Consider the following 57,671-nt stretch of genomic DNA (forward strand, 5'->3'; position numbering starts at 1 on the left):
TCTTTCAAAAGCTCCGTAAATCCCAAAATATTAGCCAATGGCGTATTAAGCTCGTGAGCTATTCCCGCTGTAATTTCACCTAAAATATGAAGCCGGTCTGTGCGCTCCATTTGGCGTTTTACTTTTGCCTCGCTTTCCCTTACCTGCTTTCTCTCAAGTAGATTTCCTATGGCTATGGCTACGTTATTCAAAAGGTCTTTTTCCTCCGCAAGAAAATCTGCATAAAAATATCTATCTTCTGGATATCCTACCTTAACAATACCACTAACCTTGTTGAATACTTTTATATCTGTATGCATTATGGTCATACTATCCCTATAACCTTCGGTTTCAATGGTGTACTCTCCTAAATTTAAATATACCTCGGCAACGGCATCAAACTGCCATGCATTTTTTAAGCAATATGCAATTGCTTCTAGGGAGATTTCCAATTGGTCAAAATCTGAATTTGCTATAATTGACGTTACCTCATAGAGGCAAGTCAATTCTTTAATCCGTTCTCTTAATTTGTCTTTAACCGTAGCCATGTGCAAGATATAAGTCTATTTACAAAGATGATATTTATAAGATACTTCTGCATCTTTTTTAGAAAATCTTGTGATTTTGAAAGGTATACTTTTCATCTAGAATCCTTTACAAATTTACTTTTTCTAAATGTGCTCGGGGAGATATAAATTTACTAAGGATTTTAAGTCCGAAGAAACGATTTTATTCGAGCTCAAAAAAGGTATAAATCACAAAGAGGTATAGAAAAAATTGCAATAATAATGATTGCAAATTATGGTGTTTGGTAGACAATAATAAAAACCTCTTTGGCATTACTTGTTGCTTTTGAAGTATATAACATCTAAGACGAATAATATTAAAATAAAAATCCTTTAAATATAAAATAAAACTTACATTTAATAGCTAAATTATTACTAACTTGAAAGTATATTCCTATAAAATTGCAAGATTTGGAGAAAACTACCAAAAAATCGAAATCTAAAATACCATACCACAAAATCTTTATTGAACAGGCACCGACAGCTATTGCTATGTTCGACAAAAACATGTGCTATATAGCCGCTTCTAATTGTTGGATAAAAGACTACAAACTACAGGGCATAGAAATCATTGGTCATTCCCATTATGATATTTTCCCAGAAATAACTCAAGGTTCAAAAGAACTTCACCAAGAATGTATAGACAAAGGAATTGATGTTTTTGATGAAATTCCTTTTACCTATAAAGATGGTACTGTAAAATTACTCTCTTGGAATATTCACGCTTGGTATGTTGGTAAAAATGAAATTGGAGGACTTTTTATTCATACCATAGATATTACTCCTAACAAAGAATATGAGTTAAAAAAGGCTAGAACCAAAGAAATTTTTGAGCAGACAAAAGAGACCGCAAAAATAGGCACTTGGGAAGAAAACCTTAGTACACAAAAAGTATATTGGAGTACCATGGTGAAGAAAATTTATGAGGTTTCAGATAATTATATCCCAACCTTAACTAATACATTAAATTTCTATGAGACAGATCAAAGTCTCCCACAGGTATCGTTTATAATTAATGAGGCTCTTCATAAAGGGTCTTCTTTTGATTATGAAGCTGAAATAATTACTGCAAAACATAACCGCAAATGGATTCGTGTTGTGGGAAAACCAGAAATAATTGACGGTAAAGTAACCCGGATATTTGGTATCATCCAAGATATTAGCGCTGCTAAATCTGCCAGAACTCAACTAAGTCAAGCCCATGCCCAGCTAAAAGCCATATATAACTCAGAGTCAATTTCAATATTCTCTACAGATAGTACCGGTGTTATCAATCACTTTAACAAAGGTGCAGAACTACTTCTAGGGTATTCTGCCTCCGAAATGGAGCATAAAGAAAGTCCCATGACCTTTCTGCCAATGGATGAAGTAAATAAATTTAGGCGAGACATTGCTCTACAATACGGAAAGAATCCTGATAATTTTAGCCACTATAAAGATTTACCTGTTGAAAATGTAAACGATACCAGAGAATGGACCTACATCCGGAAAGATGGTTTAACAGTACCTGTACAATGTACGGTATCATCAGTAAAAGATGATTTAGGAAAAAATATTGGTTTCATAGTTGTGTCAACAGACATTTCTGATTTAAAAGCTTATCAGAATGAAATTCTTGCCAAAAACCAATTGCTAAATTTTGCCGAACAAATGACTATGATTGGGCATTGGCAGTGGAACTTAGCCAGTGAATCAGTAAAATGGTCTAAAAATCTGTATACCATAGCAGAAGTTGATACAAGTGTACAACCGGTCTTTGATACGTTCTTTAGTTTGGTTCATCCAGAAGACCAACCTTTAATTGCTGAAGTTGTTGACGATGCCATGCGAGACAAAAAATTTGAAAGCGTTACTATACGTTTGATTACCACTACGGGCAAAACCCGTATGGTACATATTGCAGGCGTGGCAGTTACAAATAATCAGGGAGAGGTTGTTGAGTTAATGGGCACGGCCCAAGACGTAACTGAGCTAAAAATGGTCGAAAAAAAATTAAAAGGCCTTTTAGAATCCGCTCCCGATGCTATCATGATAATTAATGAACAAGGTACCATCCAAATTATTAATAAACAGACGGAAACTTTATTCCAATGTTCTCCAGAAGAATTATTGAAAGAATTTATAGAAGATTTCATTCCTAACATATTACCTTTTATTAAGGCCGCTAAATTCTCTAATTCTAATAATACAAGACAGATTGGTGTTGTAGAAGAACTTATTGGTTTACGTAAAAACGGAGAAGAAGTACCTATTTCAATAAATATGGGACCTGTAGAATGGGAAGGTGAGCTAGTAATATCACTGGCTATACGAGATATTACTAAACAGAAGTCTGCAGAACGTAAGATTATTAAGGCCAAAGAAAACTTAGAAGTCTTAGCTCATAAATTAACTGAACAGAACAGACAGTTAGCAGATTTCACGCATATAACCTCTCATAACTTACGTTCACCAGTAAGTAACCTTAATTCTCTTTTAGACATTTATAAAACCACAGATGATGAAGTCCTAAAGGAAAGTTTGTTTGGAAAATTTGAAACGGTAATAAATCAACTCACCTTAACACTAAATACGCTAATTGAAGCGTTAAAAACAAAAGGTCCTCATACAGATGAAGATGTTGAAGAAATTGAGTTTGAAGAAGTCTTAAGCATAACCAAGGATTTGCTGGCCGGTGAAATACTAAAATCCGGTGCTTCTATTACCTCTGACTTCTCTAAATGCTCAAAAATTAAGTATCATAAAATATATTTAGAAAGTATTTTCTTGAATCTGATTAGTAATAGTATGAAGTACCGATCAAAAAGTCGCAAACCAGAAATAGAAATTAAAGCAACAGATCTAAATGGTAATATAAAGTTAGAATTCAGGGATAATGGTTTAGGCATAGATTTAGAACAACATGGCCATAAATTGTTTGGTTTAAATAAGGTTTTCCACAGACACCCAGATGCCAAGGGTGTTGGTTTATTCCTTACCAAATCTCAAATAGAGTCTATGGGAGGCACAATTAGTGCTTCCAGCAAAGTAGACGTTGGCACCACTTTTACTATAAATTTTAATTGAACAAATGAAAAGTACCCCTAAAATCTGTATTATAGATGATGATTATATCTATCGTTATACAGTGGTAAAAAAAATAGAAACCATGCATTTGGCAGCAAATACAATGGATTTTGAAGATGGAGAAGTGGCGTTGGCCTTTATATTAAAAAATCTTAAGATTGACTCAGAATTACCCGATGTTATCTTTCTAGATATTGATATGCCTGTTATGGATGGTTTTCAATTCATGAAAGAATTTTTAAAAATTGAAAGTCAGCTAAGTAAGAAAATAAATATCTATATGATTTCTTCTTCCTTAGATCCTATAGATATTGAAAGAGCTAAAAAAATTCATTCTATCTCTGACTACTTTGTAAAGCCCATAAAAGCCGAACAGCTTCAATCTGTATTTTCAGTATTATAAATAAATGATTATCAGTTAACTAACTATGAATAGTATTTTTACTTTTATCAAAGTTGATAAAAAATGATTGCCTTTTTTAATCAATAGGCTATTTCTACCCCTAATAGTACTTCTTACATTACGGATACTTGTCCGGTTTTATAATTTTCCATTAGATTCTTCCAAAAGAGTGATTACTTCTCCAGTATTTCATCTGCTTTGAGAGGATATGCTACTAATATTCTTCAAAAAAGTGAATTCTAAATTAGCATAAACTCAATTTAGGCACAATTTATCCACGAAAACCTTAAAAATGGTAAAATAGTGCAATCCCTAGTTAAATTTCGCAAATATCATCCTTCCTTTTTGTGGTTCATTTGTAAAAATTAAATGAGCATTATCAATTTAACAAACCAATCCAACTCCTTATGACCCTATTCCTCAATACTCTAAAAACTAAAACATAATTAATCAAAAAAAGGAAAGTGCGCTAACACTTCCCTTTTCGAAATTCATGCAACGCATGAAGTAAAGTAATACCCCATTGACTCTGGGGCATATTAACTCTAACTAATTCAAATTTATGAAAATTAAATGGTTTACTGATGCGGGTTGCCCAGGCAACTCCATCAAGAGATTACTCGTATTAAAGTTCGCGATAATCTTAATGGTAACGATTCCTGTCCAATCACACGCGTCTTCAGTTTTAACGGAATCTTCTTTAGAAAACGACCTCACCTCTAACCCTATTCAAAGAACTGTTACAGGTACGGTTTCTGATGCAATGGGACCATTGGCAGGTGTAACCATCCTTGTTAAAGGTAGCACTAATGGTACCTCAACAGATTTTGACGGTAATTATAGTATTGATGTTGATGATGACCAAACCACACTGGTTTATTCATACATAGGCTATTCATCAAAAGAAATTCAAGTAGGTAGTCAAACAGAAATAAATGTAACTCTAGAAGAGGACGCCGCTAAATTGGATGAAGTAGTTGTTCTGGGGTATACTACCCGTAAAAAGGGAGAACTTACAGGCTCTGTAAGTACCGTTAGTTCTGAGCAAATTGCTAAGGCCGGTAATAAAGATTTAGCCAAATCTCTTTCTGGTACAGTACCAGGTTTGATAATAGCAGATAGAGGTGGTTTACCTGGATCAACAGATGGTGATGATATTACACTGCTGATACGTGGTAAGTCTACTTTAGGGAACAATTCCCCTCTAATTTTAATTGATGGAATTACAGCCAGTAGTTTCTCGCATTTAGCTCCACAAGATATTGAGTCCCTAACGGTTCTAAAAGATGGTGCTGCGGCTATTTATGGTGCTAGAGCTGCTAACGGCGTTATTTTAATTACTACCAAAAGAGGTAAAACCGGTAAACCAAAAATCAATTTAAGTTCTTCTTATAATGTATCTCGGTTTTCGGTTGCTCCTAATTTAATGTCTTCAGAGCAGTATGCTATTTATAATAATGAAATAGCACAGAGAAATGGTACTCCACTACCCTACACACAAGGACAGATAAATAATTACGCATCTGGTTCAGACCCTCTAAATTTTCCTGATACGGATTGGGCCGATCTTACTTTCGCCAAATCTTCACCTGAATCACGTAACTCAGTTTCTATTTCTGGAGGTAGTGATAATGTAAAGTATTTTGTTAGTGGTGATTTTATCAGTCAAACTGGTATGTACAAATCAGGCGACCTAAATTTTAAACAAAAGCAGGTACGCTCTAATATTGACATCAACCTAACCGATAACTTTAAAATTGGTGTTGACCTTTCCGGTAGGTTTGGAGATAGAAACCAACCAGGCGCAAGTGTAGGTGAAATCTATAGTCGTATCAATACCAACGAGCCTACAGAAGTTGGTATTTATCCTAACGGCTTGCCTGGATGGGGTGGTGAAAATGGAGCTAATCCATATGTAATGTCTACCCAACAATCTGGTTTTACAAAAAGAACCGATAACGAACTGCGCGGAAGATTTTCTTACGATTGGAACCTAGATAATTTTGTATCCGGCTTAAGCTTAAAAGGTTTTGCAGGGGTTAATAGAATGAATAATGATGTAAAAGCTTGGTACACCCCTTGGACCGTTTATACGTATCAAGAAAGTACCAATGACTATACTCCATCTCAAGGTTTTGCGCAAGGACAAGGTTCACAACGCACATTACGTGAAAGCTTTTGGAAGTATGATGAATTGCTTTTAAACTCTACGCTTCACTACTCAAAATCTTTGGGTGACAATCACTCTATTAGCAGTTTTATAGGTATTGAGCAATCTACTTCTAATCAACGCTCTTTTTGGGCAGAAAGAAGAGGTTTCCCTACTTCTGAACACAGTGAGCTTTTTGCAGGAAGTGATGAAGGTCAACAATCTTATGGAGAATCTCAAGAATGGGCCCGCCTCAATTACTTCGGTTCTTTTTCTTATGATTTTAAGAAGAAATACTTTTTGGACCTTACCGTACGTCATGATGGTTCCAGTAATTTTGGTCCTGGAAAACGGTTTGGTACTTTTCCTGGAGTTGCCGCTTCATGGGCCATAAATAAGGAATCTTTTCTTGAAAATGTAGAATGGCTTAATGCCCTAAAAATAAGAGCTTCTTGGGCAAAAATGGGTAATGACCGTATTGCTCCTTTTCAATATTTAACTCGTTACAACTATGGTGGGCCTACAAATAATGCACAGCCTAACTATGCTATTTTTGGCGCTCCAGGTGTAAGCTACAATGGGTACACCAGTGCCAACGTACCTAACGAAAATATTACGTGGGAGACGGCATACATGAAAAATATTGGACTGAACTTTACCTTGTTTGACAACAAACTTTCTGGTGATGTTAACTACTTCTACCAAAACAGAGAAGATATTCTTGTAACACGTGCCGCTGCTATTCCAGACGCAGCTGGTATTACTCTACCGGCAGAGAATATTGGGAAAGTAGATAACTTTGGTTGGGAAGTAGAATTAGGATGGAACGATAAAATAGGTGAAAACTGGGGCTATAATTTGGGTGCCAATTTCACACAGGCAAAGAACGAAGTGGTGTTCTTATCCGAAGCAGCAGATGTTCCCGATTGGAGAAAAAGAGAAGGACATTCTCTAGACTCCTATATTACCTATCCTACCGCAGGTATATTTAGAGATCAAGCTCAAGTAGATGCTACTGAAACAAAATTAGACGGTACTGTTGAAGGTGAACCTATCTATTTGGACACGGACGGAAATGGTGAAATAAACGCCAATGACCGTGTTCGAGCCTACTCTTCTAATGTTCCTGAAATACAGTTCGGTTTCTATGGCGGATTTAATTATAAAGATTTTGACTTCAGTTTCTTGTTTCAAGGACAAGCCGAAGCTGAAATGCTGATTTTCTTTGAGCGTCCAGGAGCTCGACCAGACTATCTTTTTGACCAAAGATGGACCCCAGAAAACCGAACAGCAAGTTACCCAAGAGCATACGCAACAGGAGATAAATTTAGCGGTAACCAAAGTGGAAGTGCCGAAAATTTTGAAGGTGCAGACTTCTGGCTACATGATGCCTCTTTTGTACGATTGAAGCAATTAGAGCTTGGTTACACCTTCCATAAGGAAGATATTAAACTAGGGGATTTAAAGATATTCGTAAGAGGTTATAATATGCTGACTTTGTTCTCTGACGTAGCCGATTTAGGTTTAGATCCAGAGGCTAACGGCTACTATGATTTTAGAGAGAGTACCTACCCATCATTGCAGACCTATACTTTAGGGCTTAACCTAAGTTTCTAATCTGTCATGAAGTATAACCAAGCTTTGTTAAGCTTAAGGTGTGAATGAACGATAACAAAAAATTAAAACTGAAATGAAATATATTAATATAAAGCAATTTGGGGTCTTGATTGCCCTTTTTGCGACAATAGGTTGTGAAGATGTATTGGATACAGAAGCTTCTGATGCTTTCACCGAAGACATTATTTACAGTGAACCTGATCAGGTAGAAAGATTGGTTTACCCAGTTTACAACAGTACCGAAAGTTGGGGTTTAAACAAAGCGCAATGGTGGTCTAGAAGATTTAATATTGAAGTGGGTTCTTTTGAAGCTAAGTTCAACTTTAATGATTTGGACCAACTCAGATTAAGAGCAGGTTGGTCTCCCAGTAACGTAGGAGTTCTTGCCCAAAAGTGGAGCACTTATTGGGATTATGTTCGTTTAGCCAATGAATTTTTAGATCGTATAGATGAAAGTGAAGCTATGAAAACCGACCCTGATAAAGTCGCTATTCTTAAAGCTGAAATGAAATTCCTTCGCGCTAATATTTACAGCAAGCTCATTAAATACTATGGTGGTGTCCCTATTTTAGAAAACGCCTTAGGTCTTGATGCCGATTTTGCATTGGTAAGAAATAGCTATGAAGAATGTGTATATTTCATTGTAAAAGAACTTGATGAAGCTGCCGCTGTTCTTCCTGAAACCCGTCCGGATAATGAATTTGGCCGTGCTACTAAATTAGCAGCTATGGCTGTAAAATCCCGTACCCTTCTTTATGCTGCCAGTACATTACATGACCCAGCTACTGAACCAAGCGGTCCGTTGTATGATTATGCAAAAGCTAGTAAATGGCAAGATGCTTCAGATGCAGCCAAAGACATTATAGACTTAGTTGGTACTCGTGACCTTATTGCTGTTGCAAACGCCAAGGAGTATCAGAATCTATTTTTATCGCCTAATCAGGATATACTATTCGCTCGTGCCTATAGTGGACTTTATTATGATTTTGGGACTGATGCCAACTCATTATGGAACCAGACCCAAGCGCCAAGTGGTTATGGAGGTTGGGCGCTATCTTCACCTACGCATAATTTTGCCCTATTGTTTAACATGGCCGATGGAAGCAGTACGGACGAAGCTGGTTATGACCCTGCTAACCCTAATGCTAATCGTGAGATGCGTTTTTATGCCGATTTATTTTACCAAGGTTCAGACTTTAGAGGGAGAACGGTTGATTACGCTTTGGCGGATAATCCAAGTGTGGCTACGCCACATGGTTTAGATTCCCCAGAAGGTCTGGGCAATACGGGACATTCTTCAAAAACGGGTTATAATATTAGAAAATTTCAAGATGAAAGTGTCGGCATGACCGACATTTCTCCTAGTCGTCCTTTTATACTTTATCGTTTGGCTGAGATTTATTTGAATTATGCCGAAGCTCAGTATGAATTAGGTCAAGAAGGAACTGCTCGTGAGTTTGCAAGCAAAGTAGCTACGAGAGGCTTACAACCTGCAATTACTGCCTCAGGTACCGATTTACTTGAAGCTATCAAAAGAGAAAGAAGAATAGAGTTGGCTTTTGAAGGTCATAATTTCTTTGATGAAAGACGATGGATGAACGAAGACCACCTTGGTTTTGATATTAAAGGTCTTAAATGGACGAAAGCCACAGATGGTAACTTGACCAATGAAGAATACACCGTAGTTGAAAGACCATGGTTTGAAAGACAATATTACCTACCAATACCACAGTCCGAAGTTGAAAAAGCGCCTTCAATGGTACAAAATACTGGTTACTAAATAATTGGTTAAGAGTAGAGAATACTATATATAAAGTTGTTTGTTGAGTTAGTTTGTTACCAGAGAGTCTAGTTACTCTCTGGTTTTTTTATATCCAAAGTATAATTTTCATGAATCAACAAAAACAAAAAGAGGAACAACCCGTTTTTGCCGGTTGTTCCTCTTTTTAATAACAATGAACTCAGAAGAGCTTATCTCGTTCGCTCTAATATAGGAGTAGCATCAACCTTTCTTACATACATATAAAAAGCGCCAAAACGAACGTCATCCTCACCAATAAAATCGGCATACAATCGCTTACGACCTTTCACCAAATACGTATTAAAAGGAACGTTGTCAGCTTTCATATCTACAGGCATATCTAAATGCAGTGCATCTATATCTATGCTTGCTTGTTTAATAGGAAGCACTACTCCTTCAGGCTGGGGAACATACCATTTTTCACGCTTACCTAATTCTGGAGTTGTATCATCAAAACCTAGATTAGATTCTTTTGGCCATCTTCTCAATTCAACTTCATAATAACCATCTTGCTGCACATCGATCATATAAAATCCATTAGCAAAGGCAGGCTTTTTACCAGATTCAGGACTACGAATATAAGATTGGTTCCAAGCTAAAGGCTCTGAACTATGTAAATCATGAACGGTAATAGTTGTTTCCGATATTCCCGGTTCGCCAATTTTATAGGCTTCATAATGTGAAAAATCTCGTGAAATATAAGTCCACCATTTTTCATAGGCATCACGCATATCCTTAACTTTTTCCGCGTTTTTTGATGCAACATCTTTTTCTTGACCTGGGTCTTTTTTAATGTTGTATAATTCTTTGCCGTCTATTAGTCTCCAATCATCATCCATAACAGCACTCATGTGCCATTTTATGGGCTGCTGTAAACGGTTGTTGTCTACCACACAATAACGGTGCGGAATAGTTTGTGTCTCATTTTCTAATACCGGTGCTAAGCTATTGCCATCATAACCAAGACTCGGAACACTTCCTAAATCACACAGATCTATTAATGTTGGTAGTATATCAAAATTCATGGCCAATTGATCTATAGAACGACCTCCTGTTAACTTACCATCTTTCCAACGCATGAAGAAAGGTACGCGATGTCCTCCTTCGTACTGCGAGCCCTTATGACCTCTCATTCCTGCATTAAAACCTTCTACTTTACCCTTTACTTCCCTATGACCTGTAGACGTACCGTTATCGGTCATGAAAATTAATATGGTATTGTCTTTCAGACCCAACTCATCTAGTTTTTTGTCTAGAAGAGCCATATTATCATCAATATTGGTAATCATACCATAATAGGCCTTTTGAGTATCGTTGATCGAACTTTCGTTCTTGTACATATCGTAATACTTCTCAGGTACGTTCATAGGACCGTGAGGTGCATTCAATGAGATATAGACGAAAAAAGGATTGTCTTTTTTTCGTTCCATAAAGTCCATTGCCTCAGAGAAAAAGACGTCTGTACAATACCCCTCAAATTTTTCCGGAGTACCATTACGCCAGTACGTATCATCAAAATAATCGTTCTGCCAGTAATCCGGTGTTTGGCCTACACCACCACCACCGTGCACTACGGTTTCTTGAAAACCTCTATCCTCAGGACGATATGGGAAAGCATCACCTAAATGCCATTTTCCATACATTCCCGTAACGTATCCGTTCTCCTCAAATACTTGAGGCATCAACACAAACTTATCCCTAAGAAGACTTGCTCCTCCAATAGTATGCCAGACCCCTGCACGGTTTCCATCTGCTCCTGTAAGTAACCCTGATCGACTAGGAGCACAAGTTGTACCACTGTGAAAGTTCGTAAAGTGAACTCCCTCATTGTACATTTTGTCCATTGATGGTGTTTTTATGACTTTATTGCCGTGAGCGGCAACATCTCCATATCCTTGATCATCTGTCAAAATAATAATAACATTGGGCTTTTCATTTTGAGCAGCCACTACCGTACCCAAAAGGCTACAGCCCAGTATCAATCCGTATGATACCTTCTTAAGTATTCCCATTTTCTAGTTTTTATGAATGTTCTTGTTTTTTTTCTTGTTCCCCTCTTTCTCAAGCAACTGACTATAGGTGAGTTGACGATACTGTTTCTTCTTGCTCTCCGGAGCGTTTCTATCAAATAAAACAGCGTATTTTCCGTAATCATTGGCTTTCATTCCATCTTTCACCAAAACCTTATATCGTTCATCATAAAGTTTCCTCATATTTTTCAGTTGCGCCTTATAACTCTCATCTTTTGCTAGGTTATGCATTTCAAGTTTATCTTCTGATATATGAAATAATTCTTCTGTAGGCTGCATACGCTCATCTGTATATTGCCAGTAGATATATTTATAATCTTCAGTAACCACGGATAATGCCTGAATTTCATCATTACCCCACATATTGGTCAATGCCACATGGTCTCTTTTAATACCTGATTCTTTTTCTATTAAAGGCATTAGATTTTCCCCATCCATATTTTTAGGAACGTCAAGACCGGCATAAGTTAGGATAGTTGGAGCCATATCTATATTGGCTGTTATAGTCTTCCGTTTTACACCCTGTTGGTTTTTAGGTGCTCGTGGGTCGTAAATAATAAATGGCGATCTGGAAGCTTCCTCATACGGAAGTACTTTCCCGCCAAGATTATGGGCTCCGCAGCTATAGCCATTATCTCCTGTAAAAATAATGATGGTGTTCTTATCCATTCCTTGTTCCACTAAAGATTCGCGAATCATTCCAATGGCATAATCCACACCATGAATCAACTGATTGTATGCTCTAATTGCCTCTTGATAGGATGCTTCCGATTCTCTCCAAAAATCATATGAATTATACTGACGGCCAGATTTTGCCTGAGGTGACAAATGTTTAGCATTTTCTGCCCCGTAATTATCGGGCTTTTTGTACGTCTGCCCAGCATACACATCATCAAAGAAAGGGTCTGGTGTAAAAGGTAAATGAGGAGCCTTAAAACTGATGGACATACAGAACGGTTTTCCTGAACTTTTTGCTTCTTTTATAAAATCTCCTGCCCAAGCACCATATGCTCGTGTACTATGTGGATATTCTTTTGCGTACTCCGCAATAGTTGGATTTTTTGCCGTCTCATAGATGGTCTGTCCAGGTCCTCCCCCCCATTTATCAAAATAGCCTACTGGCAACCCATCTTCAATTTTTTCTGATGCTTCTCCCTCTAGAACAAAACCTACTTTACCCGCAAAACCTGTATAATAACCAGCGTTTTGCAATAGTACTGGATACGTGTTTTCGAACTTTTCTACGGCAAGATCGCCGTGCATGAAGTTACATCCTGTTTTATATTCATACATCCCCGTTAAAATGTTGGCCCTACTAGCCATACAGATAGAAGTGGTGTTATAGTGATTAAGAAAGAGAACACCATCCTTTGCCAGTTGATCCATATTTGGCGTTTTCACTTGGTCGTTTCCATAACATCCCGTGGCTACACTAGTCTGATCATCGGAAAGTAGAAATATAATGTTTGGACGATCTGTCTTTGCAGTTGATTTCTCATTCTCCTGAGCCATTAATAATGGCCCAGTAACTAAAAAAGCAAACAGCATAAATTGGTATACACCTGCTTTACAGATAAGTTTTAAATTAAGCATTTTGTTTTGTTTTAAAAGGATGAATCAATTCCTAGTTTGTTTGTGCACTTAAAAATTGGGTACGGCTCAATACTTCTGATTTTTCGCCCATAAAATCTGGGTTAATTCTATCCTGATCAATAGTGAATTTGTATCCGTAAGCATGCGAATTTAAAAGCACAACGGAGTTCAAAATCAATAATGCTTCAGTTTCATATTTGGCGGAATACAAAGCTTCCAACATAACCGGAGCTGGGTCTGCTACTTTGGTAAGCCCTAAAAATTCTGCAGCTCTTACCCTATTGATTCCCTGCACATCATTCTGTGCTATTTTTTTGATTGCCGGAGTTAACGCTTTTACCTCATCACCAAAACTACTGCATACAATTAGTGCCCAGTAACGCTGCCATGGATCCGAAGATCGCAATAACTCTTTTAATTGTGCTTGTACAGCAGTAGCATCTTCCAACATTAAGTTGGCCGTGGTTATATAATCTTGAATATCACCTTTGTGATTTCTTCCAAACTTTACAGGGTTATCAAATGCATTTTCTACCAAATAAAATTCGGGGTAGAAAGAAAGGTCAGGCATACCACTAATCCAATCATTTAAAAGACCGCGCATCTCTTTTAGGGTAGTTCCAAACTTAGAGTCAATGGCCAAATTTGTAGTTTCATACGGGTCATTTTCCACATCAAACAACATTTCCGGTGCACGAGATTTGAAAAAAGCGGACTGTACTTCATTCAACTTACCTTCTTCGTACATTTCCTCCCATTCTCCGTAGGCAGCCTGTTTGTAACGATATTCATTCATCAACCCATCAAAATTGAAAGGATTAAAATTTCTAATGTACTTGTACTTTCCTTTACGTACGGAACGCACCATATCATACTTTTCATCAAAGCGATCAGCATAACCATAGGTTACATTTTCTTCATTTAACTTCTCCGCATCAACTCCTTTACCCAAAAAGGATTTTCCGTCTATTTGCTCAGGTATTTCTATTCCAGCCAAGTTCAATACTGTTGGGGCCAAATCTATAAAACTAACAAAGCGATCTGTTTGACTTTCTCTCTTTAGATCCACCATATCTCTGTAATTCTCAGGAATCCTAACAACCATAGGCACATGAAGTCCTGTTTCATACAAATATCCTTTACTCCCCGGCAATACACCTCCATGATCTCCGTAATAGAAAATAAATGTGTTTTCTAACTGACCATCTGCTTCAAGTGCTTTTACGACCTCACCCAATTGACCATCCATTTCCGCAATTTTATCACGGTAACGGGCATTTGTATAACGAAAGAGCTTTGTGTTTGGGTGGGTAGGTTGCACCGTATAGTCGTCTACATTTGCTGCTGTAGGTGCATCTTCTATATCACTTTCCGGAAAATGAACTCGAGATTCATGCGTAGTTCCTATATTATGTACATAGAAAAAAGGTTGATTGTCCTTGCGGTTTTTCCAAGTTCCTTTTGACGAGGATTCGTCCCAAACATTATCGCTTTTAATAAAATTATAATCCTCTTTACTATTATTAACCGTGTAATAACCAGCTTCTCGTAAATATGCTGGAAACATTTGTAAAGAGTCTGGCATAGGCACTAGTTTTGAACGCCTATGAAACTGAGAACCTGTTCGTGGTGCATAGCAGCCAGATATAATGGTTGATCGCGCCACGCTACAAACTGGCGCATTGGAAAATGCTCTATTGAATTGTACCCCTTCTTTTGCCAAAGCTTCAATATTTGGCGTTTCAATCCCATTTTTATCAAATAGTTGTAGGTAGTGCTTTGAGTTGTCTTCCGAAACAATCCAAACAATATTTGGAGGAGAATGATTTACTTTATTTTGTCCTTTACAGGATAAACTCAACATCAGGATGAATACAGCAACTAGGGATTTGAATTCCATAAAACATAAGTTATTTTGAAGTTTGAACCAAATTAGAAAGTTCATTTGGTTCAAGCTTCAAAAGTGTAATATATCTTTTGAATTCTTTGCAACTATGGGCTTAAATTGTAGAACAAAAGTCTTTTGTATAGAAGTTGTTGCGTTTTTAGAGCCTATTTCTTTTCTTAAAACGAATAGTTTCAAAAAAAATTAATTGGGCAAATAATAGTGGAATAGAAAACTTGAAGTGCACGTTTTCTCCTTCCTCCCTTAACTATTGAAAAGTAAAGTCTCTTTTAAAAAGTTTAAGGCATAAAAATTAGACTAAAACCTACTCATACAAACTCAGTTTATTTTTGAGCCTTCTCATCTCCTCATTTGCTTCTTCTATACGCTCCAACAGACGAGTAATGACCTCAACACCTTCTAAATTGATATTTAAATCTGTGTGTAACCTCAGTGCTTTTTCGGCCATAGGAAGTTCTTCCATAGGTATATATGAACTATCACTACGTTCTATGATGCTCACAAGGCCAAATTCGTTCAACTGATTTATAACCGTTGTAGAAATACTATGGCCAATACAAAATTCGGTTACCGATACATATTCTTGTTGTTGCATAATCTTAGTTTTTAAGGGATGCTAATTGTTTGAATAGTTCTTTCTCTTTATCGGATAGATTGGTAGGGGTTTGAACGTTATAAGTGATGTAAAGGTCTCCGAACTGGCCTTCCTTTTTATAAATAGGAAACCCTTTACCTTTTAATTTCACCTTGGTACCACTTTGGGTTTCTGGTTTAACTTTAAGTTTTGCTTTACCATCAAACGTATCAACGGTAATTTCACCTCCTAAAACTGCAGTGTACAAATCAACGTCAACATCCTTATATAAGTTATTTCCGTCTCTTTTAAATGGCGTGTTATTATCAATTATAAATTTTAAAAATAAGTCGCCTTTTGGACCATTATTTCTACCTGGCCCACCATGACCTGGTATTTTTATAGTCTGCCCATTTTCAATCCCTGCCGGTATGGTAAGTCTAATATTCTTGCCATTAACGGTTAAGGTTTGTTTTTGGGTCGTAAAGGCATCGCGCAAGTTTAAGCGTAACTGCGCATTAAGGTCTTGCCCTCTAAACCTGGTCTGCTGCCCTCCTCGTTGCGAGAAACCGCCGCCTCCACCGCCGCCAAACATAGATTCAAAGAAATCGGAAAAATCACCACCTCCAAAATCTTGACCGTATTGTTGACCGCCACCTCGTGCGCCTTGTTGTGCTTTTGCTTTCTCAAATTGCTCGGCATGCATCCAGTCTTTTCCGTACTGGTCGTATTTTTTTCGATTTTCTACATTACCTAAAACCTCATTGGCTTCATTTATCTCCTTAAATTTCTTCTCCGCAGTTGCATCGTTTGGGTTTACATCAGGATGATACTTTCGTGCCATTTTCCTGTATGCTTTTTTAATATCCTTTTCACTAGCCTTTTTAGGCACGCCCAAAACCTTATAATAATCTACATAATCCATCTTAGTGTCAATTTAAAGAGTGACGCTTATCACACCATGAAATTAACTAAAAATCCCCTCTAGGTCAAGCCTTTTGATGATTGTTTTTAAGAGAGAAAAATATAAATAAGAACACATGATTTTGGTCATTTATCAGAAAATAAAATATAAAAAAACCATAGGATTGTAGTTTAAAAAAGAGGAAACTACCTATGGTTTATATATCCAAATCTATCAAAGACCCAATTATAACTGTTGTTAGAGCAAAATAAGACACCTCTTACTTTGCAACCGGTTTATAAATTCTAATCCAATCTACTTTAAACGTGTTGTTATCTAAATTCTCTAACTCACCATCAGTTGGGGTAACCGTTTGAGATTGTAAACCTGAGGCTGGTGTAGATCGCCATGTTTGATCTTCCGTATTGATAATAATATCCATTTCTTTACTTAGACCTGTTCGGGTATCTACTTCTGTGTTTCCGGGGTCTGTTGTATTCGTAAAGTATTTTGGATCTATCATATCTTTTCCAGAAACGGTGCGCACTAATGCACCATCTATATAATACTCTAAGTGCCATGGGCTTTTCCAGTAAACACCGTAGGTATGAAAGTCTTGATTCCAAACCGTACCATCTTCAAACCAAGTCCCAGCATCTTTTGGTTGATAGTCCTGAAAAGGTTCCCTAATAAATACATGATGACTAATATGTATTTTTTTTGAAAAATAAGACTGTTCTTTCTGGGCACTTTCTGAATAGTCTGCCCCATAAGCTTCTAGAATATCTATCTCCTGCGTATCATCTGCACTCAGCAGCCACACATCAGAAGCTAAAGTAGAGTTCATAACCTTTGCACGTGCTTCTATGTAAACAGGATAAACTACTCGCGTTTTTGATGTAATACAACCCATATTGATTTTCTCTGAACCAGGTTTGCGTGTAGCCCACATTTGCAACTGTCCATCTTTTACATGAGAACGTTCTCTTTTCCATTCCGTTAGGCCAGGTCCGCTCCATTGGTTATGATAAAAATCATCCCATTTTTCAAGGAATTGATCTCCTTTATTATCCGCAGGAGCATCATACTCAAAATCATCGGAAATTTCCTGAAACTCCCATGTCATATCCGCCCCGGCATCTGCAGGTACGGGAATTTCTTTCCAGTCAACTTCTTCTGATATTTCTGGAACAGGCTCGGGTTCTTTTACTTCTTCCTCTATTTTATTTTGCTCAACAGGTAATTCAGATGAATTATCAAATTTTGAACTGGTTCCACAACTATATGCTAAGGCGCAACAAAATGCCAATTTTAGCGGATTTAAGTTCATGTTTTTAAATGTTTTATATCTATAAATTAATTTTAATAAAAAGGGAGAATCTCTCAATTCTCCCTTCAACTCAAACAAACAACATTGTGGGGATTATGGTCGTTCTTCTTTTTCTATAATTGAGAAGTTATCATAGTAGACAGTCATGTCTGTAGTCTTCTCTGCATTAGGTAAAATTCTTAAATAGAACTGAGATAATGGTGTAGTACTCTGATAATCAACCGTATGTGTTTTCCACTCCCCTAATGGATGGGTAAAATTATTCCAAAACTGAAAACCCCAATTTTGCAATAAGAAAAGGCCAGTACTTGAAGTCCCGTCCCCTCCAACAGCATCGGGCGCAATGTACATATCATAAGAAACGATATAAGTTACACCTTCTTCAAAAATAATAGGATTTGTAAATGCCGCACCTGCTTCTGCATTATCCTGACCTGCCTCAATTTTCAATTTTAAGCTATACTCGCCAGTGGCAGCTTGCTCCGTAGAATATTCAGCAGTTCCTTTATTACTCCAGAAAGGAGCCCAACTATCTGCACCTGTTTCCAAACCGGCAATATCCGCAGGTAATAAATTTACTGAGCTCATTAGTACAGGTTCATCTGCAAATGGTAATGCTTCTCTAGTATCCGATGATTCTATGCTACCACCTACATAAGAAACCGTAATAACATCTGGACGATATATAGGAGCCGCTAACTTAATATCCATTTTTGTAGCATCATCTGCATTAACTGCAACGGAAGCAACTTCAAAAGCTTCTCCGTTTACCATAACGGTGAAAAACTCTTCTTGGCCACCAAACGGCGTAAATTCACCATTAAATGGAACCTGAATAGTTTCATCTTCTAGTTCCTTAACTTCTCCTGTAAGTTCAAAAGGTTTGGAAGAAGGTATAACCTTGATTGGTGCATTCACTACGTAAGTTGCAAAATCTCCAGGAATGTTCTGCCCTGTACGAGATAAATTCATAGTTGCTCTAAAGCTCCCCAATTTATTGAAGGCAATGTTAGCAATTGCATCGCCGCTACTACCTACAACAGGATTCTCTACAACTTCCTCACCCGGTTTTAATGCTTTTCTTATGCTCCAAGTACGACCGGTAGGCTCTCCTATAGTAGAGAGATCTGTAAACTCCATTGTATTCCCTGCTTCAATATAAATGGTATCTCTAGCTTCATGGTTTACAACTGCATCCCCATTTCTTACCTTAATTACTGGTACAAGTTTAGGGTAGACCTTAACCATAAAAGTGGTATCAATAACAAATAAGTCTCCTTCTTTTTTTGCAGCCATCTCATAATCTACATTATCGCGATTACCCTTAAAAACTACCATTTCATTAAAGGTGTTGTATAACCTAACTTTTTTCATTCCCGAGGTTTGAAAAAGTACATGTACTGTCTTTTCAAACGAGGTTGTGGTTCTAGGTTCAATAATAAACGGGTCTAAGATAGAATCTGTTCTATCTATCGGTCCTTCAAGAAAGACATCCGTTTTTTCAATTCTCCATGAATGAGCCTCCGCGCCTTGAGATAAATCGGTAAAGGACAAATACTCATTTAAATTTACCTGAAGGTCGTTTGCCGTACCCTTACTCGTATAAAAACCTACATCCGAAAAAGGAAAAGGAGCCTCATATTCGTTATCGTCGCACCCTACGAAGAGGATGGCCAAAACGGCTAATATTCTTATTGCGTTTTTCATTTTATACTTTTTTAATTTCTTATTTTTCGCATTGTTCATTGATTTAACCATAGCATCCTTCAATTCTAATTATTTAATTGAGGGTTAGATATGATTTCTGAATTTGGTAAAGGCCAATACGCATGTATTGATGAATTATAATTCACTGCAGCCTGTTGAAATTCATTCCAATTTTCATCAATATCCGGATCACCTACTGGTAATTCCTTTACAATGGACGCCCATCTAGTAACTTCCTTGCCGTCCTCATCCAAGAGCGGGTAATGATCCGCCGCATAACGTCTTTTGGCCAATTCTTGAAAACGTTCTGCCTTTATGCCCCATCTTCTAAGATCAATATTTCTATTACCGTCACCTTCTGCAGAAAGCTCCAAAGGCAACTCTTTATACATAAGGTGCTCCATTAGGCTTTGCGCATCGTAAGTAACATTGTCATGATCATTTGTTGGAAACTCTCCAGTTCCCGCCAAGCCCAACAATTGAACTCCTGATCTTCTACGTACTTTGTTGATATAGGTAAGTGCTTCATCTACATTGCCCAATTTTATCTGAGCTTCTGCATATTGCAAATAGATTTCTGCTAAACGAATTAAACGCTCATTAACACCTGATCTTACCTTGCCCGGTGAAAGCTCTTCCTCTGATCTAGTAATATCCCAGTTGGTGTGTTTTCTCCAAAATGCAGTCATTTTAACATTAAAGTTTGAGGCTTGTCCTGTTTCGTCTCTCAGGTAATACCCCATATCAGTATCATCAACTAAAGCAACCGACCACGATGTTCTTAAACTGAACTTTCTAAAGCCTTCATTGCCCTCTTCATCAATAACCTTATTTCTAGGGTCGGAGAAATCTAAAGGATCATTCCTATATTCTAATATTAACCAGTTGGCAACAACAGCTCCAAACCATGTTCCTGCTCCTCCAGTAAATTGTCTAACATATGCGGTATTTGCAACATCTCTACCATCCCAAGGGCCTAACTCATTTTTGAAATCTAAGGAGTACCCAACTTCTAGGATAGATTCTTCGTTAAACTCATCCATAGTAGTAAAGTTGCTACCAATATTAGGGGTCAAAGAATACCCAAAATTGTCAATCACATTTTTAAAATGTGTAGAAGCGGTTTCATAATCACCTTCGTAAAGATATGATTGGCCCAAAACAGCTACAGCAGCACCCGCAGTTACCCGGCCCTTTTCTTTATCCTCCCATGAATTCGGTAAATTTTCCGCAGCAAATTTTAAATCTTCTAAATAAAATTTCTTTACATCCTCAGCTGGTGACACCGCTTGGTAAAATTCACTTTCTTCTATTGGTACAAAATCATAAATTGGTACAGCTCCCCCATTAAAAGAGTTATAAAGGTTAAAGTACAGGTAGCCTCTTAAAAAGCGTGCTTGTGCAAGGATAACTAACCCATCTTCTTTCTCCTTTTCTGTAGTATAGGTTTCCGCCAGCACAGCAGCAGCCTCAATAACTTGATTTGCCCTAAAAATAGCGGTGTAGTTTGCACTCCATTTGTTATTAGGTACAGCAGAGGCATCATTAAAAACCTGTAAGTAATACTCATTTGTATTATTTGGCCTTTGATAACCACTTGACCATGCCAGATCGGTTCTAGCAAGTTCGCCTACTAAATTTATAGTATTTGAATTTGCGAAACCCTTATAACTCGCAATCAGGCCTTGTTCTAAATCTCCATTGTCTTTCCAAAAGGTTTCTGTAGAAATCTGATTTGGATTGGTCTGCTCCAGAAAATCATCTGAACAGCCCATAATTGCTAACATAGGCACTAGTATAAAAAGTAACCGTTTTGTTATCGTTGTTTTCATAACTTTCATTTTTTCATTTTTTTTGTCGGAATTGCTCATCTTCATCTCAAATTTCATTAAAATTCAATTTGAAGTCCGGTTCGTATTTGGGAGCTTACCGGATAAGTTCCCTTATCGATTCCTCGTGTACTTAAACCGTTATTACCAACTTCTGGATCATATCCATCATATTTGGTAATCGTTAACGGGTTCTGTGCCGCAACGTATATTCTGAATTTTGTTATACCTAGCTTTTCGGTATAATCTCTAGGAATTGTGTATCCCAAAGAAATATTACGTAATCTCACAAAAGTGCCGTCATCCAACCAATAGTCCGTTTGACCTCTATAGTTATTATGGGTTGCATTTCTATTTACAGGAATATCCGATGTGTTATTTTGTGGTGTCCATTGGTACACTAAATCTTGGTGATTCCCTACTTTATAAGCCAAGGCTTTATTTCCGTTTATGATTTCGGCACCAAAAGATCCATACCATTGCATTGAGAAATCCAATGCTTTGTAATTGGCTGAAAAGTTAAAACCCATTTCAAATTCTGGAGTACCACTCCCCATATACTGACGGTCACCAATGCCTATAGTTCCGTCTTTATCAAAATCTACATACTTTAAGTCTCCAATTTTAGCATCGGGAACAATCGCTTGGTATGCAGCCAATTCTTCTTCGGTTTTAATAGTACCGGCAGTTTCCACTAAAAAGAAAGCTCCACCTTCATAACCTTCTGCCAAAGCAGTAACCAAATCTTGATCATTATCATGCCCAGAAATACTACTGTCATCAAAATATATGATTTTGTTACTACCACTCATTTTGGTAATGATATTATCATTTCTGGTGTAAGTAAGTCCAGCGTTCCATGATACTTTACCTGCGTGCTGATAATTCATGGCAAATTCAACACCCTTGTTGGTCATATCTCCAACATTCAAAACTACTTCAGCATTATTCCCACCTCCCGCGGTTGGAGGTAACAAAACAGGGAACAACATATCTTGTTTCTTGGTTTCGTAAATATCTCCTGAAAGTGTCAGTTTATTATCGAAAAGGCCCATATCAAAACCTGCGTTTAACGATACCGATGTTTCCCAACGCACTTTAGGGTTAGCAAATCCGGTTTGAGTAGCTCCTAAAATTAAATTTTGATTGGTTGCAGCGCCAAGAACATAATCATTATCCAGTGTAATTGTAGGCGTATAAGAATAATCAGCAATACCCTGGTTACCAGTGGTACCTCTACTACCTCTTAATTTGAGCGAAGACACGGTATTCTTTAAAGGATTCCAGAACTTTTCATCAGAAACATTCCAACCAGCTGAAACAGAAGGGAATACACCCCATGGTTCTTCTTTAAAACGAGAAGACCCATCTCTTCTTACGGCAGCACTCAAAAGGTACTTGCCCTTATAATTATACTGAAGTCTTGCCAACATACCTATTAAGGTACTTTCACGATCTTGAGTCCATTGATTGTTTCCTGATCCTACATTTGGATCCGATGTTGCCCCGTTAAGAACTACTACGTCGTTAGAAGCTAAATCACTTTTCTCTGCAAAAAACTCAGAATAATTATACTTTTCTGAAGAATATACTCCCGTGAAATTTATATTATGATCCCCAAAGCTTTTTTGATAGTTCAATATATTCTCCCAAGTAAATTTCTTTGCTAGTGAGCTCATATTTCTAACCTTTGAGCGTTGTGAAGTTACCTCCGTTCCGTCATCTCTATATGCTGTAAATTTTGGATTTATCGTGATTCTTGTTCCATTATCGTAGCTTGTTGCAATTCTTGAAGTAAACTTTAGATTATCTGTAAAGCTATAAGTTAAACTCAAGTTACCATCAAAATAATTGTTCTCTTGATTATCCTCTTGTAAAAATCTGTATCCCAAATAAGATAGGTTGGTAGCCCCATTACCATCAGGTCCTGCATTATCTAAAACACTAGAGCCAGGGTCTATGTTTGGACTGTACGCAGTATACTTTATAGCATCACCAAGTAAACCCCATGGCGCATGTTCCCTGTTCTCTACCCTAAAAGACAAACCTGTTGTAATGTTCCATTTTCCTTTAACGAACTGGGTGTTAGCTCTAACATTAAAACGATCATATCCAGATTTAATAATTACACCCTCTTGGTCAAAATAGTTACCCGTTACGTTGTAAGTAAGACCATCTTTACCTCCTGAGAGTGAAAGGCTATGGTTTTGAATTGGTGCCATATCATTTTGAACAAGCTGTACTAAATCCGTATTATTTGTAAGGAAATGAGGACTGCGTTCTATTGTAGTCCATGTGTTACCATAACTACTACTATTCAATGCTGAACCTTGCAAAAATTGGACATACAACTTATCCTCTACATTAAGTAATGGAGTTGCAGAAGTAATAGTTTGTAGACCATAATAACTATCTACGGCTATTTTCATCTGGCCTTCCTTTCCCTTCTTTGTTGTAACTAAGATTACACCCGCAGCACCTCTAGTACCGTAGATAGCGGCAGAAGCCCCATCTTTTAATACATCAATAGTTTCAATTTCATTGATACTCAATTTTGGATCTCCATCAAAAGGGATACCATCTACTACATACAATGGCCTATTGGCTCCATTAATAGACGTAAGTCCACGAATCATTACGTTCGCTTCAGAACCAGGAGCTCCTGAACTTGCTGTAACATTTACCCCAGCAATCTGCCCTTGTAAAGCAGCTCCAATGTCTGATGTTGATGTTTTTAATAATTCTTCTGACTTTACCTGAGCGACAGCTCCTGTTAGCTCTTTCTTCTTTTGAGCACCATATCCTATTACTACAACTTCGTCTAGTGCAGAAACATCTTCTTGGAGTGTTACATCTATGGTCTGCTTACCACCAACAGCCACTTCTTTAGATTTAAAACCAATATAGGTGAATACCAAAACGGCATTAGATTCCGCATTAATTGTGTATAAACCGTCAAAATCTGTAACTGCTCCGTTGTTGGTACCTTTTACCACAACGCTTACTCCCGGTAAGGGCGCATCATCGGCATATACCGTTCCACTAACGCTTTGAGATTGTGCGGCCATTGTACTTAGACAAAAGACCAAGAACAATCCCATTTGGAAAGTGTGGGATTTAAAATGAAAAATGTGTTTGAAATTCATATAGTTTCTTGTTAAATTTTAAAAAAGACACAATTAAAAAAAGTAGGTCTAACCTTATTTTAAAAGTTGAATTCAAATTCAAGTAATGTTAGATTTTCTTAAATATTAAAATCGAGACAAACGATTCCCCATACTTTGTTATAGTTTGACATTTTTAAGAGGTCGTTCTAGAATTCGTACGGCTTAATTTGTATGTCTAGACTTCTATTTTATATTCAGTTTTGAGTTTGAGAAAATTGATTACTTGTGCTAATTGAAATCAACATTATGCCCGTTGATTTAGTTTAGGAATACATGTTGAGAAACACCTTTGAAAAAACAGGAGGTGCATTGTTGGGAGAGAAGTGATTTTTTCTTTTCATAAATAGAGTTGGTTTAAAGTGAGTAAAGGTTGATTATTGAATTATCAATTAAGAGTTAAAAAATTTACACATACTCGCTAATTGATGTCCAAAATAGAGATATTGTTAATTTTACCCTAAAAAAAGCGCTTGACAAAAACTTGACAGAATCAAATTTTATGTCAAGTTAACCTCTTTAAGCCCTTATACATATTGATTTTACAAATCGAAAAGAAAAAACAGAACACTACAAAAGACACTAATTATAAAGTGTTAAAATTTGAGTAGTTTATTACTTAAAAAACAGTGATAAGACGCAAAAACAAGTATGAAAAACACGCTCTTAGGCCTTATAGTATTTGAAAAGAGAGAAATTTCGCTAATTAAAAAAGCTATCTCATTGTATGAATAAGATAGCTTCCCAAAATAAGATTAAGAGGTAATTTATGGAGTACAACAAATGGTTTTGTAATAGAAGATATGGTTTAGATAGAATATCAGAACTCATTACCTAGCCGGCTTAGCACTTTCCATCAAATACATATCAAACAAGTCTAAGGGGACTTATTTACACCCCTTCCGTAAATTAATATCCCTTTGTTTTACAAATTAATCTTAAAAACAAACGCATGTTTACCCACTGGGTTCTTTGGTAAACTTATATGCAGACCATCAGATTTTTTGGCAAACTCTAATTTTTTGGAAGTCCCAAGCAACTCAATAGATTTAATTTCCTTTTTTAGTAAACCACGTTCCGTACCTAATGTTCTAATTACGGTCTCGCTAGATTCAGGCCAATCTAATTGTATGGCATATAAAGCATCACCCTTAACTGTGAATCGGATATCATCTGATGTATTATCAGGGTTCTTACGCTCACTTAAATGACCCTCAGTTACTTTTGCAGAGCCTTCACCATATACTTCCCAAGGTCTAGCATCATAAATAGCTTCTCCGTTTTGACGCAGCCACTCACCTATTTCTAAAAGGCGTTCTTGTACGGGAGCTGGTATCTCACCATCTGCTTTAGGTGTAATGTTCAATAACAGACAACCATTTTTACTTACTACATCCACCAAAAAATCTATAATACGGTTTGTACTTTTATAATCGGGGTCACTAATATCACTCCATGCTTTCCAATCAATAGAATCATCTGTTAACCACGGGAAATCTTTCATCTCGCTCATTCTAGCACGCTCTACGTCCAATACCGCGGTACCTTTTGCAAAATCATAAAACTTATACGTAGCCACTACTTCTTGATTATTTTTTACCCCATGATTATAATAATAGGATAGAAATTCTTTTCGGTAAGCCTCATCAATAACATCAACCTTATTGTCAAACCATACAAGATCAGGACTATAATTATCAACAATTTCTTTTAGTCTGTCTAACCACTCTTCATTGAATTTTTTATCACCAACGGGATAGTACCGTTCGGAACCTTCATCAATTTCTTTGGTGCTGAATGGATACTGAAAATCTCCTTTTTTCAATTTTGGCCCATATAAATCTGCATACTTCGGGTCAGCCGCATCTGTAGATTCGTCCCAAGTTGGGTACCAACCAAAGAGCCATTGACGGTGGTAGGTAGCTATGAATTTCATGTCTCGTTTTCTAATCTCTTTTGACAGTTCTCCCATGATATCCCGTTTAGGCCCCATATTTTTAGAGTTCCAACGGGTAAGTTTACTGTCCCACATTGCAAAGCCATCTGCATGTTCGGACACCGGACCTGCAAATTTAGCACCTGCTTTTTCAAAGAGATCGGCCCATTCTGCAGCATCAAATTTTTCAGCTTTAAACATGGGTATAAAATCTTTATAACCAAACTCATTTAACGGCCCATAAGTTTTAACATGATGCTCGTAAAAACGTTTTCCTTTTTTGTGCTCTGGGTTATCAGGAGATGTATACATCCAATGTGAATACCATTCATTTTCATAGGCCGGAACGGAATATGGTCCCCAATGACAATAAATACCAAATTTTGCATCCTGAAACCATTCTGGAGTTTCATGACTTCTTAAAGACTGCCAATCAGCCTCATAGCTCTTTTCTTGTGCAGAAACCAAATTAAAGGTCAACAGCAATACCAATACTAAATAGATTGTTCTCATTTTTTCAAAATTTTCATCAACATTAAATATGCCAACATGTAAATATGTCGCTAGTGAAAATTACAAATTTGTACAACGCTTTTTGCAGAACAAGACTGCTTATATGGTCATGTTCAGTTTATGTACAGTCTTGTTTAACCGTAAAAGAGAGTCAAACGAATAATTCCTTACTCAATTTTGAAAAATGAAAGAAATTAGTTACACTTGGTATCATACTCTTTACGAGTTCCTTTTGGTATGGTATAGTTCATTTTTCAATTAAAAGCCATAGCTTTCGATTAATCAAATATTAAGGCAGAACTAATAAATCATAGAACTGAATGTTGTTTCCAAAAAGACTTATCCCCACTTACGGTCTTATTGTTTTATTCCTACTTTCTGGTTTTACCATTTACGGTCAAGACTCTTCTATTCCATTGAACGCCTCTATTGCGTACGCGGATACACTCACAATTAAACCTAATTTACATAATATAGACTCCTTAAAATCGGTCGTTGCTTCAAACTTAATTAAGGGTGACACCTTAAAATCTGTATGGACACTAATGAAGTTAATGGACGCTTATAGCCACCAAGCCAATTATGCCCAAGCATATGAGACAATATGGTCTGCCTTAACATTAGTTGACTCTTCTGATAAAAAAGTGATTAAATCTCATATTTATAGAAGATTAGGGGCTATGTACAGCTATAATAAAAGAAAGGAAGAAGCTCTTAAATATTTACAGATGTCACTAGACATCATGAAAGATCAGGTAGAAAAGGGTACAATGCCCAAAGCCTCATTGGCTCATAGTTACTATACTTTTAGTTACACCTATAGAGGGTTGGATGAGCCGGAAATGGCAAAGAAATACTTGGATAGTTGTTATATATATTATGGCGATGTACCCGACAAAATTGATTTACCCTTTTTGAAATTTGAAGAATCCTATGTTTTAAGGGAGGAGCAAAAATATGAGGAAGCCATGCAAACACTTGCAGAAATAGAACCATGGTTTCAAAACAATACACCGTCCTATTTAGTCCTTGTATACGCATATTGGGCGGTTATCTACAAGAGACTTGGTGATATTGACAAAACCATTGAATATTATAAAAAAGCTCTTAGAATTTCAGATAAATACCAGAGTCATATAGATTTTACTCCTTTTATTTACGAAAAGCTCTCTGAAAACTATAAACGCTTAGGAAATTATAAAGAAGCTTACCAAAGCTTGGACAAGGCAAAAACCTTGAATGCAAAATTCTTTGACGGAAGAAGCCAAAATAATATTCCTCTCATGGAAATTAAAAACGAATACCGGCTAGAGAAGGAACGTCAGCAAGAAGTAATACGCCAGCAACGTATGGAAAAGTTAGAGCAACAAGATAAAATCTTGCTGCTACAGCGTATTATCCTGGGTACTAGCCTCGTATTCGTAGTCATAATCGGTTTTGTTTATGTTAAACACATTCGCTCAAAACACAGGGCTGAAAAACTCTTGATGCAAAAAACCAAAGCGCTCGAAATGGAACAGGCAAACGAACTTCTTGAGACCAAAAACAAGGAATTAGCTGCCTCAACGCTTCAATTGGTTGAAAAAGATGAGTTCCTGAAAAGGTTAAAAACCGAGTTACGAGGCGAAGATGGCACCGTTAAAGTGTCTGAAATAAATAGGGTTTTGAAATCTATTTCTGTTGGTAGCGCCAATAATTGGGAGGAATTTAAACTTCGGTTCACGGATGTAAATAAGAATTTCTATGAAAAGCTTAATAACACCTATCCTAATCTAAGCCAAACAGACCAAAAAATATGTGCTTTAATTAAACTTAATCTCAGCAGTAAAGACATGGCAAGGCTATTGGGTATCTCTACAAAATCTGTGCACACCACACGGCACCGTCTCCGTAAAAAAATGGGATTACAACGAAGCGATAATTTAGAGGAATTAATTGCGTCATTATAACCTAACTTGTAGGGCTTTAACTACCTAAAATACAACTACTTTCAGTTTCTCTTCATTGAACCAAAATTTTATCTTATCACATTAAAAATAGCCATTATGAAAGGTTATTTTTGACCCTTCCTTTTATCCAACTAAAAAGAACCGTTATATGAAAATTAAAATCTCTATATGGATTTTATTGGGGCTTCAATTATCTATTTTAGACCTAAATGCACAAGCGCTTACCCGAGAAGAAGTTCGTGATACCATGCAAGTAATCTCCAGGTTTTCCATTCACAACGATAATTATTTCGTTACTGGAGTTCCTACAAATAAAAGTATAAACAGCTCTACTGCCGACGCCAAATACCAAATTAGTTTTAAGCAGATTATAAGCCGTAACACTTTACCTTGGGACACTTATGCTTTCCTGACTTACAGCCAAAAATCTTTTTGGGACATCTATAAAGATTCGTACCCTTTTGATGAAATTAATTTTAACCCAACTATAGGTGTTGAAAAAGCCTTCTACGATTCTGAAGATAGAATTAATGGGTGGGGCTCATTAGTGTTTGAGCATGAATCCAATGGCCGCGATAGTATCTATTCTAGGAGTTGGAACCGGTTAAGCGCTCAGTACTCTAGACTTTTAGGTTTAAAGACTATGCTTCATGTTAGAGGTTGGATTCCTTTTGGTTACAAATCTGGTAATCCAGACCTTATTGACTATGTAGGTTTGGGGGAAATAACACTGTCGCATGATATTATCCCAGACAAACTTATATTTGAAGTTAAGGTTAGGAAAGGACTAAGTAATGATGCTAAAGGCATGATACGGAGTAGGTTACATTACAGTCCTTTTAAGTATCCTTCTAACCAGTATTTTATGATTGAATGGTTTGCCGGGCATGCGGAGAACCTTATTGATTACGAACAATACAGAAGTATGATACGCGTAGGGTATGTAATAAAGAGTAACGAATTTGGCATCTTAAAGCGGAACAGAAAGAATCTTTAATTTGTAGTTTTAAGCATAAAAAAAGCCCCTTAAAAGGGGCTTTTTCATTACACTATAATTTTACTATCTAACGTCTTCCAACGTTTTAATGGTCTTTAAATCATCCATTAGCCAATCTCGTTGCTTACGGATTACTGAAGCCGCTTCTAAAGGTAAATGCGTATCTGCCAATACCTCGTTATATTCTTCTATAGCGGCGTTGTCTCCTCGTATAGCTTCTTCTAACATAGCTTCATCATTATCGCCGGCAAAGAAGGTTTTAACATCCATCCATGCTCTGTGCATTGCCCCAGTAACACTACCATCTACATCATCTCTTGTTTTTAGTGCCGGAGCCGCTGCTTTCAATGCCACTAGAAAATTTCTTCTCTCAATAGATTTGGTTTGAAAGTAACTTTTAAGACCAATCTCCGTAGCGTTCTCCGTTGCCTTCTCATACCCTTTTATGGCGTCTTCGTTCTTTTGTATAATATCATTTATACTGTCTTCAATTTCTTTTATATCGCTATTCATATCATTTTTATTTTGCGGTAACTTAAATGCCTACCGTTTGACATACATTAAAATTAATACTAAACTTTCCTTTCGATTGATTCGAAAAAATTTCATTTGAACGCTATACCACTTGCTTCTCTAAGCAACACTTTTAATGCGGTTCAGTTTTACCATACAGATATAATCTTCATTCTGAAGCGTACATTCGCCCAATCTTCTCATTTGTGCTTCCGTAGCTATATATTCAAAAAAATCTTCGTTAGTTAAACTTCCTGCGCTGTTTAAATCAGAAATATTTGCGAAAAGCGTTTCTTGGGTATTCTTAGAAATAATGGTGTACTTATAATTAAAATCGTTCATGGTGCGTTTATTTAATTAGACATTACCTTCCTTATTACAGGTACTAACCTGTTCAATTTAGGGTACTCAAATACTACTTATTTTCAAGAGGACTAACTAAAATCCTAATGGCAATAAAACGGAATGGTTGGTGTATTGGTTTGAATAAATTTCAATATGGAATCCGGCACTTATGAAGTAAGGACCATTGCCCTTTCCGAATTCTATTTATTATTGCAATCTGATATCAAAAATAAAATGAAGTAGTAATGTGCTTGAACTTTTTTAATTGAAAAGTGAACTCGATTACAAGTAAAGAAAAGCACCCTGAAATTTACTTCAGGGTGCTTTTTTTTTAACAGATTATTTAAATTATAAGGATTATGAACGCATAACATCTTCCAACATGAAATCTTCTACTGGGCGGTCATGCTGTTTATGTAGAACTGAAATATCTCCGGTAGTTTCAAAAATAACCGCTTTTACCTCAGATAACTCAGTAACATTGGCCTCACGTAATTTGGCCCTTAAATCTGATTTTGCTACCCTACCCTTCTTCAAATTTTCTTCCAAAATGGTTTCACCATCCATTAGTAATAATGGTTTATTATCCATCAAATCTTTAATGGTATCATTTCTTCTGGCCAAAGCGGCTCCCATCTGTAAAAGATAGACCGCCACAATGCCAATAATACCGTCCGTAAGACTTACGGATTTAGATAAAATTGTAGTCGCTAAAATGGAACCTACGGCTACTGTCATAGCAAAATCAAAACTGGACATTTTTGAAAAACTACGTTTACCACAAATGCGCGTCATGACTATTACGGTAATATAAATACCTAATGCTGTTAGACAGATAGCAAATAATGCATCCCAAGAAAATACGAACCACTTTTCCATAATATTATAATTACTAATGGCCATTCTAAAATGGCAGGTTAAAAATTTAAACTGATGTTACTTCTTAGTTAAGGTCGCAATTTATCATCCAGTTAATGCCGTACCGATCTGTAAAACGACCAAAAAGAGCATTCCATTCCCGCTCCCTTAATTCATGGTGATGAGGATAGTTTCTCATATAGCTCCTTAGCTTCGTTCTTATCGTTCAGGTCTATACTTAAATGAATTTTTGTCCCCTCCGTTAATGGTGTGTCTGGCGCTGCATCATAGGCCATAAAATGTACACCCTTACCTTTTAGTTCTGCATGTTGCAACCGATCACGATAAGATGCCGGTACATCTATTTTCTTATCTGCATACGTTTGTCTGTTCTTAATCTCTGCGCCTAATGAATCTGCGTAAAAGTTGAGTGCTTCTTGACAATTCCCATCAAAGGCTAAATATGCTTGTGTTTTCATTCTATTGAGTTTTAAAGTTTATACTAAATTACTAGTAGAACGTTATTGTGATCGATTACATCGATAATAACCTTGACACAAAAGCAAAATCTCCATGCTTCTAATGTCTAAATCCAAAAATCAATCCTTTTCCCAGATAAGTAATTTTCACGATATCATAACTGAGCAGTTACAAGCTGAATAATTAATTGAATTAATATTCATTTTTTTACAGCCAAATTTATAAATCCCACGTCAATACATTTATGCTAATAGAACTCAAAACCAATTGTATGGAATGTCTTCATCAACTTTTAAAAGTCTATGTAATAAGTGAATTACAATATACCTATGATGCACTACGAGCTAGCTCTCCACTAAAAAAAACTTTTATGGAGCAGCGCGCTATAGAAAGATCGGATTTTGTTTTAGACATCTATCGTACCGTCACGAGGAACAATGGCAAAGGAACTTTAACAGACCTCTATAATCTGCACAAACAGTTATACGGAGAAGACTACCTTCATACACACAGCCCTTTACCTATTAATATGAGTATCCTAGATAGGAAAGCTCTTGAAATCTGTAATTGTATGCTACTACTAGATATTCCTGACGCCTTAAGATTTTTGCTTACGGAACAAGTTCGTCAGATAGAATCTAGCCTTCTTGGTTTAGTTTACATCCAGAGTTTAACAGAAAATTAAAGTGCTTCAAGTGCCCTCCTCATTCATTAACTAATTATTGCAAACCTAAAGACAGCTATTTTAAAAACATCACATATGGAATCGAAAAAAACTTCTAAAAAAGTAGTTACTGCTAAAGACAAACAACTAGAAAATCATACCGTAGACTATACTGATAAGCCTATGACTACGCGTCAAGGCTTGAAAGTTAACGATACAAATAACTCTTTAAAAGCAGGCCCCCGCGGAGCCACTTTGCTAGAAGATTTTCTTCTACGAGAAAAAATACACAATTTTGACCATGAGCGTATTCCAGAGCGCATAGTTCATGCACGAGGAAGTGGAGCCCATGGCTATTTTGAGTTATATGAAAGCATTGAGGAGTATTCAAAAGCAGGCATATTTACGGATACATCCCGAAAAACTCCAGTTTTTGCTAGGTTCTCTACCGTAGCGGGCTCTAAAGGTTCTACAGATCTGGCCCGAGACGTAAGGGGCTTTGCTGTAAAATTTTATACTGATGAAGGCACATGGGATTTGGTAGGAAACAACATGCCCATTTTCTTTATTCAAGATGCCATGAAATTTCCAGATTTAATTCACTCTGTTAAACCTGAACCACATCAGGAAATACCCCAAGCTGCATCTGCCCATGATACGTTTTACGACTTTGTTTCTCTTACACCAGAAACGTTACACAATCACATTTGGGTAATGAGCGACAGAGCTATTCCTCGCAGCCTTCGTATGATGGAAGGCTTTGGTATTCATACTTTTCGACTTATAAATAAAGAAGGAAAGGCACATTTTGTAAAATTTCATTGGAAACCTAAATTGGGTGTACACTCCGTTACTTGGGACGAGGCCGTAAAAATTAGCGGTGCAGACTCAGATTTTCATAGAAGAGATTTATGGAACGCCATTGAAGCCGGAAACTATCCTGAATGGGAATTAGGTTTACAAATCGTACCCGAAGAAGACGAGCATAAATATGATTTTGACCTTTTAGACCCCACTAAACTTATACCTGAAGAAATGGTGCCCGTTAAAATTGTGGGTAAAATGGTTCTTAATCAAAATCCAGAAAACTTTTTTGCCGAAACGGAACAAGTGGCTTTTATGCCGGGAAGTATTGTCCCAGGAATTGATTTTACTAACGATCCTTTATTACAGGGTAGATTATTTTCTTACAGAGACACTCAACTTTCTAGATTAGGCTCTCATAATTTTCATCAAATACCAATTAATAAACCTGTTGGTGAAGCTCGCAACAACCAAAGGGACGGTCATATGCAAACTGAAATCCCTAAAGGAAGAACTGCTTATTTCCCCAATTCTATTAGCGCAGGTTGCCCCTATTTGTCAACCGTTGCAGAAGGTGGTTTTGAATCGTATCAGGAACGTATTGATGCTAAGAAAATAAGAACCAGAAGTGCAAGTTTTAATGACCATTATTCTCAGCCGGCATTGTTCTACAGAAGTCTTTCTAACTGGGAAAAAGAACACGTAATGAGCGCCTATTCATTTGAATTAGGCAAATGTGAGTTTAAACATATTAAAGAGCGTATGCTCTACTTAATTGGGCAAATAGATACTGACTTAGCGGACAAGGTAGCAGCAAATTTAGGCATGAAGGTACCATCCACGATACAAGAACCCGTTAACCAAGCTATTGGTGCAGATGCAAATGTGGAGGAACAACAGCCTAGTAAGAAAAAAATATATTTAGATAAGTCTCCAAAACTGAGCCAAGCGAACACAAATTTTGATCTCATAGAAACAAGACAGATTGCCGTTTTAGTTGCAGATGGTTTTCATATGAAAGACTTTAAGACAATGGCAGATGCTTTAAAACAAAAAGGTGCTGTTATTAAACTTATAGCCCCACATGGTGGATCCGTAACTTGTGATGAAGGCATGGAACATAAAGTAGATGCTGCTATCATGACTACAGAGAGTGTACTATTTGATGCTCTATTCATACCAGGGGGTAAAAAATCTGTAGATGCACTAGTATCTAAATTTATAAAATTCATTAACGAAACTTATAAGCATTGTAAAGCTATTGCGGTTACAAATGAAGGCAAACAGGTCTTGGATAAAAGCGAAATAGAAGATTTTGAGAATGATGCCGCTCTCTTTATTAATGGCACACCAGACGATTTTATTGGAGCCATTGCAAAACATAGAAATTGGGACAGAAGAGAAAAGGCAGAAAAAATTCCTGCCTAATTGAAAATTAAAATAATTATTATGGAAAATGAATATGCAAAACACGAAACTAATTATATAAACAGTTATGAAAACCTGGGGTATACAGATTCTTATAGGTTTGTCAATAACCAATTACGGAGTACAAAAACAGATACAAATTATACTCCCAAGGAAATAACTATAATTAAAGAGCATAGGTACGAAGGAATGAGTAATCCTTCTGACATGTCCATGCTATATGTTATTGAAACGGCTGATGGTGGTAAAGGAACTCTACTTACAGGGTACGGTCCTAGTGCTAACACAGAACTGTATGAATTTTTAGATAAAATTCCGGAAGAGAATATAAAGGATGAAAACGTATTACCTCCAGACGCCGAATAAAAAACACAGTCTTACTATTTAAAAATAATCCTGACAAAAGAATTTGTCGGGATTATTTTTTTTAAAGATTTCATTTAACCAGCTATTCACGAGAAAACGTCCAAGATTTTATTTTAATAGGTGCTTTAGCCAAAAATGCATCAAACTCATTTTCGTCTTTAAATTTAATTTCTGATAGCAGCCGGGACTCTAGAGTCAAATCAAAAGATTGGTCTTTAAAGGGCCAAGGTTTTACAGTTAGATTCCCGTTATCGGACTCGGATATAAAATACTTTTTGTTATCTATAGATGTATTTATCTCCAGTTCTCTACCCAACTGCGGTACTTGGTTTTGACATAAAATAAGAGATAACCTATCAGCAAAAATCATAATTTTATAAAGTTCGGAAACTCTATCCGGTTCTACTTTGTACCGCTCGCAAACCTCTGCCCTAAAACGTTTTAAATCCTTTAAGAACCTACTAAATTCAGCATGATTCTTAGCTGTGTCCTCATACAAGAATTGAAGATGATGGGATAGAATTAAAGCAGACCAACTAGACTTATTATTCACCTTTTCAAAAACCGCTTTAGCATGCTCAAATGATTTGGCTATTGGAATAGTATTTACAGCAAAATCCATTGGCATTCCCGTTTTGGAAATACACTTTTTAGCTTTATGCGATATCTGTTCGTCATCATGTTCAATTATAGCAGTCATAGTTTCTAACCAATGACCTACAAAGAGTTTATCTTTTATATTATTAGCTATTTTACCTGCCAATAGCCCATGGGCCGGATGTGAAATTACCTCCAGTCCATCGTGTAAAAAATTTATTAGCATACTACATAAGATTAAGCGGTGACTATTAATGGTATTTACACCATTATAAAAATAATGCTCCACGCAGTATAGTATTAATTTCATTCCTTCATAGTTTAGCCCAAATGCATTTACAAGGCTTTTAGTGGTTTGTTTGAGGTAAAATTTCAACTAATAGCGAGCCCCCTATTTTCATAGGCTATATAATTTTATTGAAAAATAAAAAACGATGAATATCTCAACAACTTCCAAATCATTAAAATCTGAAAAAAGCATAGTAAAAACGTATTTCAAACAATTAAATAAACAGATAACAGAGTTGCGAAAGACTTTTGAAAGCAACTTCCCTAAATACCCCTCAAGGAAATTTGAAGCTGTTCGTGAATTCAATATTATGCTCGTTAAAACGAAATTGAAATTAAACAGTATTCCAATTTCAGAAACCACCGAGAAATCAAAAATACAGAAGCGCCTAGATCGCATATCAAATGAAATTCAAAAACTGAATAAAGTGAATCAAAATCTTATTAATTGAATATGAGATTTAACAAAACACTACCTCCTCTATTGTAGCATGATTGATTACCAGAACAGTATAAAACCGTGTGCGAACACATGATAGGGCCCTGTACTTTTATAGGATTAGAATTTTACCTATATTTGACTTACAAATAATTCGACTACAACAAATTAAGACTAGTTATTTTTAAGTCGATTACTACACTATAAACTACTTTATTGAAAACGATTAAAGATATTGCCGAAGAAGCCAAGGTTTCTACAGGCACGGTAGACCGGGTAATTCATAAACGTCCTGGAGTATCTCCTAAGACCAGGGAAAAAGTTCAGAAATTACTTGATAAGTACGATTTTGAAAGGAACATTCTCGCAAGTACATTAGCCTTCAAAAAAAAGTATAGAATTGCTACTTTAATACCATCCGTCATATCTAAAAATCATTTTTGGCATGGACCACATTTAGGAATGAAATCCGCCGCAAAAGAAATACAAAAATATGGTGTAGAAACTCATAAGTTTTTCTTTGATCAATACGATTTAAAATCATACGAACAGGCGCTAGATAAAATTCTAGATTTGAAACCAAATGGAATTGTATTTGCCCCTTTCTTTTACAATACCTCATTAGCGTTCGTAGAGAAATTAAAAGAAAAAGAGATACCCTGTGTATTTATAAATATTGATTTAGACACTCCTGATAAGCTGACGTACATTGGTCAAAATGCGCTACAAAGTGGTTACCTGTGTGGCAAAATGATGAATTTAGTTACGAAGCCTGAAGAATCTGTGGCTATATTAACCTCTCAAAAAAATGTGGGTAGACATTTGGCGATAGAGACTAGAATAAAAGGCTTTCTAGATTACTTTTCTGACCATAGCAGTGATAAGCAAATCAAAAAAATAATCATCGATGATTTTGATACGGAAATGATTGAAAAAGCACTTTCCAGAGAATTAGAAAACGATGAACATATTTCTGGTATTTTCGTGCCCTCAAGTGCTATTTTTATGATTGCCAGTTTTCTTGAAAGTAGAGGTCTGAATACTATTAGGACCATTGGCTATGATACCCATATAGATAATCTTGAATACATTAGAAAAGGATCTATAGATTTCGCCATAGACCAAAACCCTTTTGAACAAGGGTATATGGGACTAAAAATACTCACAGAATACCTCCTTTTAAACAAAACACCGAAACCTAAATACAATTCGGCCATAAATATAGTTACCAAAGAAAATGTAGACTATTTTGATGTTGCAGATACTATTGAGTACGCCGTTTAGATTAAATTACCGAGTAGCATTTTACGCAGAGAGTACCCCATGAAAAAACTTCTACTATTACTTCTTTTCTTTGCCGTATGTACGGCTAATGCGCAACAATCCGTTGCCAGACAGTGGAATGAAGTATTACTAGACGCCATACGTTCTGATTATGCCAGACCAACGGTACATGCTCGTAATCTGCACCACAGTTCCGTAGTAATGTATGACGCTTGGGCACTATTTGATGATAGCGCACAAACCGTCTTTCTTGGACAGACTTATGGCAATTATGATTGTAATTTTAATGGAATTCTACAGCCAGAAAATTTAGATACTGCTCGCCATGAAATCATGAGCTATGCCCTATATAGGCTATTAATACACCGTTTTTCTACCTCTCCCGGGGCGACTGAAACCCTAAATAATGTACAAGACTTATTTCTGTCCTTTGGATACGATCCCTTGTTTATATCTACAGATTACAGCACTGGTTCTTATGCCGCTTTAGGAAACTATTTAGGCAATGAAATGATTGCTTTTGGTAACCAAGATGGTTCCAATGAAAATTTAGAATATGGCAACCAACTTTACGGACCTAGCAACCCTCCCTTGGTCCTATCAGAATACCAAGATATTACGGATATAGATCCAAACCATTGGCAGCCGCTATCATTTGACCTTTTTATAGACCAATCTGGAAATTCAGTGCCTGTGGCCATTCCCGATTTTCTAGGCCCTGAATGGGGCGCTGTTATTCCTTTTGCTTTAGATGAAGCCAACTTACAAATTAAGAATAACGGTTTTGATTCGCATTTGTATTTTGACACGCAAGCACCTCCTCTAATAGAAAATTCTATGGCAGATGGGCTTAGCGATCCGTATAAATGGAATTTTACTTTAGTAGCCGCATGGTCTGCACATTTAGACCCAGAAGACCCTACGGAAATAGATATATCACCGGCCGCATTAGGTAATGTTAATATTGACACCTACCCTACTTCATTTGAAGCGTACAAAACTTTCTATGATCTTATTGAAGGTGGAGATACGGGAAAAGGTCACAAACTTAATCCGTATACTAACCAGCCTTACGAACCTCAACTTGTAAAACGTTCGGACTATACAAGAGTCCTTGCGGAATTCTGGGCAGATGGACCCGATTCTGAAACTCCTCCCGGCCATTGGTTTACCATCTTAAATTATGTGAGCGACCATCCTTTACTTGAGAAAAAAATTAAGGGAGAAGGTTTTACCATGACCAATTTAGAATGGGACGTAAAATCTTATTTAGCCCTTGGTGGAGCCATGCATGACGCGGCTATTTCTACTTGGGGTATTAAGGGTTATTATGATTATGTCAGACCTATTTCGGCCATTAGGTATATGGCAGGCAAAGGGCAAAGTAGCAACTCTGAATTACCCAGTTTTGACCCACACGGTATTCCTCTAATCCCTAATTTAATTGATATTATTGATGAAAATGATCCATTGGCGGGACCTGCGGGAGAATTTGTTGGAGAAATCAAGATTAAGGCATGGCGAGGTCCAGATTTTATAAACGACCCAGAAAATGATGTTGCCGGTGTCGGGTGGATATTAGGAACGCATTGGTGGCCCTACCAACGGGGAACTTTTGTAACTCCTCCTTTTGCTGGTTATATTTCTGGCCATTCCACCTTTTCTAGGGCTGCCGCAGAAGTTATGACACTACTGACCGGAGATGCTTTTTTTCCTGGAGGGATGGGAACTTTTGACATTAAGGCAAATGAATTTTTGGTGTTTGAAAACGGCCCTTCCAAAGACTTAACCTTGCAATGGGCAACCTATAGAGATGCTTCTGACCAAACTAGCCTTTCCAGAATTTGGGGTGGAATTCACCCTCCTATAGACGACATTCCTGGACGATTAATGGGTGATGAAATAGGAAAGCAAGCCTTCGCTAAAGCGGAGCTTCTTTTTGGGGTTAAAACATATTCCGAGGATGGTGACGATAACGCTGTGCTGTTTCCGATACCTTTTCAACAAGAAATGAATCTAGCTACTGACATCACGGGGGAATGTACTGTGCAGCTTTATAGTTTAAACGGAGAATTATCTTTTTCCGAAAACATAAATTTCAACGAAAAATCAAAAATAGAAACTCCTAGCCTTTCTTCAGGAATGTATATTTTAACTATTACTAATAGCGATGGAACTACTGTCCACCGTCAAAAAGTAATCAGGCAATAAGTACTAACACTTATCCTTTTATCAATCCATTGATAAAACCGACATAAAAAAAGTCCGTATGAAAACTTCATACGGACTAAAAAAAACTAACAAAAAAAATCAATTAGCTCATAACCTCCTGGTTACAAAGCTTTATAATTTTGGCTCCCAACCTTGGGCATATTCCCTTTTCCAGCTGGCCATAGCCTTTTCATTATTTAAAATCTTACCCGTAGTCTGGTCAATTTTTATGGTTTCTCCTGCATCCTGAGCAATATTACCTAAATGGCACAGCATAGTTGAAATACTAGCATCCTGGATATCCGAGTGAAGGGATTTATCCGTTCTTATAGCTTCAAAGAAGTTCCCTACATGGTTTACATCTAATTGCCCCTGCCCCATTGTATTGGTAGTTGCACTTTCTGCTCCCTCTTTTTCTTCCTTTAAAAGGTTACCATCTAAATCATACAGCTTATAAAAATTACGATCTAACTGAATAATACCTTTACTACCGTAAATGGTAGCACCACGACCTGGTTGGTTTGGTATTATTTTACCACGGCTATGACCTGTCCACGTAATGAATTTATCATCTTGATACTTATAGGTAACCTGCTGGTTGTCTACGAACTGCCAATCATCATCAAAAGTGTACTTACCACCAAAAGAAGTAACACTCTCTGGAAGGTCTACACCCAATGCCCAACGGCATAAATCAATTTCATGTGTACCATTATTATGTACCTCTCCTGTACCCCAAGTCTTAAACCAGTGCCAGTTGTACGGGTGTATATTATCTCTGTAATTTTCTCTTGGTGCAGGGCCTTGCCACATATCCCAATCTAACGTATCCGGAGCAGCTATTTCATTACCTTTTCCAATAGAACCACGGTTATTACTATAATACGCCTCACCCTTATAAACTTCACCTATTACACCATCTCTAATGTCCTGCACTCCCATTATAGAAGTCTTTGCGGACCTTTGCTGGTTACCCATCTGTACTTTTTTACCGTACTTTTTATGAGCTGCTACCAACAAATCGTTCTCATAAGGGTTGTGGCTACATGGTTTTTCTACATACACGTGTTTTCCTGCCTGTAAAGCCATTATGGCCATAGGAGCATGCCAATGTTCTGGTGTGGCAATAAATACCGCATCTACATCTTTATCCTCTAAAACTTTTCTAAAATCCTTTTCATTTTTTGGGATGTAACCAATATTTTCTTGGCACCATAAATTGTGCTCTTCAAGTATAATTTCATCTACATCACAACTATAAATAATCTTAGCATTTTTTTGCTCGTGGATTGCCATTACATGTGCCTTGGCTCTACTACGAACGCCAATAATAGCACAGTTAATATGGTCGTTAGCACCAAGAATATTTGCATTGGCCATAGATGGTAAAATAAGGCCGCTAAATGATAAGGCTACTGAACCTGTTGCCGTTTTCTTTATAAAATTCCTTCTTGTCGTCATTATTTATCGGCTTTAGGTGTTTTTATTTGAATGTTTTTGAAGCTAACTCTGTCTCCGTGGTCTTGCAATAAAATTTGACCATTATCTAACTCACCAAAATTTGGCCACTTAGCATATTTACTCTCAGAAACTAACTTTCTATAGGCATCACTCTTACGGTCATACTCTAATACTTTAGCTCCGTTAAGGTAATGCTCAACGTGATTTCCTTTTGATATGATGTGTGCTGTGTTCCACTCACCAATTGCTTTAATTGGCTTCTTAGGGTCCGCTTTTATCAAGTCATAAAGAGAAGAAACCGTACGGCTACCTTCATGGTTTCCTTTTTTTGCATCTGGGTGCTTTGCATCATCTAAAATCTGATACTCCAAACCTATTGAAGAACCTTCTCCTTTATTTATATTGGTATCTACGTAATATTTAATTCCGCTATTGGCTCCTTCCGTTAATTTGAAATCGACTTTAATTTCAAAATCACCATAGTTTTCCTTGGTAACGATATCACCACCTGCAGTAGATTCTTCTCCACCGGAAGACAAGACCGTAAGGATACCATCTTTAATTTCCCAACCTTTATCTGGAAAGCTTTCTAATTTAGCTCCTCTCCAACCGTCTGTAGTAGCACCGTCCCAAAGTAATTCCCAACCTTGATCTTGTTCATTTTTAGTAAGTTTATTTGCCATATTAACTGCTGGCAAAGGGCTCTTTTCTGAATATTTAGGTAAATCGTCAGTAATGATTTTAATGTTTTTCCATACAATTTCAGTACCTGGTTTTTTATCATCATGTATAGAATGCACCTGCAAGCCAATAAATCCACTTGCCGTTTGGCTATCAATTAAATGAGATGCTGGTACCCCATTAATCCAAGTTTTTAAGGTATCACCAATAGCTTCAATGCGGTAATGATTCCAATCATTTTGTTTAAAAGCCTGCTTTGCCTTTGTATTGCTATCAGGTAGCGGGTGCAACCAACCTCTACGGGCTTCATCATAAATACCTGCACTCCAAGCACGATCAGATGGATCAATTTCTACTTGATACCCGTGTATTCTTCCATTCATATAATACGGAAAACTGTTACTACGAATCTGGATACCTGAGTTCATTGATGGATCTACTTTATAATCCAACTCCAAGATAAAATCACCATACATCTTATCAGATGTCATAAAGGAATTTGGCGTGTTGCTTACCGTTGTTCCTACGATTGTATTATCTCTAACTTCATAAATAGCTTCACCTCCTTTTTGGGTCCACCCCGTTAAGGTTTCACCATCAAAAAGTTCAGTCCATGGGGTTTCTTCTTTTTGAGCCTGACAGCTTATAAAAAAACTTGATGCCATTAACAACATTGCGCTGTTGTACCCAAAGGATTTTAATTTACTTGTGTTTAAATACTTCATTTTCAATTGTTCTAAGTTGTTTTGATATTTATGATTACCTTGAATACAGCCTATTCTCCTTTACTACATTATGTTTCTAATTCAAATATAAATTTGACTTAAGATTACAAGCTTTTAAAAATAATTACCCATTCCGCAAAATAACAATTATCAGCAACCACGCTTCACAACTACTATTAGCTGCTTAAAATCAATTATTTGATTAAAAAAATCAATCCTATTTTGCAATAAAAAGTAAGAACTTTATTTTACGAATATAATTTCCCAACCTCAAATAACCTAGTAAAAAGTCTTAAAATGTGTGCGCACACAGATAACAATCGTGTTCGGACACGAGATAAATATTAAGATTACGTTAGAAATACCTCAAATAATTACCGATTACGCATTTTAATCACAACTCCATCAGTTCCTTTTGTGATACTTTTTAACTCCTCTTGACTTACCGTTTTGAAGAGAAAATCCTATTTGAGTTAATATATATTTTAATCCGTTCCTGCCATTTAGTACAAAAACAATATTTTCGCTTTCAAATTCCCCTAAAAAAAATTTAAAAAGTAAGCTCCAAAAGGGTGATACTTGACGTATATAAAAAAGTAATTATGTTTTTCCTTTAAAATCTGGGCAAGTAGTTTTAGATATACAAGCAAAGACATTATTTGATGACCAATCAAAAACAGAAAATAGATATGACTCTTAACCTTTATTTAGCGGACGATGATAAAGAGGACCGCGAATTGTTTGTGGAAGCTATTGATGAAATCAAAATAGCTACTAAAGTAACTCAGTTTGATAATGGTGTAGATCTTATGGACAATCTATTCTCTACAACAGATTTGCCGGATGCTGTTTTCTTAGATTTACACATGCCACTTATGAACGGTTTTGAGTGTTTAACAGATATTAGGAACTTTTCTAGATTTGACGGTATTAAGGTTATTGTCTACTCTACCTCTTACCTTCAAAGAGAAGTAAACCAATTGCAGGCAGATGGCGCAAACCAGTATATTCAGAAACCCTCTTCTTTTGATGACCTAAAAATTATGCTTCACAAGAGCTTATTATCTATGGTTCATAAAGATAAAGAAGAAGCTAATCCTGGCCAATTTGTTATTTTGGTTTAACTGAATTTTCACCCCATTATCTAACAGGATTATATTGACTTTAATCCTATTAATTTTGCCTCAAAAACTTCTTTTTTTTGAATCATAATTATAACTTTTAGCGCTAATCTAAGCTACGATCGCCCTGTACTTTTGTATCAGAATTAATGTTTAATCTAAATATTATTGATATGAAAATGACAAAATCTATTTTAATAGCAGCTACATTCCTTTTTACTCTAGGAGCATCCGCACAAGATAAAGATGACCAAAGGGTAATGGCAGATGCTGAGAATGCAAAAGCTAAACTACAACAGTCTAACAAAGGCCTAGACATGTTTTTTGACAATGCTTCTGGCTATGTAATTTTCCCTAATGTTGGTGAAGGCGGACTAATTGTAGGTGGTGCTTCCGGTAATGGCGTACTGTATGAAAACGGAAAAGCAGTTGGTATGGCCGATTTAAAAAAATTGGATATAGGCCTACAAGCTGGTGGACAAGCCTTAACTGAAATTATTTTCTTTGAAACTGAAGATGCTTTAGAAAGATTTAAACAAGATAAATTTGAATTTTCTGCCGAGGCTACTGCTGTAGTATTGAAAAAAGGAGTTGCTGCCAATGCAAGCTATGACGACGGTGTTGTTGTATTTGCCAAGCCAAAAAAAGGATTGATGGCTGACCTTTCTGTAGGTGGACAAAAGTTCAACTATACTGAAATGAAGAATATTACAAAGAAATAATATCTTATTTCTTAATGAAAAAGCCGGTCTAACGACCGGCTTTTTTTTATCTCCGTTTTCAAAACCTACCTCCTCGCCTACTTCAAAAAGAGACAACAAAGCAAAGTCAGATTAAAAAAGGTGTGTATTGATTATTTCTGTCAACTGCTTTTTCATTGCGTTATAAGACCTAGACTTGGTAACGAACATATTGGCTCCCAAATCCAAACAACGCAATTGGTCTTTGGGGTTACTTGTAGTAGAATACATAATTACGGGTATTTCCGTAAAATGTGTATTTTTTCTAATTCTGGTCAAACATTCCGCGCCACTAACTACAGGCATATTCAAATCTAAAAATATAATTTTGGGTAAAATGAAAATATCCCCAGTCAACCTTTTCAAAAAAGACGGTCCGTTTTCATAAGACTCCACAGGCAGCATCGGAAAAAGCTCTTCCATGGCTTCTTGAAACAACATGCGGTCGTCTTCATCATCATCAATATAAATAAGTGGTCCGGTATTCATAATTAGCTCATTATCAACATACCCTGTAAAAGTTATATAGCTGTTTTAGGGAGGCCAAAGATAACCTCCAACTTTATTCAACAATCACCATACTAGATAATTAGCAAATATTTATTGTTCTGATAAAATCATTGGCAATTCTTAATTAAAAAACAGTATCAAGGCCCTAAAACGCCTATCTAGGGTATTATTTTACTAATTCTTCAATTCTCTCCAATCCTAAGCTGTAAGTATTGCCTTCAGATTACTAAAGATTTATATATTTCACCCTCTTTTATCAGCTCTATCTATAAAAATGAATACAAAATTACAAGTACCGTTATCAGCCATTTATAGGGTTAATATTTAGCGGATTAGGGTTATTTATAAGCCCTCCTTTTTTACCTACTAATTCCGTTTCAATGTATTTTTGATAAGACACTTATGAGCTCCTTTTGCTTATAAAAAATACGAATATTATGGAAACTATTTTAAATAAAAGTGCGGGTATGGGAGCCATCTTAACAGATGATGCGTCTACTACCTTTAGAGTTTGGGCACCCAATGCCGATAAAGTTTTTGTTATTGGCGATTTTAACGATTGGAAAAAAGACGAGTTTGAACTGGAACTAGAGGATAATGGCTATTGGGCCGGCGTTACCGAAAAATGTAAAGAGGGCGACGAATACAAATTCCTAATCATAAACGGTAAGAACGAGTATGAACGTAACGACCCCTATGCCGTAGAGGTTACCAATAGTAATGGTAATTCTATTGCAAGGAAGCTAGATTTTGATTGGGAGGGAGACGATTTTCAAATTCCAAATTGGAACGAGCTGGTTATCTACGAGCTACATGTGGGTACTTTTAACCGTAAAAAACCGGATCAGGTAGGTACGTTTGAAGATGTTATTGAGAAACTACCTTATTTAAAAAAACTGGGCATTAACTGTATAGAATTACTGCCCGTAGCAGAATTTGCAGGTGGAATTTCTTGGGGCTACAACCCAGCGCATCCTTTTGCTATTGAACAAGATTACGGCGGGCCGGATGGATTTGCTAAATTGATAAAAGAGGCACATAAACAAGGTATTGCCGTTATTATGGACGTGGTGTACAACCATTTTGGACCTTCGGATATAGCCCTTTGGCAATTTGATGGGTGGAGCGAAAATGATAAAGGTGGTATCTATTTTTATAATGATTACCGTTCGGAAACCCCATGGGGAGATACCCGACCTGATTATGGCCGGACCGAAGTAAGGAAATACATTGCGGACAATGCTATCTTCTGGATAGAACAATACCGTTGTGATGGTCTCCGTATGGATGCCACTTCATATATTAGGTTTGAAGGTGGTGGTTTGGGAATGGATACGGAAATAAACGAAGGGAATATCCTTATGCGTGATATTAACATGCAAATTCAATCTAAATACCCACATGTATTGACCATTGCCGAAGACCTAAAAGGTGATGATAAAGTAACGGACGGTTCTGAATATGGTGGTTTGGGTTACGGCTCCCAGTGGGATATGAATTTTGTACATCCCGTTCGTGAGGTACTTACCATGATTAATGACTCAGATAGAGACCTTCAACAAATTGTGAACGCCCTTACCTACAGTTATAGTGGTGATGCTTTTAGAAGAATTGTTTATACGGAATCTCATGATGAAGTTGCCAATGGCAAAGCACGTGTTCCAGAAGAAATTCAGCCGGGAGATGCAGAAAGTCCGTTTGCTAAAAAACGTGCTATTTTGGGTATTGTTCTTACCCTAACCGCTCCGGGAATTCCTATGCTGTTCCAGGGTCAGGAATTTATTGAAGATGAATATTTTCAGGATACGGAAGCATTGGATTGGGGAAAACTAGATAAGCTTAAAGGCATTAATAAACTATCTACGGACCTCATTGCACTTAGAACCGGAAAAGCAGAACGCACCAACGGACTGCGCGGGCAACAGATAGAAATTGTTCACTTTAACCAAGACACCAAAATCCTTGCCTATGTCCGTAGTAGGGATGCTGATGATAATGAGCCTGTTCTGGTCATTCTAAACTTTGGAAACAAGGCTTTTGAAGAATACGGAATTGGCGTTGCCAAAGATGCAGAATGGAAATTACGTTTCAATAGCACTTGGAAAGGCTATGATGAAGATTTCTCCGAACTAGAGGTGGAAGGCATGGAAAAAGTAGAAGAACCAACGGACGAAAAACCGTTCACTGGTCAAATTACCATTCCTGCTTACGCAGCGCTCATTTATACGAAATAAGCACAAGTACGGTTTACGGAAGTATATAGAACTGCCCCATGGCGCCAGTACATTTTACTTGGAGTTATGGGGCAGTTTTTTAATGCCTTAACGTCTCTGGCAACCTCCTACTCCACTTGAAAACCCATTGCAATGGAATCCATCAAAAAAGAAACGGATAGCGGCTATTCTCCTCAAAACAGGCCATTATCTTAGTGTTATGTTTAACCTGTGTTCAAAAACACTCCACTTTAAAAATTCAAGAATGAAGTGCAAAATGCCCGTTTTGGGCCCTGAACACCATAAAAAAGAGAGAAAAACATGAAATATCTTATATATAGTATCATAATAGTGTTGATTATTGGATGGATTTTAGGATTTTTGGTCTTTCAGATTTTAGGAGGCCTAATTCACCTTTTATTGGTACTGGCCGTAATCCTAATTATCTATAACTGGTTTATAGGTCAGAAAAATAAAGAATAATTAAAAAGCACCCCTTTAGCTATGGCCTCAGGATTTTTTGCGTTACTAGATGATATTGCTGCACTTATGGATGATGTGGCGGCTATGAGTAAAATTACGGCCAAGAAAACGGCCGGTATTCTAGGAGATGATTTGGCAGTAAATGCGGAGAAAGCCTCCGGTTTTATGTCCGATCGTGAAATTCCTGTGCTTTGGGCCATCTCCAAAGGTTCCATGATCAATAAAATTATTATTCTGCCTATTGCCTTTCTGTTAAGTTACCTATTGCCCCCCGCTATTATTGTAGCGCTGGTGTTAGGTGGACTCTATTTGGCATATGAAGGAGCCGAAAAAATCTATGAGGTTTTTGTACCGCACCATGATGCCGCACATGAAACCTTGAATACAGAAATGACCGAAGCAGATATTCTTGCTTTGGAAAAAGTACGCGTAAAAGCAGCCATTGTAACAGATTTTATACTCTCCGTAGAGATTGTTATCATAGCCTTGGGCTCCGTGGCAGATGAGCCGTTAAATATTCAAATACCCGTAGTTTCGCTAATTGCATTAATTGCCACCGTTGGTGTGTATGGTATTGTAGCCATGATTGTACGTATGGATGAATTTGGCCTTAAACTCATTAACCTTAATGAGCAGGATAATAGCTTTTCTGATTATGTAGGCAGGTTCTTGGTAGGTGCCTTACCATGGGTTATAAAAAGTCTATCTGTTATTGGTACTATTGCGCTCCTATTGGTTGCCGGTGGTATTTTTGTACATAACATTCATTTCTTCCATGACCTTTTACCACAATTACCGGACATTGTTAAAGAATTTCTAGTAGGCCTTGGCGTAGGTTTGGTAGTCTTGGCAGGCGTTAAATTAGTAATGAAGGTGATTAGCCTTTTTAAGAAGAAGAAGTAACCGCACTACCCAACTTGGAATTGTTTCTTATTTTTTATTTTTTGCTTTTCAGCGGATGTTTTATGGGCTGTAAGCCGATGATGCTTGTTGCCCAATACGCTAGAGGTGATTTTCATTTTAGGCCGAAGCTTTCTTGCAGATTTCTAACTCCAGATTTCTTTTTAAATAAACTTTCCTCAAAAATTGACGTATGACCCCCTTACGTCGATAAATTCCTACACTTTAACGAATAGTGTTATTCTTACACTATACTTACGGATTTCTGTAATCGTATTTTGATTAGTATTGTGATCTTTATAGATGAATATAAAAGGTAAAGAAAACTACATAAAATAGCTAGTTTCTTTTTACCGCTAGATTAGAGATATAAAGCAACTAGTTGTTTTTTATAATTGTTGGCTACAATCTAAAAACCATCGCAAATTAAATGAGTGAATTAACTAAAAATATGAATCAGATGTTATTTGAAATCGATAAAAAGCGATGGGTTTCACTTTCAAAAGATTCAGCGAAAGATTTGTTCAAAGCAAAAGATAAACTTAGGGCATTTGGTTTAATTGAAAGACAAGGTAAATATTCTTGGAAATTGACTCGAAGTGGATATGAGGCTGTTGAATTTGGCGGTTTCGAGGAATGGCTTTCTCAAAATCAAACTGACCAAAATCAAAAAATTCAGCAGAATTATAATGCAGAAAATATAACAGTCACGAATGATAACTCAAGTACAATAAAACACTCTGATGGAAATGAAGTGCAACAAGAGCCTATTATTAAAAGAATAATCATAGGTGTATTAATTATAATTATTGCTGGAGTAGCAATGATTTATGTCAAAGATTATTTCTTTACAAATACTGAAGATGATTTTAATAGCAACAATACAACTCAACCGATTTCAGTAGTATTTCAAGGCGGAGAAAATGCTGAAGTCAGATATTCAGTAAATCTCTCGTTAATCGACTCTTTAATTTTGAATACAGTTAAGCGTTTCGGAAGTCAAGAAAAGTCTAGTGAATATATTGCTTTGAAAATAAAGAATCAGATTATATCAACATTAGAATCGACGACTTTAGAAATTGCAAGACAGAAAAGAGATTCTCTTTCTGAAAGTATAATTGCTAAAACAATTGACGAACAAATGTATAGCGGATACAAAATAAGTACATTGAACTTGAATGAGATAAAGACTGTAGCTAACAATGTATTTAAAAAATAGCGAAAATCATTGCTTACACTAAGGTTTTGGCATTTTTGGAAAGTCGCCAAATTTTTAAATTTGACGATTTCCAATAAAAAAATAAATAGTAAAATTTAAAAATTCGGCTTGTGTGTTCCGAAAGTTAGCGTTTGTTTTCAACGCTACTTTTCATATGCAAACCGTTGTGCAACATTGAATAAGTGAAACAATAGAAATTTTTAATCGAATGGAGTCTAATTGAATGATTCAAATGGCAAAATCAAAACATGGATGTACTGAGATATTTTAATGAGGTTGCTGGAGAAGCACTAGTTCGATTTACTCTAAATGAAGATGAAAGGCAAGACTTTTTAGACAGTTTACCAGAGGATTTTTACATCAATTATATTAGCAAAAGTGAATTAGAAAGTCAGTCGCAAGCGAACGAACTACCTCAACATGATTTTTTTAATCAATTCAAAATTCCTGAAATACCGGAGTATGCAAACATTCGTTCAGGTGATTTTGGAGAAATGCTCTGTTTTGTTTTACTAAAAAACAAAGGTCAAGAAAAAGGGGTTTGGCTTGTTGGTCCTAGGAAATGGAGATGGAAGGGAGATAAAAATAAAGCTTGTCACGGTTCTGATGTAGTCGTGTTTCATCGACATGGACATACTCCTTCGGATAAAGACGGAATAGAAGCAGTAGAGTCAAAAATGAAATCTTTAGCAAGTAAAGGTGCACCAATACAAAACGCTATAAATGGAGCTATAGATGATAAGATTAAACGTCTAGCTAAAACACTTAATTGGATTCATGATAGGCTTGCCACTGAAGGAAAACCGCGACTACGTGAAGCTATCAATCGATACCGATTTCTTGACAAACACCCTACTTATTATAAGAAATTTCATGCGATTGCCATTATCGATGATGACCTTGTTGAAGTTGAAATAGCCAAAGAAGTTCATTTGAGCGATGATGAAATTGAAGTGTCAGTAATCAGTATGCAAAATCTCAAAGGTGCTTATGAAGCCACTTTTCGTGCAATAATTAATCATTTACAATGAGTCTTAATATCCGATTAAACCTTTGGATTGCCCAATCAGAATCTTGGCAGGCATTTAAAGATTTTGACTTACCTCAAGATGACCGCGCGAATTATTCCTTCCTCCCAATTTTTGATGATTTTTATATCACATTATTTTGTAGAGCATTTGATCTTTTAAAGCAAAATGAACTTACTGAAGAACAAAAGAAAGACATACTTGCTATTGGAAGCGGATTGGTTATTTTCTCTCTAGAAGGTAAACGAGAAACGTTTCATGGAATAAGTTTTCATGACAATATGCTTTACGCATCAAGCATGTATTATTTATCTGACTTTCCCGCATCCGCTTTATTGCTTGCGCGTAAATTTAACGAGACAGATTATGACTATCCAACAGATAAATTTATAGTTGAATTCTTAACTCGAAAATTATCTGCTCATAACGAATTAAGTCAATTCGTTCAAAGATTCTTGTCTGATGGTGAAGAACAGGAGTTAATAACTCTTGAGAAAGATTTAAAAAATAAAATTATTTTAGAAGATAACAACGCTGAAAGGTATCACTCTTCAATACTTGCATCCTCCATTCTACATACATTTCGAAGAGATAATATTTGGTTCGATTTATTACAACTTATAGATGATAAAGAATATTGGAAGCCATTTGTTCAGTATTCTCTTAAACGTCCTGTGCCAGTTTGGAGTTTCTTTCCTTCTCAAAAGCGTGCCTTAGCTGCTGGTGTATTAAGCAATCAAACCGTTTCACTTCAAATGCCTACAAGTGCTGGAAAAACTGCTATCAGTGAATTAGTAATCTACAATGCTTGGAAAATTAATTCAGAACATAAGACACTTTACTTAGCTCCATTTCGATCACTTGCTGCTGAATTGAATCAAAGTATGGGTAAGCATCTTCGAAGTTTGAATATTAAGACTAAAAGCATTTATGGTGGTCATTTACCTAATACTGACGAACAAGAAGCTATAGAGTCCGTGAACTTATTAGTTTCAACTCCCGAAAAAATGTTGGCGGTAGAAGACGCATTACCTAAGATTCTTGACACTTTTGATACTATAATTTGTGATGAAGGTCATTTACTAGATGATAAACAGAGAGGTTTAAGCTACGAATTACTATTATCTAGACTAAAATCTCATAAAAAACCTGGTAGACGTTTTGTTTTTATTTCTGCTATAATTCCAAATATTAGTACTATAAACAGTTGGTTAGGAGGTACAGATGAAACTGTTATAGATTCGGACTACAGACCTACTCAACTTGAATATGGTTTTTTGGAAAAAGGTTCAAAAGGCAATTTTAACTTGATAGTAAACCCACTTTCAACATATCCAATTCGATACGATTTATATAGATATTTAGTAGCTGACTCTTTAAAATTTCACTCTGATGATCAATTAAAGTCAACTAGCAGCCTAAAAAGCATTTCATCAGCGGTAGCGCTGCGCGCATTACCTTCAGGAGCGGTTGCACTCTTCACTACAGAAAAACGAGGACATCGAGGTGTAGAAGATTTAGGAGAAGAAATTATAAGACAAACTAACGAGCATATTCAAGTGAATTACCCGATAGATTATGCAGAAGCTGAACACACTGAGAAATTACAAGCCTACTTTTCTGAAGTGTTTGGTCAGGATTACCTTCTTACAAGGTTAGTTGAAAAAGGAGCACTTTTTCATCATGGAGATTTACCCCAAGACGTACGTGAAGTAATCGAAGATGCCTTAAGGGAGGAAAAAGTGAGAATGGTAATTTGTAATACCACTTTAGCTGAAGGAGTGAACCTCCCTATTAGAACAATGGTTTTACATAGTACCCAACGTATGGGACCAAACAAAAGACCAGTTTCAATGACTGTGAGAAGTTTGAAAAACTTAGTTGGTAGAGCTGGAAGAGCTGGAAAAGAAACTAAAGGATTAATCATTGTACCACATAAACGAGATCAAGGTCTTGTTAAACAGTTGATTCGCGAGGAAGGTGTAGAACAAGTAAACGGGATGTTGTATAATCTGATTAGTGAGATAACTGGCGTTTTGAGAAGCAAAGGAATTGAACTTACAAATGAAATCCTTGATGCTCAAAATGAAGAATTTCTTCAATGGCTTGATTCAATTGATATTTCACTAATTGATTTGCTTTCTGAAGACATTGACCCCGAGGAACTTGAACAAGTAGTTAGCAACATGCTCTCAAATACTCTGAGCCATCATCAGGCTTCTGAAGAAGAAAAACAAACACAAGAACAATTATTTAATTTACGTGCCAATAAAATTAGAAGTTACATAGAAGAGGGGAAATTCGCTCAAATTCGTCTATCTGGTACTTCGCTTAGAAGTTTTCAATCAATATCTGAAATTTTCGATTTTGAAAATGAAATTTGGACAAAGAAATTCAATTCACCTTTAGACGAGGATTGGATAAATTATTTAATCGTAGAAGGGTTGCTCCCTTCTAAAGAATTTCAAAGCGCACTTGATAAATTCAACGTTTGGACTATGAAAGAAGGAAATGAGCTATCTAATGAGGATATTCTCAAGGCATTTCAGCTTTGGATGGAAGGCAACTGGTATAGTCAAATTGCCCTTGCTTTAAATACAGACGTTTATAAGGTAATTCGTTTAATAAACAGTCTTATTGCTTATAATTTACAAACATTAGCATCCTCTGTAATACGAATCAAAATGGCGAAAGACAAGGATTATAAGCCAAACTCACTAATTTTCAATTGGCCTTTATTTTTGCAGTATGGTATTGATACAAAAATGAAATTAATTCTTTACGAGTTGGGATTAACTGATAGAGTTGCGGTACTTCACCTTAGTAGAGTTCTTCAAAGCATGGAAATTGAAATAAGTGATGATAATGTGTTGGCTGCGACAATACTTGAAAAAGTTGAAGTAATTAAAGCTGAATTAATAGACAAAATTCCATTTATTGCTTTTGACAAGATTGATCGATTTATACAACTTTTAAAATTTAGATAAATAAAAAGTTACACAACAAAGAACTGAGGTGAAAAACAAACAAATTCCCTACCTGTCCTACCTCCAACAGCCAAACCATTGGAAATTATTAGCACCAAACTTTAGATAATATAAGAAAGGTATTAGTCTCTCTAAAAACCATAAGCTGGTCTACTAATTCTTACAAGCATATTTGATTTTTTACCACCACTTTTAAATGTATATTTTGATTGCCTGTTATTCTATGGGCTTCTTTAATTTCTTCAAAATCATTTATTTTTTCAAGCACATGTCTTAGTTGGCCAGGGAAAACTTTTAAGATAATAAAAGCATTATTCCTGATGTCTTAAAATTGGAAAGAACTACCGTTTCAAAACCTCTATAAAAGCTTCCCTTTTGATTCCCAACTCTTTCCAGATTTCGCTTTTAAGTTTGCATTGTATTTCAATTAAAACCTTATAAAATGTAGACAGAAACCGTTCAGTTTATATGATTGAACAGCTTAAAAATTACAATGAAAATGAAAAAATTAATTCAAAACACCCCCATGAAAAACACAGTAAAAATTCCCGTAATCGCAATGGCATCGTTTTTAACCGTTTTCACCTCGTGTAGCGATGATGACGACTCCAATTCCAGTGAAATCTATTTAAGTGAAGAGGAGACGCCAGAAACTATTCAGACGTACATCACCACACATTTTGGTGACAACTCCATAGTTCAAACGGAAAAAGAAACTGAAAACGACCTAGTAAGCTACGATGTCCGTTTAAGCGATAACACTAGTTTAGAGTTCAATAGCAATATGGATGTTATTGATATAGACGGAACATCAAAACTTCCTAATTCAGTACTACCGGAAGCTATACAAGAGTATGCGTCTACAAACTATCCCAACAATTTCATTACCGATTGGGAGCTAGAACTTGACCACCAGCAAGTAGAATTGGACAATACTATTGAACTAGAATTTGATATGAACGGAGATTTCATCAGAATTGACAATGACTAATAATCGATTACTTCTATAGTACGCACTACAACAAATAGAGACGTACACATCATAAAAACAGCTAGGCAATATCCTAGCTGTTTTTTTTTATTGCTAATTTTAATAAAGTGAGAACCAAAAAAAGACCTTGTTTTACCAAGGTCTTCTCTAACAATTATAACGCTACGTATGAAAGCTTTTACAGCCTTTTATGTGATACCATAAATTCTTCAATTTCCGTTGCGGAAGTGGGGAGTCTGTTTCCTAGAATTTGTGCGCCATTGCTGGTAATCAAAAACACATCCTCTACTCTAATACCTCCAAAATCTCTATATTTTTCAAGTTCTTCATAATCTATGAATTCTTGGAATTTGCCTTCTTTTTTCCTCAAATCAATTAGTTCTGGAATAAAGTAAATACCGGGCTCTACGGTTAATACCATACCTTCTTCTAAGGCACGGCCTAATCGTAAGGAACGGAAACCAAAATCGGTTCGTTTTTTTAAAGTGTCCGTATACCCCACATATTGTTCTCCCAGATTTTCCATGTCATGAACATCAAGCCCTAGCAAATGCCCCAAACCACATTGAAAAAACATGGTATGCGCTCCTTCTGCAACTGCTTTTTTAGGGTCTCCTTTCATTAGACCAAGGGTAATTAGACCTTCAACTATTTTTTCGGCTGCAGCCAAATGCACATCTAAAAACAATTGCCCTGGTCGTAACATCTCTACCGCTGTGCGGTAAGACGCATACATGATATCATAAACCTCTTTCTGAGTTGCACTGAACTTTTTTGCAATGGGAAAGGTACGGGTAAGATCTCCCGCATACCCAGAGGCTACTTCTCCCCCACAATCGCATAGGAGCATATCTCCTTCACTCAATTCATTACCTCTGTAGTGATTGTGCAAAATCTGACCATTGATGGTTACAATAGGCGGAAACGAGGTTCCAACACCCTTGGCAAGCGCAATTTTACTTACTTCCCCAAAAACATCGGATTCTTTTAATGCTGGCTTGGCAACTTCCATTGCCCTATATTGCATTTCTACCGTGATATTCAATGCTTTTTCGATTTCTAAAACCTCAGCAGCAGATTTTTTAGTTCTCAGTTTTACAATCGCTTTTATAAGCTCTACAGAACTATGCTCCTCAAGTTTGGGTATAGCCACATGTAATAAAGCTGATAATTTTACGGAATGTTCTGCTCTATATGGCGGTAAAAAATGTACTTTTTTTCCTTTGGAAACCGCCCCTCCAAGATATTCCGATAATTCTGAAACCGACTTTACAGCAGACACTCCTACCTTACGGGCTTGGCTTTCTAAGGATTCTATAGGACCGGAAAAAACAATATGATCGATTGATGGATCGTCACCAAAAATAATCTCCTCATCATTGTCCAAATCAATGATTGCCGTTAGGCCAAAAGTTTGAATTCCAAAGAAATAAAGAAAGGTACTATCCTGCCTAAAAGGGTATATGTTGTCTTCAAAATTTATACCCACTTCATCATTGCCCGTAAGAAGAATTAACCCTTCTCCTACCAACTTCTTTAATCCTGCTCTACGCGCTATATATTCCTGTGTTGTAAACATTTCTAAGATGTAAATAATTAAACTATTAAATAAACAAAAGCCTCACAAACTACTTATTTGCCTCCTGCCGGTAAATTGTCTTTCCAGTACTTCTCCATAGTCTCCCTTAAGTGATAAGATGTATTCTCTCGTTCATTAATTCTATGAGACCTCATGGGGTAAGACATCATATCAAAAATCTTATTATTCTCGATCAGCTTGTTAATCAGCATTTCAAAACTTTGATAATGCACATTGTCATCTGCCGTTCCGTGAATAATCATAAGATTACCTTCTAGATTTTGCGCAAAATTTATGGGCGAACCATCATGATATCCTTTAGCATTATCCGTTAACAAGCCCATGTAGCGTTCTTGGTACGTGGCATCATACAATCTTTGGTCGGACACAAAACTAACCGCCAAACCAGATTTGTAGGTTTCAGGATAACGGAACATACAGTTTAATGTCATCTGACCTCCACCACTCCATCCCCAAATACCAATTCTAGAGGCATCTATAAAATCATAGGAGTCCATAATTTTATTTGCCGCTTTGTTCTGGTCCTCAGATGCTAGAATCCCTATTTGTCCGTAAATAGCATTACGCCATTTCTTGCCTCTTGGCGTCTTTGTTCCCCTATTATCAACACTCATAACAATATACCCTTGTTGTGCCATATACTGGTCCCAAAGGCTACCTCCGCCCCAATTATCCTGCACTGTAGAACCGGCCGGCTCTCCGTACACATAAAAAAGTAACGG

The 57,671-nt window shown here is 36.6% G+C and carries 43 protein-coding genes (2 of these 43 running past the window's edge); 21 read left to right on the top strand and 22 right to left on the bottom strand.

Annotated elements, in window-relative coordinates:
* Window positions 1-527, bottom strand: the start of a protein-coding gene (locus HW347_RS09100; RefSeq protein ID WP_214611590.1) for a sensor histidine kinase. Its footprint begins 562 nt before the window's first position; only the first 527 of its 1,089 coding nucleotides appear in the window; it begins with the start codon at window positions 525-527; its stop codon lies off the left edge, out of view.
* Between the two features lie 429 nt (window positions 528-956).
* Between HW347_RS09100 and HW347_RS09105 the strand changes: the two genes are divergently transcribed.
* The 4 genes from HW347_RS09105 (at window position 957) to HW347_RS09120 (ending at window position 9,560) form a co-directional block, all read left to right on the top strand.
* Window positions 957-3,611: a PAS domain-containing sensor histidine kinase gene (locus HW347_RS09105; RefSeq protein WP_214611591.1), complete on the top strand. Its 2,655-nt coding sequence runs from the start codon at window positions 957-959 to the stop codon at window positions 3,609-3,611.
* 4 nt (window positions 3,612-3,615) lie between these two features.
* Window positions 3,616-4,014 (top strand): response regulator, encoded by a 399-nt coding sequence (locus HW347_RS09110; protein ID WP_214611592.1) that lies wholly within the window; start codon window positions 3,616-3,618, stop codon window positions 4,012-4,014.
* 562 nt (window positions 4,015-4,576) lie between these two features.
* On the top strand, window positions 4,577-7,780 hold the full coding sequence (locus HW347_RS09115) for a SusC/RagA family TonB-linked outer membrane protein (protein ID WP_214611593.1): 3,204 nt from the start codon (window positions 4,577-4,579) through the stop codon (window positions 7,778-7,780).
* Between the two features lie 73 nt (window positions 7,781-7,853).
* Entirely contained in the window at window positions 7,854-9,560 is a 1,707-nt protein-coding gene (locus HW347_RS09120) for a RagB/SusD family nutrient uptake outer membrane protein (protein WP_214611594.1), read from the top strand.
* A gap of 191 nt (window positions 9,561-9,751) precedes the next feature.
* Here HW347_RS09120 and HW347_RS09125 read toward each other — a convergent pair whose 3' ends face one another.
* The 10 genes from HW347_RS09125 to HW347_RS09170 form a co-directional block, all read right to left on the bottom strand.
* Window positions 9,752-11,593 (bottom strand): arylsulfatase, encoded by a 1,842-nt coding sequence (locus HW347_RS09125; RefSeq protein ID WP_214611595.1) that lies wholly within the window; start codon window positions 11,591-11,593, stop codon window positions 9,752-9,754.
* A gap of 3 nt (window positions 11,594-11,596) precedes the next feature.
* Window positions 11,597-13,204 (bottom strand): sulfatase family protein, encoded by a 1,608-nt coding sequence (locus tag HW347_RS09130; protein WP_214611596.1) that lies wholly within the window; start codon window positions 13,202-13,204, stop codon window positions 11,597-11,599.
* Window positions 13,205-13,235: 31 nt separating this feature from the next.
* The gene (locus tag HW347_RS09135; RefSeq protein ID WP_214611597.1) at window positions 13,236-15,104 is read right to left on the bottom strand and encodes a sulfatase-like hydrolase/transferase; all 1,869 of its coding nucleotides are present in this window, start codon (window positions 15,102-15,104) and stop codon (window positions 13,236-13,238) included.
* A gap of 310 nt (window positions 15,105-15,414) precedes the next feature.
* On the bottom strand, window positions 15,415-15,705 hold the full coding sequence (locus HW347_RS09140) for a chaperone modulator CbpM (RefSeq protein ID WP_214611598.1): 291 nt from the start codon (window positions 15,703-15,705) through the stop codon (window positions 15,415-15,417).
* Window positions 15,706-15,709: 4 nt separating this feature from the next.
* Window positions 15,710-16,609: a DnaJ C-terminal domain-containing protein gene (locus HW347_RS09145; protein WP_214611599.1), complete on the bottom strand. Its 900-nt coding sequence runs from the start codon at window positions 16,607-16,609 to the stop codon at window positions 15,710-15,712.
* 259 nt (window positions 16,610-16,868) lie between these two features.
* Complete coding sequence (locus tag HW347_RS09150) at window positions 16,869-17,918, bottom strand: family 16 glycosylhydrolase (protein WP_214611600.1); 1,050 nt, start codon at window positions 17,916-17,918, stop codon at window positions 16,869-16,871.
* Window positions 17,919-18,011: 93 nt separating this feature from the next.
* Window positions 18,012-19,625, bottom strand: a complete 1,614-nt coding sequence (locus HW347_RS09155) for a hypothetical protein (RefSeq protein ID WP_214611601.1) — start codon at window positions 19,623-19,625, stop codon at window positions 18,012-18,014.
* A 65-nt stretch (window positions 19,626-19,690) separates the two neighbouring features.
* Window positions 19,691-21,457, bottom strand: a complete 1,767-nt coding sequence (locus tag HW347_RS09160; RefSeq protein ID WP_214611602.1) for a RagB/SusD family nutrient uptake outer membrane protein — start codon at window positions 21,455-21,457, stop codon at window positions 19,691-19,693.
* Window positions 21,458-21,513: 56 nt separating this feature from the next.
* A complete protein-coding gene (locus tag HW347_RS09165; RefSeq protein WP_214611603.1) occupies window positions 21,514-24,600 on the bottom strand; it encodes a SusC/RagA family TonB-linked outer membrane protein in 3,087 nt (1,028 codons plus the stop codon).
* A gap of 943 nt (window positions 24,601-25,543) precedes the next feature.
* Entirely contained in the window at window positions 25,544-27,067 is a 1,524-nt protein-coding gene (locus tag HW347_RS09170; RefSeq protein WP_214611604.1) for an alpha-L-fucosidase, read from the bottom strand.
* Window positions 27,068-27,387: 320 nt separating this feature from the next.
* Here HW347_RS09170 and HW347_RS09175 point away from each other — a divergent pair, with 320 nt between their 5' ends.
* Complete coding sequence (locus HW347_RS09175; protein ID WP_214611605.1) at window positions 27,388-29,016, top strand: tetratricopeptide repeat protein; 1,629 nt, start codon at window positions 27,388-27,390, stop codon at window positions 29,014-29,016.
* Window positions 29,017-29,164: 148 nt separating this feature from the next.
* Window positions 29,165-30,013: a phospholipase A gene (locus tag HW347_RS09180; RefSeq protein ID WP_214611606.1), complete on the top strand. Its 849-nt coding sequence runs from the start codon at window positions 29,165-29,167 to the stop codon at window positions 30,011-30,013.
* Window positions 30,014-30,076: 63 nt separating this feature from the next.
* Here HW347_RS09180 and HW347_RS09185 read toward each other — a convergent pair whose 3' ends face one another.
* The 4 genes from HW347_RS09185 to HW347_RS09200 form a co-directional block, all read right to left on the bottom strand.
* A complete protein-coding gene (locus HW347_RS09185; RefSeq protein ID WP_214611607.1) occupies window positions 30,077-30,526 on the bottom strand; it encodes a ferritin-like domain-containing protein in 450 nt (149 codons plus the stop codon).
* Between the two features lie 120 nt (window positions 30,527-30,646).
* On the bottom strand, window positions 30,647-30,868 hold the full coding sequence (locus HW347_RS09190) for a hypothetical protein (RefSeq protein ID WP_214611608.1): 222 nt from the start codon (window positions 30,866-30,868) through the stop codon (window positions 30,647-30,649).
* A 360-nt stretch (window positions 30,869-31,228) separates the two neighbouring features.
* Window positions 31,229-31,750: a DUF421 domain-containing protein gene (locus tag HW347_RS09195; RefSeq protein WP_214611609.1), complete on the bottom strand. Its 522-nt coding sequence runs from the start codon at window positions 31,748-31,750 to the stop codon at window positions 31,229-31,231.
* Between the two features lie 152 nt (window positions 31,751-31,902).
* Window positions 31,903-32,208: a VOC family protein gene (locus HW347_RS09200; RefSeq protein ID WP_317195315.1), complete on the bottom strand. Its 306-nt coding sequence runs from the start codon at window positions 32,206-32,208 to the stop codon at window positions 31,903-31,905.
* 272 nt (window positions 32,209-32,480) lie between these two features.
* On the opposite strand from HW347_RS09200, the gene HW347_RS09205 reads away from it, so the two are divergent.
* The 3 genes from HW347_RS09205 (at window position 32,481) to HW347_RS09215 (ending at window position 35,471) form a co-directional block, all read left to right on the top strand.
* Complete coding sequence (locus HW347_RS09205) at window positions 32,481-32,894, top strand: hypothetical protein (protein WP_214611610.1); 414 nt, start codon at window positions 32,481-32,483, stop codon at window positions 32,892-32,894.
* Window positions 32,895-32,969: 75 nt separating this feature from the next.
* Window positions 32,970-35,105, top strand: a complete 2,136-nt coding sequence (locus tag HW347_RS09210; protein WP_214611611.1) for a catalase — start codon at window positions 32,970-32,972, stop codon at window positions 35,103-35,105.
* Between the two features lie 21 nt (window positions 35,106-35,126).
* On the top strand, window positions 35,127-35,471 hold the full coding sequence (locus HW347_RS09215; RefSeq protein WP_214611612.1) for a hypothetical protein: 345 nt from the start codon (window positions 35,127-35,129) through the stop codon (window positions 35,469-35,471).
* Between the two features lie 82 nt (window positions 35,472-35,553).
* Here the strand turns inward: HW347_RS09215 and HW347_RS09220 are convergent, their stop codons facing one another.
* On the bottom strand, window positions 35,554-36,378 hold the full coding sequence (locus tag HW347_RS09220) for a DUF3891 family protein (RefSeq protein WP_214611613.1): 825 nt from the start codon (window positions 36,376-36,378) through the stop codon (window positions 35,554-35,556).
* Window positions 36,379-36,502: 124 nt separating this feature from the next.
* Between HW347_RS09220 and HW347_RS09225 the strand changes: the two genes are divergently transcribed.
* The 3 genes from HW347_RS09225 to HW347_RS09235 all read left to right on the top strand — a co-directional run bounded on the left by HW347_RS09225 (window position 36,503) and on the right by HW347_RS09235 (window position 40,290).
* Window positions 36,503-36,808: a hypothetical protein gene (locus HW347_RS09225; RefSeq protein ID WP_155597040.1), complete on the top strand. Its 306-nt coding sequence runs from the start codon at window positions 36,503-36,505 to the stop codon at window positions 36,806-36,808.
* Window positions 36,809-37,011: 203 nt separating this feature from the next.
* A complete protein-coding gene (locus tag HW347_RS09230) occupies window positions 37,012-38,079 on the top strand; it encodes a substrate-binding domain-containing protein (protein WP_214611614.1) in 1,068 nt (355 codons plus the stop codon).
* A gap of 39 nt (window positions 38,080-38,118) precedes the next feature.
* Window positions 38,119-40,290, top strand: a complete 2,172-nt coding sequence (locus tag HW347_RS09235) for a T9SS type A sorting domain-containing protein (RefSeq protein WP_214611615.1) — start codon at window positions 38,119-38,121, stop codon at window positions 40,288-40,290.
* A gap of 132 nt (window positions 40,291-40,422) precedes the next feature.
* On the opposite strand, the gene HW347_RS09240 is transcribed toward HW347_RS09235, so the two are convergent.
* Both HW347_RS09240 and HW347_RS09245 read right to left on the bottom strand, forming a co-directional pair.
* The gene (locus HW347_RS09240) at window positions 40,423-41,751 is read right to left on the bottom strand and encodes a Gfo/Idh/MocA family protein (protein ID WP_214611616.1); all 1,329 of its coding nucleotides are present in this window, start codon (window positions 41,749-41,751) and stop codon (window positions 40,423-40,425) included.
* Window positions 41,751-43,157 carry a 3-keto-disaccharide hydrolase gene (locus HW347_RS09245; protein ID WP_394370275.1) on the bottom strand — a complete coding sequence of 469 codons (1,407 nt, stop codon included), beginning with the start codon at window positions 43,155-43,157 and terminating at the stop codon, window positions 41,751-41,753. Before HW347_RS09245 ends, HW347_RS09240 begins: the two co-directional genes overlap by 1 nt.
* A gap of 662 nt (window positions 43,158-43,819) precedes the next feature.
* Here HW347_RS09245 and HW347_RS09250 point away from each other — a divergent pair.
* Together HW347_RS09250 and HW347_RS09255 are read left to right on the top strand one after the other, a co-directional pair.
* Window positions 43,820-44,281, top strand: a complete 462-nt coding sequence (locus tag HW347_RS09250) for a response regulator (protein ID WP_214611617.1) — start codon at window positions 43,820-43,822, stop codon at window positions 44,279-44,281.
* Window positions 44,282-44,451: 170 nt separating this feature from the next.
* Entirely contained in the window at window positions 44,452-45,000 is a 549-nt protein-coding gene (locus tag HW347_RS09255) for a lipid-binding SYLF domain-containing protein (RefSeq protein WP_214611618.1), read from the top strand.
* 111 nt (window positions 45,001-45,111) lie between these two features.
* Here the strand turns inward: HW347_RS09255 and HW347_RS09260 are convergent, their stop codons facing one another.
* Window positions 45,112-45,507, bottom strand: coding sequence for a response regulator (locus HW347_RS09260; protein ID WP_214611619.1), 396 nt, complete (start codon window positions 45,505-45,507; stop codon window positions 45,112-45,114).
* A 458-nt stretch (window positions 45,508-45,965) separates the two neighbouring features.
* Here HW347_RS09260 and HW347_RS09265 point away from each other — a divergent pair, with 458 nt between their 5' ends.
* The 6 genes from HW347_RS09265 (at window position 45,966) to HW347_RS09290 (ending at window position 54,358) form a co-directional block, all read left to right on the top strand.
* Window positions 45,966-47,762: an alpha-amylase family glycosyl hydrolase gene (locus HW347_RS09265; protein WP_214611620.1), complete on the top strand. Its 1,797-nt coding sequence runs from the start codon at window positions 45,966-45,968 to the stop codon at window positions 47,760-47,762.
* Window positions 47,763-48,062: 300 nt separating this feature from the next.
* Window positions 48,063-48,224: a lmo0937 family membrane protein gene (locus tag HW347_RS09270; RefSeq protein WP_214611621.1), complete on the top strand. Its 162-nt coding sequence runs from the start codon at window positions 48,063-48,065 to the stop codon at window positions 48,222-48,224.
* Between the two features lie 21 nt (window positions 48,225-48,245).
* Window positions 48,246-49,127 carry a DUF808 domain-containing protein gene (locus HW347_RS09275; RefSeq protein ID WP_214611622.1) on the top strand — a complete coding sequence of 294 codons (882 nt, stop codon included), beginning with the start codon at window positions 48,246-48,248 and terminating at the stop codon, window positions 49,125-49,127.
* Window positions 49,128-49,554: 427 nt separating this feature from the next.
* On the top strand, window positions 49,555-50,343 hold the full coding sequence (locus HW347_RS09280; RefSeq protein ID WP_214611623.1) for a hypothetical protein: 789 nt from the start codon (window positions 49,555-49,557) through the stop codon (window positions 50,341-50,343).
* 248 nt (window positions 50,344-50,591) lie between these two features.
* Window positions 50,592-51,374, top strand: a complete 783-nt coding sequence (locus tag HW347_RS09285; protein ID WP_214611624.1) for a Hachiman antiphage defense system protein HamA — start codon at window positions 50,592-50,594, stop codon at window positions 51,372-51,374.
* On the top strand, window positions 51,371-54,358 hold the full coding sequence (locus HW347_RS09290; RefSeq protein ID WP_214611625.1) for a DEAD/DEAH box helicase: 2,988 nt from the start codon (window positions 51,371-51,373) through the stop codon (window positions 54,356-54,358). Before HW347_RS09285 ends, HW347_RS09290 begins: the two co-directional genes overlap by 4 nt.
* Window positions 54,359-54,518: 160 nt before the next feature.
* On the opposite strand, the gene HW347_RS20830 is transcribed toward HW347_RS09290, so the two are convergent.
* Window positions 54,519-54,680, bottom strand: coding sequence for an Lrp/AsnC ligand binding domain-containing protein (locus HW347_RS20830; RefSeq protein WP_394370278.1), 162 nt, complete (start codon window positions 54,678-54,680; stop codon window positions 54,519-54,521).
* Between the two features lie 204 nt (window positions 54,681-54,884).
* Between HW347_RS20830 and HW347_RS09300 the strand changes: the two genes are divergently transcribed.
* Window positions 54,885-55,349: a PepSY-like domain-containing protein gene (locus tag HW347_RS09300; protein ID WP_214611627.1), complete on the top strand. Its 465-nt coding sequence runs from the start codon at window positions 54,885-54,887 to the stop codon at window positions 55,347-55,349.
* A gap of 178 nt (window positions 55,350-55,527) precedes the next feature.
* Here the strand turns inward: HW347_RS09300 and HW347_RS09305 are convergent, their stop codons facing one another.
* On the bottom strand, window positions 55,528-56,928 hold the full coding sequence (locus tag HW347_RS09305; protein WP_214611628.1) for an aminopeptidase P family protein: 1,401 nt from the start codon (window positions 56,926-56,928) through the stop codon (window positions 55,528-55,530).
* Window positions 56,929-56,981: 53 nt separating this feature from the next.
* A protein-coding gene (locus HW347_RS09310; RefSeq protein ID WP_225901885.1) for a S9 family peptidase crosses the window boundary here: on the bottom strand, window positions 56,982-57,671 show its 3' end. 1,554 nt of this gene lie beyond the right edge of the window; the window shows 690 of its 2,244 coding nt (coding positions 1,555-2,244); its start codon lies off the right edge, out of view; it ends in the stop codon at window positions 56,982-56,984.

Origin of the sequence: Zobellia barbeyronii (assembly GCF_018603515.1) — a bacterium.
In the GTDB taxonomy this organism is placed as follows: domain Bacteria; phylum Bacteroidota; class Bacteroidia; order Flavobacteriales; family Flavobacteriaceae; genus Zobellia; species Zobellia barbeyronii.

Bases quoted from the DNA above. Each gene is read 5' to 3' on its own strand.
- HW347_RS09175 (WP_214611605.1), top strand. From the start codon at position 27,388: ATGTTGTTTCCAAAAAGACTTATCCCCACTTACGGTCTTATTGTTTTA.
- HW347_RS09305 (WP_214611628.1), bottom strand. From the start codon at position 56,928: ATGTTTACAACACAGGAATATATAGCGCGTAGAGCAGGATTAAAGAAG.
- HW347_RS09205 (WP_214611610.1), top strand. From the start codon at position 32,481: ATGGAATGTCTTCATCAACTTTTAAAAGTCTATGTAATAAGTGAATTA.
- HW347_RS09115 (WP_214611593.1), top strand. From the start codon at position 4,577: ATGAAAATTAAATGGTTTACTGATGCGGGTTGCCCAGGCAACTCCATC.
- HW347_RS09180 (WP_214611606.1), top strand. From the start codon at position 29,165: ATGAAAATTAAAATCTCTATATGGATTTTATTGGGGCTTCAATTATCT.
- HW347_RS09290 (WP_214611625.1), top strand. From the start codon at position 51,371: ATGAGTCTTAATATCCGATTAAACCTTTGGATTGCCCAATCAGAATCT.
- HW347_RS09120 (WP_214611594.1), top strand. From the start codon at position 7,854: ATGAAATATATTAATATAAAGCAATTTGGGGTCTTGATTGCCCTTTTT.
- HW347_RS09140 (WP_214611598.1), bottom strand. From the start codon at position 15,705: ATGCAACAACAAGAATATGTATCGGTAACCGAATTTTGTATTGGCCAT.
- HW347_RS09280 (WP_214611623.1), top strand. From the start codon at position 49,555: ATGAGTGAATTAACTAAAAATATGAATCAGATGTTATTTGAAATCGAT.
- HW347_RS09185 (WP_214611607.1), bottom strand. From the start codon at position 30,526: ATGAATAGCGATATAAAAGAAATTGAAGACAGTATAAATGATATTATA.
- HW347_RS09195 (WP_214611609.1), bottom strand. From the start codon at position 31,750: ATGGAAAAGTGGTTCGTATTTTCTTGGGATGCATTATTTGCTATCTGT.
- HW347_RS09155 (WP_214611601.1), bottom strand. From the start codon at position 19,625: ATGAAAAACGCAATAAGAATATTAGCCGTTTTGGCCATCCTCTTCGTA.
- HW347_RS09270 (WP_214611621.1), top strand. From the start codon at position 48,063: ATGAAATATCTTATATATAGTATCATAATAGTGTTGATTATTGGATGG.
- HW347_RS09300 (WP_214611627.1), top strand. From the start codon at position 54,885: ATGAAAAACACAGTAAAAATTCCCGTAATCGCAATGGCATCGTTTTTA.
- HW347_RS09125 (WP_214611595.1), bottom strand. From the start codon at position 11,593: ATGGGAATACTTAAGAAGGTATCATACGGATTGATACTGGGCTGTAGC.
- HW347_RS09275 (WP_214611622.1), top strand. From the start codon at position 48,246: ATGGCCTCAGGATTTTTTGCGTTACTAGATGATATTGCTGCACTTATG.
- HW347_RS09200 (WP_317195315.1), bottom strand. From the start codon at position 32,208: ATGAAAACACAAGCATATTTAGCCTTTGATGGGAATTGTCAAGAAGCA.
- HW347_RS09245 (WP_394370275.1), bottom strand. From the start codon at position 43,157: ATGAAGTATTTAAACACAAGTAAATTAAAATCCTTTGGGTACAACAGC.
- HW347_RS09135 (WP_214611597.1), bottom strand. From the start codon at position 15,104: ATGGAATTCAAATCCCTAGTTGCTGTATTCATCCTGATGTTGAGTTTA.
- HW347_RS09145 (WP_214611599.1), bottom strand. From the start codon at position 16,609: ATGGATTATGTAGATTATTATAAGGTTTTGGGCGTGCCTAAAAAGGCT.
- HW347_RS09235 (WP_214611615.1), top strand. From the start codon at position 38,119: ATGAAAAAACTTCTACTATTACTTCTTTTCTTTGCCGTATGTACGGCT.
- HW347_RS09130 (WP_214611596.1), bottom strand. From the start codon at position 13,204: ATGCTTAATTTAAAACTTATCTGTAAAGCAGGTGTATACCAATTTATG.
- HW347_RS09170 (WP_214611604.1), bottom strand. From the start codon at position 27,067: ATGAGAACAATCTATTTAGTATTGGTATTGCTGTTGACCTTTAATTTG.
- HW347_RS09190 (WP_214611608.1), bottom strand. From the start codon at position 30,868: ATGAACGATTTTAATTATAAGTACACCATTATTTCTAAGAATACCCAA.
- HW347_RS09150 (WP_214611600.1), bottom strand. From the start codon at position 17,918: ATGAACTTAAATCCGCTAAAATTGGCATTTTGTTGCGCCTTAGCATAT.
- HW347_RS09215 (WP_214611612.1), top strand. From the start codon at position 35,127: ATGGAAAATGAATATGCAAAACACGAAACTAATTATATAAACAGTTAT.
- HW347_RS09165 (WP_214611603.1), bottom strand. From the start codon at position 24,600: ATGAATTTCAAACACATTTTTCATTTTAAATCCCACACTTTCCAAATG.
- HW347_RS09225 (WP_155597040.1), top strand. From the start codon at position 36,503: ATGAATATCTCAACAACTTCCAAATCATTAAAATCTGAAAAAAGCATA.
- HW347_RS09285 (WP_214611624.1), top strand. From the start codon at position 50,592: ATGGATGTACTGAGATATTTTAATGAGGTTGCTGGAGAAGCACTAGTT.
- HW347_RS09265 (WP_214611620.1), top strand. From the start codon at position 45,966: ATGGAAACTATTTTAAATAAAAGTGCGGGTATGGGAGCCATCTTAACA.
- HW347_RS09210 (WP_214611611.1), top strand. From the start codon at position 32,970: ATGGAATCGAAAAAAACTTCTAAAAAAGTAGTTACTGCTAAAGACAAA.
- HW347_RS09160 (WP_214611602.1), bottom strand. From the start codon at position 21,457: ATGAAAACAACGATAACAAAACGGTTACTTTTTATACTAGTGCCTATG.
- HW347_RS09220 (WP_214611613.1), bottom strand. From the start codon at position 36,378: ATGAAATTAATACTATACTGCGTGGAGCATTATTTTTATAATGGTGTA.
- HW347_RS09240 (WP_214611616.1), bottom strand. From the start codon at position 41,751: ATGACGACAAGAAGGAATTTTATAAAGAAAACGGCAACAGGTTCAGTA.
- HW347_RS09255 (WP_214611618.1), top strand. From the start codon at position 44,452: ATGAAAATGACAAAATCTATTTTAATAGCAGCTACATTCCTTTTTACT.
- HW347_RS09260 (WP_214611619.1), bottom strand. From the start codon at position 45,507: ATGAATACCGGACCACTTATTTATATTGATGATGATGAAGACGACCGC.
- HW347_RS09250 (WP_214611617.1), top strand. From the start codon at position 43,820: ATGACCAATCAAAAACAGAAAATAGATATGACTCTTAACCTTTATTTA.
- HW347_RS09110 (WP_214611592.1), top strand. From the start codon at position 3,616: ATGAAAAGTACCCCTAAAATCTGTATTATAGATGATGATTATATCTAT.